Source organism: Microbacterium jepli (genome assembly GCF_047237905.1).
Taxonomy (GTDB): domain Bacteria; phylum Actinomycetota; class Actinomycetes; order Actinomycetales; family Microbacteriaceae; genus Microbacterium.
The window spans coordinates 1-53,200 of the sequence record NZ_JBDFLW010000001.1 but is presented as its reverse complement, the minus strand read 5'-3'; the positions used below and the strand labels follow the sequence as shown (position 1 = coordinate 53,200).

Genomic DNA, 53,200 nt, shown 5'->3' with positions numbered 1-53,200 from the left:
CGGCTGTTCAGCAGCAAGCGCCGCGCCATATTCCCTTTCGCGGTGTTCGTAAGGGACACCCAGTTCTCCACATCGTCCTGCTCGAACATCCCCGTGCTGCCGAAGCACATCAGGTACGCCTTGTACGACAGAGCCTTGAACTCCTCCGGTGCCGCTGCGTCGACGGCGAACCAGGAAAGCACCTCGGTCTCGTTCTCGCTGATCGGCTGCCAGGTACGGATCGAGATGAACGGGAGCACGTCGTCGCCGTCTTCCACCTTCGGCCAGTTGTGCACGAAGCTCATGTTCGGGAAGATCGAGGCCGCCGAGATCATGAAGCCGTTCTCGCCGATCACATTGAGCTGGTCCTGGGACCAGACCTCCTTCATCCGGTCGATCATCTCGTCGGGGTAGCCCACGTAGCGCAGCCGCTCCTCGAGCGTTCCCTCCGGAAGCTTGTAGGTCGTGCCTCCGCCGTTGCCCGCCCAGTACGTGTTGCCGTCTTTACGCTTCTCCGCCTTCGGTTCGCGGAAGAGGCCGATCTCGACCACCGAGGTGTGGGTCTGTGGCGTGTGGTACATGTCGCCGGCGAAGTTCTCTGCGCCGATCTTCCAGTTCGCCTTCACCCGCCAGCGCTGCGGGCCGCGGAGCTCGATGCCCGAGGAGCTCTGCTTCGTGTAGTAGTCGAGATAGAAAGCGAAATCGCCGAGGTAGTCGATCAGCGGTGGCGCATCCGGATCCATGCTGATGAAGATCAACCCGTTGTAGCTGTCGAGGCTCGGCGCCGGAAGCAGGCGGGCTCCCTTGCGATTGAAGCCAGCCTCGCCACCGTACGCCTCTTCGTGGAACGGCAGCCCCACGATTCGTCCGTCGTTGCGGTACGACCAGCCGTGATACGGGCAGCGGAAGTGCGAGGCGTTGCCCATTTCCGCCCGGCACACCTGCATTCCTCGGTGCAGGCACATGTTGAACATCGCCTTGACGGAGCCACTCTCGTCGCGCACCACGATGAACGAGTCGTCGAGCACTCGCCGCACCACGTAGTCGCCGGGCTGAGGGATCTCTGATTCGTGACCCACGAAGATCCACGCGCGACTGAACAAGCGCTCCCGCTCGAGCCCTGTGCGTCAGGATGGGGTGAGACACCAGCACTGCTGACCTTCGCACTGCACGGGGCGAGAACGGACCAATACTGAGATGACGATGACGGTTGCTGACGTCGGCACCGATGATGGGGCTATGGCTCCTCGTGCTGACCGGCCCAAGAGGCGGACGTTCACCGCCGAGTTCAAAGCGGCGATCCTGGCCGAGTACGACGCCGCGGACCGCTCTGGGCGTGGGGAGATCCTGCGCCGGGAGGGCCTGTACACCTCCCACATCATCGAGTGGCGCAAGGCCGCGGCCGCCGGCTCGCTGTCCGGGCTGGGCAGCAAGCCGCGGGACCGGCGCGAGCGGGAGCTGCAGGCGCTACGGGCCCGGGCGGAGAAGGCCGAGGCCGAGCTGGCCAAGACCAGGGCGGCGCTGGACCTGATGGGAAAAGCACACGCGCTCTTGGAGACGCTCTCCGAGAGCGCGGACAAGCCGCCGCGGTCGCCGCGGTGATCAACCCGGCCGTCGACGGGCTGGCCGAGCACGTCGGCACCGCGGCTGCGTGCGCGCTGCTGGGTCGCTCCCGCGCCAGTCACTACCGGGCCAAGAACCCGCCACCGCCACGTCCACGGACACCGCGGCCGGCACCGGCGAACAAGCTGTCCGCCGCCGAGCGGGCCCACGTGCTGGCCGTGTTGACCAGCCAGCGGTTCGCGGACAAGTCGGTCGCCCAGGTCTGGGCCACGCTGCTGGACGAGGGCACCTACCTGTGCTCGATGTCCACGATGCACCGGATCCTGCGCGAGCACGACATGGCCGGGGAACGGCGCCGGCAGGCGAGCCACCCGCCCCGGACCCGGCCCGAGCTCGTCGCGACGGCGCCGGGGCAGGTGTGGAGTTGGGACATCACAAAGCTCAAGGGGCCGGAGCGGGGCGTGTACTACGACCTGTACGTCGTGCTCGACATCTTCTCCAGGTTCGTCGTGGGCTGGACCATCGCGGCCCGCGAGGACGCCGAGATCGCCAAGAACCTGCTCGAGCACGCCATGGGCATCCATGGCGTGCCGGAGGCGATCCACGCCGACCGCGGGACCTCGATGACCTCCAAACCGGTCGCTCAGCTGCTCGTCGACCTCGGGGTGGCCAGGTCGCACTCCCGCCCGCACGTGTCGAACGACAACCCTTACAGCGAGGCGGCGTTCAAGACGCTGAAGTACGCCCCGGTCTTCCCCGAGCGCTTCGGGTCCCTGGCCGACGCCGGCGCGTTCGCCGAGCAGTTCTTCGCCTACTACAACCACGAGCACCGCCACTGCGGGATCGGGCTGCACACCCCCGCCAGCGTCCACTTCGGCACCGCCGGGCAGGTCCGCGCCCAGCGCCAGGCCACCCTGGACGCGGCCTACGCCGCCCGTCCCGAGCGCTTCGGCCACCGCCGACCCCAGGCGCCCAAGCTGCCCGAGGCCGCCTGGATCAACCAGCCCTCACAGGAGGCCCTCATACAGACCGCCTGACGGAATCTGTCTCACCCGCCTTGACACTTTCCGCTTCGATTACAGCCCGATCACGGAGCGACCGACGATTTCGTGGCCGAATGGGGCCCGAGTGGCGTTCTATGTCGGGCTGAACATCGAGCACTATCAGATCGACAAGCCCTCCACGAGCATCTTCGGCGGTACCGCGATGCTGCAGCCGGATCCTTCGGGAGCTGGGGTATGACTACGTCCTGGACTGGACGAACGACGATCAGCCGTATCCGCTGAACGTCGACGGGATGTTCAGCGTTCCCTACACGATAGAACTCAACGATGTGACGATGTTCGTGAGTAAGAGCTATACCGGCCCGCAGTTCCTGGAAGCGGTGATCGACCAGTTCGATCAGCTCTATTCAGACTCCGAGCACTCGGGTCGCGTCATGTCGCTGCCGTTGCACCCGTTCATCGTCGGCCAGCCGTTCCGCCACCGCTACCTTGATCGGGCCCTCGAGCACATCACGTCTCACGATGGTGTCTGGGTGACGACGAGCGATGCCATCGCGGCGCACTATCAGTCGACGGGGAACAGGAGAGCCGATTCGTGACGAATACGGAGCTGATCGATGAGTACGCACGGCTGCGCGACGAGTTCAAGGCCAAGGGATTGGGCGGCCGGATCGGCTACGGCGAGAAGCCGGCGCTGCTGATCGTCGACTTGATCACCGGATTCACGGACAGCCGTTCGCCCCTGTCAGGCGAACTGGAGTCACAGCTGGCCGCCACCAATGCCTTACTCGTCCCCGCCCGTGAACTCGAGATCCCCATCTTCTTCTCGACGGTCGCGTACGACACCGAATTGCAGGAGGCGGGGCTCTGGATCAAGAAGATCCCGTCCAACCACCTGTTGGTGGAGGGCAGCGAATGGGTGGAGGTCGACAGCAGGCTGGGCCAGCTGCCCCACGAGATGACCCTGGTGAAGAAGTACGCATCCTGCTTCTTCGGAACTGATCTCGCCGCACGCTTGATCTCACGGGGTGTCGACACCATCATCATCGTCGGCTGCACCACCAGTGGGTGCGTGCGCGCCTCGGCGGTTGACGCCTGCTCCTACGGCTTCCACACCATCGTCGTCGAAGAGGCAGTCGGCGACCGGGCAGCCCTTCCGCACCTGGCCAGCCTCTTTGACATCGACGCGAAGTACGGCGATGTCGTCAGCCTCGACGACGCACGTGCTTACCTGCGGGGGCTTGCGCAACAGAACGATTGACTGCAGTAACGCCGTGGGGCCAACTTCCTCTGTGCGGAATATTGAACCGGCGTGCAGGCCGAGATCCCGCAGATGCTGGCGCAGGGCGGCGGATCCATCATCAACACCGCCTCGTCCCTCGGGCAGGTCGCCATCGCCCACCAGTCCGCCTACGTCACGTCGAAGCACGGCGTCATCGGCCTCACCCGAGCCGCCGCGGTGGAGTACTCCGACAAAGGCATCCGCGTGAACGCAGTGCTGCCCGGGGTGATCCAGACGCCAATGATAGACGCGCTGGAGGAGACCTACCCCGGCTTCAAGGACGCGCTGCTGACGAAGCACCCGATCGGCCGACTCGGCACGCCGCACGACATCGCCGAGATGGTCGCGTGGCTCGGTTCCGACGCGGCCGCCTTCGCGACCGGCGCGCAGTTCGCCGTCGACGGCGGGTACCTCGCGATTTAGACGAGGTGGCCACGACGGACGGGAGGCACGGTGTCAGCTGACACCGTGCCTCACGTCCGTCACCGGTCGCGCCGCGACCCGCGTGTCAGCCGTTCTTCGCGGCCAGTCGGTCCGTCTCGCTGTCGTTCCGCCACCCGGCGGTCGCGCCGCCGTCGACGCTGTAGTTCTGTCCGGTCACCCAAGAGGACTCGTCGGAGGCCAGGTAGAGCGGCATGTACGCGATGTCCTCGCCCGTGCCGGGGCGTTGAATGAGCGCGTTGCCGACCTGCCAGGCCTTGCCCTCCGCATCCACCGCCTTGTCCGTCGCCGGGGTGCTGACGAAGCCAGGCGAGATCGAGTTCGCGCGGACGCCGTAGCGGGCGCCCTCCGCAGCGAGCGACTTCGTCATCGCGATGACGCCGCCCTTCGCGGTGGTGTGCGCGACCTGGCGAGCGGCTCGATCCCGCGACCTTCGCGATCGACGGAAAGCAACTCGAGATCGATCTCGAGTTCGAGGCCTGGGCCAAGAGCGCGCGCCGCATCGGCGCAGCCACCCGGCGTCCGGCGAGGACGTCGCGGGGCGGACGGGCCGATCTCAACACGGTGCGTGAATGGGCCAGTCAGAACGGACACCAGGTCAGCGATCGCGGCAGGGTTCCCGCGTCCATCCTCGAGGCGTACGACGCGGCGCACTGACGCGGTCACTCCTGGGCTGAGCCGCGCGCTGCGCGCCAGTGCTCCGTGACGGGATAACCGGAGCGCACGTGCGCGCGCACGTGGACCTCCCCCGAAGGGGATCCGCTGCCGCCCGGCTCCGGCGGCGGAGGGTTCTGTGTCCAGCCTGAGCCAGGGACCCAGACCGTCCCCGGTTGCACGGGCGCGTCGGCGAGCGCGGGATCGATCAGCTGACGCGCGAGAGCCACGGCCTCACCCAGATCGGTGATCCCGCCGGCTGAGGGCGTGCCGGCCGCGAGCACCCGGTAGGGACCGTCCCAACCGTCCGGGACCGTGAACGTAGTGAACGAGTCGAGCTTTGACAGTGCACGCTTCGCGTCGATGGCCATCTGCAGCTCGCGCAGGTCGACGCGCTGCGTGCGTGCAATGGTGACGATGTCCACCAGGTCTTTCGCGCGGCTGCTGGGGCGGCCGTTGTAGGTGCTCATCGTCGCAGTGACCTTCTCCGCGACCTGATCGGAGATCGGGAACAGCCGGTAGGGGTGCGACGGGACCGGCCGCCCCAGCTGCAGCCGCGTCGACGGCTCGATCGTCTCGACGCGGCCGACCGGGGGAGGGCCGACGACCACGTCGATGGGGATGTCGGAGATCCTCCGGCCGGTGTTCGCGTCCAGACATGTGAACACCAGGCGCCGGGTCGCGACACCCGGCTGGTTCTCTCCTCGCCCGGTCGCACGGGCACGGGTGAGCTGGAACCGCACATGGTCGCCGAGATCACGCGCGGCTGCCTGCTCGAGCGCCTGCTGCGCGGCATCCAGATCGGCGGCGCCGGTCGAGGCCAGATCCAGGTCTTTCGTCGACCGTGACTTCGGCACCCGGGCGAGCATCGCCGTGCCGCCCTTGAGCAGCCACTCGGACTCTTCCCCCTCCGCAAAGACCCGGCTGAGGAAACGATCGTGCTGTGCCTGCACGATCTGCGCATTCACATCCAGCGCGCTCGCGCCGTCACCGGCTGCCTTCGTCGCGGCCGCCTTGATCGCCTGCGCAAGCCCCGTCCAGTCTTTGTAGCCGTCGGGCTCAGGCATCGGCCGGCACCACCGCGTCGACGCCCGCAAGAGCGAGCAGATCAGCCGCGAGCGCGGCACCCGAGGGGTACTTGTTGGGCTTGGCCAGCGGCTCCAGATACTCGGTCAGGCGGGCGGGGGAGAGCAGCTTTCCCGCGTCCGCGGCGTCGGCGAGCGCATCGGCGACGAGGGAGCGGTCGACCCACTGCTCGATCAGGTCGGCGATCGTGCGCTCGACGCTCATGGTCGGCATCCCGTCGACGGAGACCACCTCGGTGGGCGCGAGCTCGCGGGTGCGGAGCCGCACCCCGTCCAGGCGGGTACCGCGGCGGGTGGGAACGACGAACTCGAGTGGCCCGGGGAACCAGTCGCCGATGCCATGCAGCTGCGCGGCCGTCTGGCCTGCGGCGACGACGGGCGGGACGCCGGTGTCTGTGCGGGGACGGTCGGCGCCGCCGAGGGCGAGCCAGGTCGCGAGGATCGCCTCCTGCTCGTGCTCTGGCGCGCCGGCGAGGCGGTAGACGCCGCGCGCGACGCGGATGAGCGCGCCGCTGTTGGCGAGGCGCGTCAGGGTCGGGCGCGCCACGCCAGCCTCGAGCGCCTGGGCGGTGGTCACCAGGCCCCAACGCTGTGACGCGAGCTCGCCCAGACGAGCGAAAGTTGATCCTGCCATGCGCACAGTGTAGCGAGAAACCGCAACAAACGTTGTAGCTCGTTCAGATTGTCGACTTCGAGCCTCTGGGGCCACCCCTTAGCAGTGAGGGGGTTCCAAACCCTCGGGAACGGGTTATATTCGGGAATATAACCATCTGTGAGGAGGAGAAGATGCGGACCCACACCTGCCCGCCGGACCACAAGCACGGGCTGACCTCCACCTGCTACGTCGTCCACCTCTGCGGGTGCCGCGCCTGCATGGACGGCAACGCGCGCCGCCGCCGCGACCGCTACCGTCTCCTGGCCTACGGGCGATACCAGGACGCGCACCAACCCATCGAGCCGATCCGGCAGCACCTGCAGGCACTGGTCGACACCGGGATGATCCCCGAACGGATCGCCATCAGCGCCGGCGTCGGCGGCGCCACGGTCCGTCGCCTGCTCAACAGCGAGACGGCACGGTTCGTCACCGGCGCCACCGCCCGCAAACTCCTCGCAGTCACCCCCGACAGCAGCACTCTCGCCGCGCAGGGCCGAGTCAACGGCCGCGGCACCCGCCGGCGCCTCCAGGCTCTGGCCGCGATCGGATGGAACCACCACGAGATCGCACGCCGACTCGGCTACCCGCGCTGGAAGGTCAACAAGGCACTCGAAGGCGCCTACGTGGACATCCGTGTCCACGACGACATCGCCGCGCTCTACGACGAGCTCTGGGACCAGCAGCCCCCCACCCACACCCGAGCGCAGCGGGTCGGCCGCTCCTACGCACTCACGGTCGCACGCCGGCACGGCTGGCTGCCGCCGCTGGCCTGGGACGACATCGACACCGACCCGGCACCGCCCACAGCCGGGCAGGAACCCCTGCTCGACGAGATCGCGATCGAGCTCGCTCTCGCCGGCCAGAACGTCCGCCTCACCCGAGACGAGCGCCTCGAAGCCACCCGACGCGGGACCGAACGCGGACTCAGCCTCACCCAGCTCAGCGACCTGCTCGGCGTCGACGTCCGCACCATCGACCGCGACCGTGACGACCTCGGACTCCGGCAGGCCGCCTGATGAGCAAGACGCTCGACATCCTCGAAGCCGCCCTGCACGGCACCACCGCCGGCTACCTGGCCGGATGCCGCAGCAAGGGAGGATGCCCGAACCACGGCAACCGCCAGCTGCTCACCTGCACCGAAGCGGCCCGCGCCCGCCGCCACTACTTCTCGCTCGCCTCGCTCGAGGAGACCGAGCCGATCACCCGGCAGATGCTCCGCGACGCCAAGAACAGCCCCTTCGCACCGAAAGAAGCCGCAGATGTCTGACCAGCCGAACACCTTCACCATCGACTCCACCAAAGAGGGAGAGTGGCTGCGGGTCGTCCGCGCGCTCGGCGGCCATCGCTGGGCCCTGTCGCTGCGCTTCAACCCCCTCCCGCTGACTCAGCGAGGCGCCCGGCACACCCGGCCAACGCGGCAGCCCACACCCCACGCGGCAGCAGGCCACGGGCCGAACGCGAGACTGCACCTGCCCAGCTGCGCGATCTCCCCCCAGCTCGGCAACGGCCGCGGCGCCCACCTCAAGCAGATCCCCCACCTGGGCCGAACCGAGGAGCACTGATGACCGACATCGCCGTGCGCCTCCAGGAAGCCATGACCATCCAGACCGGCACACCCGTCACCGTCCGATGGAGCTTCCGCGAGTTCGCGCTCAACTGCACCCGCCGCGACGGCCGCCCCCTCACCCAACGGATGCACAGGCTCTTCCAGACGCTGCTCAACCGTGAAGCGCTCCGCGAGCTCACTCCAGGAGAAGACCCAACGATGGGATCCCGCGCAACCCTCATCGAGATCATCGACGACCTCGCCGTCAGCGCCGACCACCAAGGCGCCCGCGCGGCCGCGCTCGCCGAGGTCCTCCTCAGTGCCGGCATGTTCCACCTCGGCGACCAGCTCCGCCGCCAGAGCCACGCACTCTCAGAGCTCGACGCCGACGACGAAACCCTCGAGGTCATCGACGAGGCACGCACCCAGATCGCCCGAACCATACTGCTGCTCGACCAAGCCGACACCGCACAGGCAAAGGAGCGCAGATGAACCGACGCACCCGCCGCGCCAGCACAGCCCTCGCCGCGGTCGCAGCTCTCGCGCTCGGCTTCGGCGCCCACCAGCTGGGCATCACCTCCTGGATCGACACATGGACGCGCCCGCAGGCACCCGCCCCGGACCCGACCTACGACTACACCGCGCTCGCCGCAGTCGCGCAGGAGCTGCCGCTGATCGATCCCACCGAGGAGATTCCCGAGTATCGCCGCGCCACGTTCGGCGAGCGCTGGATCGACATCGAGGGAAACGGCTGCGATCAGCGAGACGATCTCCTCGCCGTCCAGCTGCAGGACGTCGTCCGTGACGGTTGCACGGTGCTCTCCGGCGTGCTCGACCCCGATCCGTACACGGGCACACGCATTGAGTTCGAGCACGACCGGATCGCCGCCCCTGGAGCCCCGGGAAGCTCCGGCGTCCAGATCGACCACATCGTCAGCCTTTCGGCGGCGCACGCCGGGGGCGCGTGGGCGTGGACCGAGCAGCAGCGCATTCAGTTCGCCAACTCGTTCGACAACATCGTCGCCGTCGATGGCAACACGAATGCGGCCAAGAACGACCACGGGCCAGCCCTGTGGCTGCCATCGAACGCCGACTACGTGTGCACCTACGTCGCCCGCTACACGGAGATCGTCGACACCTGGCACCTCGCGGTCGACGAAGCCGACCGCGGTGCGCTCGTGGACACGCTCTCAACCTGCGCTGCCCAGCAAGCCAGCGACGAGAGCGGGAGCATGTCGTGAAGCCGCTACGAACCCGCGTGGGATCTCGCCGCGCGCGCCTGACGCTTGGCCGCGCGAGCGCGGTCTACGACCTCGTTCGCATCCGTCGTGTCGACACCGAGGGTGCGCCTGATCACCTCGAGCTCGGCGTCGGTCCAGCGGGTGCGCCCTCGCATCCGCTCACCGAACGTGACGACGTTCAAGCCGAGCAGGTCGATCAGAGCCGCCTGCGTGGGAACCTCGGGCGCCCCCGCCCCGTCCGCGATCGCCGCCCGCAACCGCTCCGCGAAAGCCGCATCGCGCGCCAGTCCCGGCATCAGTCGCGGCCGGCGGCCGCGCTGCGAGGGCGCCCTGCGCGCGCGCTCCTGCGCGAATGCGTCGATCGCGGCCTCGTCGTAGAGCGGGGAGTTGCCTTCTATGGCAACCGGCTCGGGGAGCAGAGGACCCTCCTGGCCGGCTCTGCGCAGCTTGTTGCTGATGGAGCGCATCTTGTAGACCGCGACGACGGACACGCCGAGCTTCTCGGCGACGTCCGCCGTGGTGAGGTGCCGTCCGGTCATCAGCGCTCCTCTCAGCTGGATGAATATAACCACTTTCGCGGTTACGGCGCGCCGCGGCAACCAGACCCAACTTGGTTGGGGATGCTGGGGCGCATGGCTAACAAGGACGCGGACGCCATCCGTGAGGAGCTCCGTCGCATCGGCCAGCAGCTCGCGCAAGCGGACGAGCTGCGCGAACGCCGCGGCAAAGTCGTCGACGAGGCGCGCGCGGCCGAGCTGACCCAGCGAGAGATCGCCCTCCTGCTGGGGATGACCGAGGAAGGGCTGCGGAAGGCGCAGAAGTCCTACCACGGACGCGGGCGCTCTTACGGCGGCCGCCTCGCGTCCTAGCGACCCCGCCAGACCTTCATGGAGCGCCCGTCGACTGCGAAATCTGATTGCAATTTTCAAGCACTCTTGACTAATATAACCTGACGAATGAGGGGGTGAGATGGACGAGCTGAACTACCGACCCAAGCCGTGGACGCCGAAGGACGTGCCCACGATCTGGGTCGACCAGACCACCGGGCAAGGCGTCACCGACGCCGGCACGCCCGTTCGCCCCGTCATCGGCGAGCGCCGCAAGAACCCCAACCTGACGGACCTGCTCGACACGGCTGCCTCGTACGGCGCTAACCGCATCATGCTGACCGGGAAGCGCCCCGAGCCTGCGCCTGGCGTGCGGCACTGGCTGTACGTCCAGACCCCGAACTGGAAGCCCGGAGCCCACTGGGTCAACAACGGCCCGCCCACCGGTCGGTTCGAGCACGCGGTCACCGGCTTCAAGATCGAAGTCCGCACCGCGGAGGAGTGGTTCGGCGACGGGCCGCTGACCCCTGCCCAGGCTCGTCTGGCCTGGAACGTCACCGCGTCGATCATTCGCCACGCCGACGAGAACGCGCGCCTGTTCAACAGCCCTGCCGCCACCGGAACGAACCTGTGGGCGCTGTCGCTGCCGAAGAACATCAACCCCGTGCCGGTCGAAGACGACATCGCCCAGGAGATCCACTTCACCTCGGGCCTGCACCACTACGACCACCTGGTCGCGGGGGAGTCGTTCGCCAAGCACGAGGACTGCGTCCCGCTGATCGACCCGGCCAAGACGAAGAAGATCAGCGAGTTCGCCTACGTCGACGGCCGGTTCATGTTCGCCGGCGTCGGGCGCGAGCTCGGTATCGGCCCCGCGATCCGGCTGAACCAGGCCGCCGCGTACGAGCTGCTCGAGCAAGACCCCTACGCGCGCGCCCGCTTCCACGTGCGGTTCCGCGTCCCTCAGGGCTGGAACCACGTTGGCCTGCTCGGTGTGAAGCACCTGGACGTTCGCGAAGGCTGGTTCTATCCGAACCGGCCCGGAGCGGTGCACGACACCTGGGCCGACGGCAGCGAGATCCACGTCGCCCTCAAGCACGGGTGGGAGATCCGCCCTCACGAGGCCGTGGTGTTCCGCAAGGCCAAGCCTCTAGACACCTTCACCGAGCGCATGACGCGCGCCCGCGAGCGAGTCCAGCTGCAGGACGAGATGCACCCGGACCTGCGCCGCGCTGTGCTCGCCGCGCTGCGGAACATCATGCTGCACTCGATCGGTGCATTCGCCGCCGCGGGCCGCGACGAGACCCGCGTCGCCGCGTCGCCCGATGACGTCCCGCCCGAGTACAGGGCCAAGATGCTGCGACAGGGCAACCTCTGGATCTATCGCATCCCGTCGCGCCCGAACGACCGCACCCGAAGCTTCTACCACCCGGAGCTCGCCGCCCAGGTCTGGGGTCGCGCACGCGCTCGCGTCCTCCACGGCCCCAGCTCCCTCGGCGGCTACACCTCCGGTGCTCTCACGGTCGACCCCTCGACGCTCATCGGCATCCAGGGTGATGCGATCTACACGACCAAGCTGCCGGCGTGGTCCCTGCCGGACCGGTTCATCGGCGGCGGCGACGACGGCAAGACCGGGCGCCTGCGCCTGCAGGGCTACCTCAACGGATCCTTCATCACGCCGGAGACGCTGCGGCAGCGTGACGCGCTGAAAGCACGTGCCGAGCGGGCCGGCATCGCCAAGGCGCTCGAGCAGGCAGAGGAGAAGGGCTGATGGCTGACCAGCAGCGCACCGCCCAAGACCTCATCCGCGATCTGCGGCGCAAGGGCATCAGCACGGCCGAGATCGCCGAGGAGCTGCACCGCTCGCCTCGAATGGTCCGCAAGATCCTCAACGGCGAAACCAGCGGCGCCCTCTACCGCCAGGCGCTCCAGGAGCTCGCTGACACCGGACGCCTCACCCACGTCCCGCCGCGGCGCCGGCGCAAGGACGGCTCGATCGCCCCCGTGCGAGGCAAGGCCGGCGCCAAGCCCGTCATCCCCGAAGACCTCAGCGGCACCTACGTTGAGGGTCGCCAGGGTGGTCGGCTGCGCGTCGACGTGGCATACGCCACCGGGGGCGACCGGTACATCGAGATGCGCATCCCCAAGGGCCGCACCGCGAAGGGCCGCGAGCAGGCGAACGCCGAACTGATCAAGCAGGTCCGCAACGCCGCCAAGGGCCAGTCCCACGACAAGCAGAAGCAGATCACCGCCCACCTGACCTTCTCCAACGGCCGCGTGATGGAGGTCAACTCGTACAACGCCTCGACGATGCTCAAGCGCATCCACGAGAACGGCGGCGACGCCCTCGGCTGGTTCCGCGAAGAGTCGAAGAACCGATACGTGAACCTCGACACCAGCCGCGACACCATCACCGGCGTCACCCTCAACGTCGTCAGCACGGCCAAGACGACCGAGTACCAGAGGCAGGCCGAGCGCGGCCGCACTCGCCGCCCCCGCTCGCTGTCGCCGGCGGAGCTCATCAGCATGGAAGAGAAGCGGCGCATCGAGGAGCGCCGCGCTCGCCGCCGTGGAAACCGAGGAGGTGGTCAGTGACCATGGCCGCCCCGAAGAAGCCCACAGCTGCAGCGAAGCCCCGCGCACGCAAGGCCGCGCCCCCCGCTGAGGAAGTCACCAGCGACGTCGACCAGGCAGCGACGTCCGAAGCACCCGCACGCGCACCTCGCGCAAGCCAGAAGCCGGCAGCGGCGAGCGCGACGCCTCCTGAGTCGGCCGAGGCGGAGACGCCACCGCCGGCGAAGAAGAAGCGGGGGCCCTACAACGTCGTCTACGTCCAGAAGAAGCCCGTCTCGATCCGTCTCCCCGACGACGCGCTTGAACTGATGGACTGGGCCAAGCAGGATGCAGCCAGCCGCGGCGACCGCCTCACCAAGGACGAGATCGTCACCGTTGCGCTTCGCGCCTACTGGGGCCGCAAACGGCGCCGCGGGTAATGACCGTCTCCTGAGCTGCTGGCAGGGAAGTCGAGATGAGTGAAACTAACGGGCCGGCCGAGTTGCCGGTCTACTCGATCGCCGAGGCATTCGTGAAGCGATCCGGAATGTATATCGGGCAGCCCGTCACGTTCGAGCGAGTGCACACGTTCCTGCTCGGTTTCGAAACGGCGATGTTGTACGTTCGCGACGAGCTCGCGCGCGATCGCAATGCGTTTCAGCCCGTGGGCGTGCTCGGTCAGTTCCGGGAGCAGCTGCGATCCGAGGGGCGGCTCAGGTGGGACTCCTGGTCCCTGACGATCGTGGCGGAAGCGATCGGCTGGACTGGCGACGAGCCTCCGGCGATCGACGATCTGACCGAAGAGCAGCACCTCGAGGCAGTCCGGGACCTTCTCCCGTTGCTCGAGAAGGTCTTTGCCCTCCCCGCGGAGCTTGTCACCTCGCTCCGTGACTCCGCCTGAGAAGGGTAGGCACCCCACCGCTGTCGGTGTGTCGTCCCGCCCATCGAGTTCGAGAACGCGTTCTATGCTGTGCGGCGATGATCAACCTGACCGCCACCGTCCCGCTTGGACCGCTGACAGAACTTGTCGGACGATCCCTCTCGGCGACTGGGAGATGGGTCAACTCATCCGGTAGCGCCTACCTGTCATATCCATCACTCAGAGGATCCTGACCCGGACGAACGATCGCAGTCGCTCGAGGGCAAAGGACCCGTGCGGATGTCGCGCGTCACACCTCGACCTCGAACGGCAACTTTCGCAGTGTCGTCGCGGAAATCCCGGTGCTCTTGTACATCCGGGCGTGGGCGTACTGGATCTCCGGCAGCAGATCGATGCGGCCGATCGCCTCCAGCATGATCTCGTCGGCCTGACCGGTGAGATGACGCAGTTCGGGGATCGCGTACCCGCCCACGTACTTCCCGGAGTTGAGATCCCAGGAGCGCACGGCCGGCAGCGCCTCCTCGATCCTCTCGCCGAGCTCCACCAGAGCATCGAACGTGTCCTGCCCGTAAGCGTGCGGGGAGAATGGGATCTGCGACATCGTGCCCTTGGTGACGTTGAAGCAGTCGCCCGTGAACGTCCACCACAGGAACGCCAGCCGCGACGCCGCGATCGCGCTGGCCGCGAGCTGGTCCTTCCGGTTCTGAACGAACAGCTTCCCCTCGTTGAGGGGCACCGTGGCGTGCGTGGTCTTGTCGTAGGTGACCGGCGGCACCGTGTACGTGCTCAGGAAGTACGTGGCGGTCTTCTTGAAACCGACGGAGTAGTCGCTCACACGGACAAGCGGCGTCGAGGAGATCGTGCCCTTCGCAAGCAGCGTGTCGATCAGCTCGAACATCGCGTCGCTGCTGGCGCGCATCCAGTTCGGGGTCCGCGAGCCGGCGGGCCGAAGCGAATACCGCAGTGTCGCCATCAGATGCGGACGGAACGCCTCGATCCAGCTGTGGGTGAGCGTCGTGTGCAGCTCGGAGACGCTGCCATACCCGGCGGCGGTGATGATCGTGCTGCGCACCTTCACCTGGAACAGGGCAGCCGGGCGTTCCTGGAAGGTGCTCACCCAGATCGCATCGAACCGCCGCTCGTAGAACTTCCGCAGTGACTCGTCGCGATCGGCGAACTGGCTGCGGATGGGAACGATCAGGCTGAGCCGGCCATCCGGGCGCGTGATCTGCGCCGAGCGCTCGCAGCAGGAGGCGTAGATGTCGTCGACGTTGTCTGTCTCGAAGCCGGTGATGCGGTAGCTGAGCTCGCGCCGGTTGACGTAGGGTGGGTTGCCGATGACGACGTCGAAGCCGCCCTGATTGGGGTGTGACACGTCGCCCCGCACCGGCAAGAAGCGCGGCCCGTACAATGTCCAGCGCATCGAAAAACACCCCGCGACCTTCCGACTACCTCCGGACGTCTTCGAGTACATCAACCAGGCACGCGACGAAGCCGCGGCCCGTGGTGATCGCCTCACCAAAGACGAAGCGATCACCATGGCAGTCCGCGCGTTCTGGGGCGGCAAGCGCCAGCGCCGCCGCTGATCACCACACCGACATAACCGACGAAAAGAACTCTGGAGGCATCTGATGAGCCGTCGATCTATGCTCGAGCAGGAAACCGATCCGCTACACCCCGCGCGGATGCTACCGCGCACCTGAGACGAACGCGCGGTCCTTCACCGAGGATGGCTACATCTCGACATGATCAACCGAGGCAGCGAGAAGATTTCGTGCGAAGAGGTGGAGGACCTCGTCTACCGCTATGACAGCTTCGATCTAGCGGCCGCCGTCGCGATGCTCGACCCCGTGTTCAGCGAGCGGGTATGCGTCTACGTGAGTCTCAAGGAGGGCGGCCCGCTCGGGCTCGAACGGATCCGCGCCGCCATGGAGTCCGCCGGGGTGGCTAAGCATAAGCACCCCGAGCGGCTGATCGCCGTCGACGACATGCCCCTCACCAAGGTAGGCAAGATTGACAAGAGGGAGCGGAGAGGGCTTTGCCCGCCGCGACAGCGCCTAATGGGGCAGACGCTCAGCGCCCGCGCCGCCACGCGAGCCAGTGGCGGATGCTCTCCTCGAGCGCGTGCAATAGAGGCAACATCACCCAGATGACGCACGCGACGGTCAGTGGCGTCGTACATAGGATCTGGAGGTACGGCGGCAGGCCGGTCAGGAGCGGAGCGATGAAGTAGGCGTTGAACATGGCAGGCGGTACCAGCGCGATCCACACTAAAATCGCCGTCCACCACCGCGGGCGCGCGGGACCGGCCGTCGGGATTGCACCGGTGAGGGCGTCCGGAGTCAGTGGACGGGCCTGCCCGATCGTGAGCGGCACGGCCTGTTGCAGGTGCGCCTGCCGCTCCTTACTGTCCTCCCACCGGATGAGGTCATGGGGGGAAGCGAACGTGATCTCGACGACAACCTGGCGCCGGTGCCGTTCCGAGACTCGGACCTTCGACTCCCGGTAGCCGGGGAACGACTGGGCCCGGCCGGTGAAACCATGCGCCCACTCGGTGAGATCGTCCAGCCGCCCGGGGACGGCTGTGCGCGCCACCCGAGCCGTGACCGTGAGGTTATCTGGTTGCATGGTGTCCTCCCGGGGCAGAGGAAGCCCCGTCTCCCAGCGTATTGCGCCGATGACGCGGCACTGAACAGCTTCCGACCATCGGGGTCCGGATCAATAGCGCGAAATAGTGCTCTTCCGAGCAGTGGAGTGTCACCGCCACTGCCGCCTCACGCAGGATGGAAAGTTGAAAGACCTGGATCGACGGGGAGGTCATTTGCACGAGGCGTTTCGCTTGCTGCGGGAAGAAAGGCTCAAACGAGGCCGATACCATCGCCGAGCGACGGTGTATCACCCGGACGTAGAAGAGGTCGACCAGCTCTACGGTGTCCGGCTTCAGCTGGAGTCCTTAGGCGCGCGCCGGACGGTGGACGGATGCTGCGCTCCGAGATCGGCGCTTCGCGCGAGTACGGGACGCTAATGGATGCGGCGCTGGCAGTCGGTGACATGGGCGCCTGGCTGGTGGCGCACCACGCGTTCCTCCGCTGCTGCGTCGCGCGTGCAGACATCCCGTTGGGGCGGGTAGTGGACTCCTACCCGGAACGCTGCTTACACATCTATCAGGGCCGCGTCCGTTTGAGTGGTGGTCTTTCGCTTCGTTGCGATGATCAGCTGTCGTTAGTTTAGGCGGCGGTGATCTCGGGGAGTATCACCGCCTCGTCGATGGTGGGGGTGGTCGCGGTGAGCTCGGTCATGGAGGCTTCGGAGAAGTAGCGGCGGTCGGCGGCTTCCCATTCGTCGTGTTGCTCGACGAGGACGGAGCCGGCCAGGCGGAGCAGGGCGGCGTTGTTCGGGAACACGCCAACGACGTCGGTGCGGCGCTTGATCTCCCGATTGAGGCGTTCCAGCGGGTTCGTGGACCAGATCTGTCGCCAATGCCGGGCGGGGAACGCTTTGAACGCGAGGATGTCGTCACGGGCGTCGGTGAGCATCACGGCGGTCTTGGGGTGGACGCGCTCGATCATGCGCACGACTTCGTCGAACTGGGCATCGATGTGCTCGGCGTCGGGTTGGGCGAAGATCGTGCGGATCACGCTGGCGACCATCTCCTGCCGGCCCTTCGGGAGGGCGGTCAGGACGTTGCGCATGAAGTGGACGCGGCAGCGCTGCCAGGCGGCGCCCTGCAACACGGTCGCTGCGGCCTTCTTCAGTCCGGCGTGGGCGTCGGAGATCACCAGCTTCACCCCGCCCAGACCTCGTGTCTTCAACGAGCGCAGGAACTGCTTCCAGAACTCCTCGGTCTCGCTGTCTCCGACATCGAAGCCCAGCACGACCCGCCGCCCGTCAGCGGCGACGCCGATCGCGACGACGACCGCCTGGGACACGACACGGTGGTCGATGCGGACCTTGCAGTAGGTCGCGTCGAGGAACACGTAGGGGTAGGCGATGTCAGACAGCGAGCGGTCGCGGAACGATGCGACCTCGGCGTCGAGCCCTTGGCAGATGCGGGACACCTCGGACTTCGAGATGCCAGTGTCAGCGCCGAGCGCTTTGACGAGGTCATCGACCTTCCGGGTTGAGACGCCGTGGAGGTAGGCCTCCATCACGACCGCGAACAAGGCTTGGTCGACCCGGCGGCGCCGCTCCAGCAGCGACGGGAAGAACGACCCCTGCCGCAACTTCGGGATCCGCAACTCCAGATCCCCAGCCGTGGTCGACAGCACCCGCGGCCGGGAACCGTTGCGGGTAGTCGTGCGCTCGCTCGTGCGCTCGTAGGGGGCGGCGCCGATGAATGCGGCTGTCTCCGCGTCGATCAGCTCCTGGTAGAGCCGCTCGGTCGCGGCTCGGATGCGGTCGGTGGTGCCGGTGAGCTTCAGTTCCCCGAGCAGCTCGAGGAGGGCAGACTGGTCAAGAGCCATCGTGCGGTGTCGTCTTTCTGTGTGAGTTCTTGGTCGTTCTCACTGACCATCGCACGATGGCTCACCCCGTCGCGGTCACGACGCCGCGGGCCCGAAAGACCACCACCCCGCGGGACTCCAGGTCTATCAGTTGTGGCACCCGCAGTCGTTCGCCATCGCTCATCGCGAGTACGAGGCCGTCCTCGAGTCGATCGTCAGGCGTCCGACGCCCAGGGGATCGATCTGTCGCCGCTGGCGACCCACGAGTTCGCCTTCGACGATGCCGCCGCCGCCTTCGAGCAGTCCCGCGACGCGTCCAGCAGCCTGAAGGTCCTGCTCCGACCGTAGAGCGCCTGGGCCGTCGGGGCCGTCACAGGGAGCCACGCGGGCGGCGTGGGGTGGCACGGGCTGCAGTGGCACCGCGGAGACGATCCTCCCGCCTGTCGGGTCGGCATCGGAGCGCGCGGTGCAGGAGGAGCGCGCCCACGTTGCAAGTAAGCTTTCTGCCGTGCAGAATCGACAGCTCGGGTCGCCGGGCGATCCACCCCAGTATCCGATCGAGTCGGTCGACAACGCGCTGAAGCTGATCCTGCTGCTGGGTGAGGAGCACGAGCTGCGGCTCACGGACGCCGGTGCCCTCCTCGGGGTGGCGACCTCGACCGCGCACCGACTTCTCGCGATGCTGGCATGGCGCGGCTTCGTGCGGCAGAACCCGGTGACCAAGGCTTACGGCCCTGGCCCGGCGCTGACGACGGTGGCCTTCTCGGTGCTGCGCAGGATGGATGTCCCGAGACTGGCGCAGCCGATCCTCGAGGACCTCAGCGCCGCCCTCGGTGAGACCTGCCACCTGGGCACGCTCGAGGGCAACCATGTCCGATTCCTCGCCGTTGCCGAGCCCGATGTGGCCGTGCGCGTGGTTTCGAGACTGGGCAAGACCCTGCCGGCGCATTGCACCTCGACCGGCAAGGCGCTGCTTGCCGAGCTGAGCGACGAGCAGCTCTTCCGGCTGTACCCGGACGAGCAGCTCGAGATCGTCACACCGAACTCCATACGTTCCCGAGACGAACTCGTCGCCGAACTGGTTCGGACACGACTGGACGGTTATGCCGTGAATCGGCAGGAAAGCGAGGACGGCGTGGCGAGCGTCGCGGTCCCGGTCCACGTCTCGTCGGGACTGCGACTGGCGATCAACGCCTCCGCGCCCGTGCAGCGGTTACCGCCGGGCAAGGTCAAGTCCCTAGCGCGGTCACTGCAGGACGCCGCGATCCGCCTCGCCGAACTGTTGGGGTGAACCGGCCCGGGTCGTCGTAGCGCCCATGGATGCGCTGCGCACGCGAACACGCCGCTGATGAGCGTGGCTGCGGGAGCGACCGACCCGCCGCCGTGGGCCTCAGTGCCCGTTGGCCGGATCGTCCGGGTCGCGGGCGGCTTCTTCGCCTTGATCCAGCCCACTCAGCGTCGCCATATCCTCCGAGCTGAGCGTGAAATCGAAGACGTCGATGTTCTGCGCGAGATGCTTCTCATCGCCGGCGCGCGGGACGGGAACGATCCCTTCCTCGATGTGCCAGCGCAGTAGGACCTGTGCGGGCGACTTGTCATACTTCGACGCGATCGCGGTCACCGCGGGATCGGACAGCAGGGCTCCTCCGCGTCCGAGCGGGCTCCACGCCTCGGTCAGGATGCCGTGAGCGCGCTGGAAGCTGCGCTGTTCGACACGGGCGATGTCGACGCTGAGCTGGATCTGATCGACGTCGGGGACGACACCGGTCGCGTCGACGACGCGCTGAAGGTGGTGAGACTTGAAGTTGGAGACGCCGATCGCCTTCACTCGTCCCTCTTCGAGCAGTCTCACCAGACCCTTCCACGCTTCGACGTATCGGTCGAGGGCCGGAACCGGCCAATGGATCAGGAACAGATCGAGGTAGTCGACGCGAAGGGTCTTCAGCGATCGGTCGTACGCGCGCTGCACTCCCTCGACGCTGTGGTCCTCCTTGTTGAACTTGCTCGTGATGAAGACCTCGTCACGAGGGATGCCCGATGCACGCAGACCGGCACCGACGGCCTCCTCATTCGCGTACTTGTACGCCGTATCGAACAGGCGGTAACCGTAGCCGACCGCCTTCTCGACCATCGTTGCGCACTCGTCTCCCGTGAGTGGCCACGTGCCCACCCCGATTCGCGGGATGCGGTGACCGTGCAGGAGGGGGAGGGTGGTGTCGTCAGCTCTCATCGGGCGGCCGCCTTCGCCGGAGCCGTGCTCGAGGGCTCGAGGAGGGCGCGCAGCCGATGTATCAGCTCGTCCGCCTTCGCTCGCGAGGCGACCGAGCGGCGGGCGTCGACGAGGGCACGCGGCCAGTTCACGATGACGGCACCTTCGGCCTGCCCTTGGCTCTCGCCGTACACGACGGCGAAGCGGTCCTGCGCAGGGTCGCCCACCATCGTCCAGTGATCAGATCCGGTATGCCCGACGATCTGGATCTTCCAGTCGTACTGGTCGCTCCACACATACTCCGTCGGGTCGTAGCTGCGCAGGTCATCCGGGTGAGCGATGTTATGCGCGACAATCAGCGCCTGATCCGTCGCGCTCGTCCAGTGCTCCAACCGGATCGGGTCGGGATGCCGTCGGTTCATGAATCGTGCCACGTCGCCGATCGCATACACGTGGGAGACGCCGACGGCGGCAAGCGTGCCTTCGCAGACGACACCGTTATCCAGCGCGAGGCCCGACGACTCGAGCCACTCCGTGTTGACGACCGCTCCGATACCGAGCAGGACAGCGTCGACATCCAGCGTCGCGCCATCGGTGAGCGTGACCTGGACGCGGTCACCCGTGCGCTCGACGTTCTCGACGGAGACGCCGAAGCGTAGCTCAGCACCCTCCCTGCGGTACTTCTCCGCGAAGATACCGCCCACTTCCATATTCATCGCCCGGCCCATCGGAGCACCGATCGGTTCGATGATGGTGACCTTGACACCGGCCGCAAGCGCTGTGGCGGCCGCCTCGGCGCCGATGAATCCGGCGCCGACCACCGCGAGGTGGCGGCCCGGAACGAGCTCCTTGCGCAGCTCGTCGGCATCGGCGCGGGTACGCAGCACGTGGACGCCGGGAGTGGAAGCCCACGGGGTTCGGCGAGCTCGGGCACCCGTCGCGATGACGAGGATGTCGTAGGTCAGCTCGCTGCCGTCGGCGAGCGTCAGCGTCTTGCCGGCAGGATCCAGCTCGGTCGCGGCGACGCCGAAACGGGTCTCGACCCGCAGGCCTTCGAGCGCTTCCGCCGTCGTCAGCGCGATCTCCGGGTCGGATGCGGCGCCGCTGAGGTACTTCTTCGACAGCGGGGGACGGTCGTAGAGGGGATGGCTCTCCTGGTCCACCAGCGTGATCGCGCCGGTGAACCCCTCCGAACGAAGATTCTGTACGAGCTTGACTCCGGCGACGGAAGCACCGACGACGACGACGTGAGACATGCGAATCGGCTCAACCCTCGACAGACAGCGCCGAGACCGGGCAGCTTCGGGCGGCTTCCTCGACGCGAGTGCGCTCCGCGTCCGGCACCTCGAGCTGCAAGAGCACGACCTTGCCGTCGTCGTCGATGTCGAAGTAGTCTCCCGCGGCCACGACGCAGTTCGCGTAGCCCTGGCAGAGGGAGAGGTCAGCCTTCACCGTGGCCATGGTCATTCCTCGTTGATGATGGGTCGGGGTCGGGGAACACGGGCGCGTACGGCGACCCGATCATCGCTGAGAACGTCTGGACGGTCTGCCAGGTGAGCGCCTCCAGCTCGAGCGGGTCGAGTGCGATCCATTGTCCGGATTTCGGAGAGTCGATGAGCAGACGCGTCCCGTTGCGGGTCTCGACCCGGCTCACCGTGATCTCAGAGAACTCGTTGGCGATCGTGAGCGGCTCGCCGACGGTGCGCGCGACCAAACGTGCGCGCTCCTCGGCGGCGGCGATCGCGGCGGCCCGATCGACGTCGGCGCCTTCCCACTCCAGGGTCACAGGAAGATCGCCAGGTTCTGGGTGCGCAGCACCGACTCGTCGACGAGGATGACGCGGCGCGCGAGCTTGTACTCGCCTCCGACGTCACGGAACACATCCTCCCGGTGGGCGGAGATGATCGACGGCTCGTTCACGTCTCCTCGGCTGCGGAACAGCAGCATCGCGGAGTCGGCGAGCACCTCGCCGGGCACGTCGGTCTCGAACACCCGCACGTTGGTCACGAAGTGACGCAGCCGGGACGGAGGGTCCTCGGTCCAGGCATGCTCGGTAAGGAACCGTGCGACGCGCCGGCTGAGCGAGTACTTGTTCTCGTCCCAGTGCGCCATCCCGGGGGACGTGCTGAAGGGCGTGCCGAGTGCGGTGGTCACGCGGACGGGCATGACGTAGTGGATGTCTTCCGTCAGCATGTCCAGCCAGCTCTCATACCGCTGCTGGTCGAGAGTGTAGGCCTCTTCGACGAGCCAGCGATGGATCGTGGCGTGCAGCTCGCTCGTGAAGGGCAGGGACGAGCCCACCCGGTCGGCGAGGGTTGACGACTTGCGAAGCCGGGAGACTTCGGAAACTGCCTTGCCGGTCTCCTCGATCATCGGACCACCTTCTGACCATTGTTCGTGATGCCCGCAGGTCGGGGCTCGACATCCAGTGGCGGCTCGCCGCCGATCGACAGGGCACGGAAGTCGACGCCCTCGTACTCCGACTCCAGGTAGTCCGCCCAGCGGTGGAGCAGATGGCGCTGGTTGTACTCGCCGTAGCCCACGTGCGCGACGCCGGGGCCGGCGAACTGGTCGGGGCCGAGCGGCTCGACGACCGGCGATCCATCCTTGAGGATGCCCATGCGGCTGTTCAGGAGCAGGCGCCGCGCCATTGATCCCTTCGCCGTGTTCGTGAGCGAGACCCAGTTCTCCACGTCGTCCTGCTCGAACATGCCCGTCGACCCGAAGCACATCAGGTAGGCCTTGTACGACAGTGCCTTGAACTCCTCCGGAGCCTCAGCGTCGACCGCGAACCAGGAGTACACCTCGGTCTCGTCCTCGCTGATCGGAAGCCACGTCCGGATGGAGATGAACGGGAGCACGTCCTCGTCCGAACCCTCCTCGACCTTGGGCCAGTTGTGGACGAAGGACATGTTCGGGAAGAGCGAGGCCGCGGAGATCATGAACCCGTCGCGGCCGATGACATCGAGCTGCTCCTGAGACCAGGTCGCCTTCATCCGCTCGACCATCTCGTCCGGGTAGCCGACGTACCGCAGCCGCTCCTCGAGCGTGCCCGGCGGGAGCTTGTAGGTCGTGCCGCCTCCGTTGCCGGCCCAGTATGTGTTGCCGTCCTTGCGCTTCTCGGCCTTCGGCTCGCGGAACAGCCCGATCTCGACGACCGAGGTGTGCGTCTGGGGCGTGTGGTACATGTCGCCGGCGAAGTTCTCGGCGCCGATCTTCCAGTTCGCCTTGACGCGCCACCGCTGCGGGCCCCGGAGCTCGATGCCGCTGGGGCTCTGCCGGGTGTAGTAGTCGAGATAGAACTTGAAGTCGCCGATGTAGTCCTCGAGGCTCGGCGCATCCGGGTCCATGCTGATGAAGATCAGGCCGTTGTACATACCGAGGTTCGGCGCCGGCAGGAGCCGTGCGCCCTTTCGGCTGAACCCGGCCTCGCCGCCGTAGGCCTCCTCGTGGAAGGGGAGTCCGACGATGCGTCCGTCGTTGCGGTAGGACCACCCGTGGTACGGGCAGCGGAAGTGCGAGGCGTTCCCCATCTCGGCCCGGCAGACCTGCATGCCGCGATGCAGGCACATGTTGAAGTGGGCGCGGATCTCACCCTTCTCGTCGCGGACGATGATGAACGAGTCGTCGAGTATTCGCCGGACGACGTAGTCGCCGGCCTGAGGAATCTCGGACTCGTGGCCCACGAACAGCCAGGCGCGGCTGAAAAGGTTCTTTCGTTCGCGCGCGAAGATCTCCGCGTCGTTGTAGATGTACGCCGGTATCATTCCGCGACGGATCTCGTCGTAGATCGTCATGCTGGAAGTGCTCATCGTCGCGCCTATCCGTAGTGTAATGCTTCGACACCGCTCCGACGTCGCACGTCGAAGCGGGCCGAGGCATAGTTTCTGATGTGCAGAAATTGATTCTGCCACACACGCGCGCCTTACGTCAAGTGGGCCCGAGGAAGGCCTTCGCGGCCGCGCTCGGAGGAGGAGGCGATGCGTCGCGGCTGCGAGGACCATCCTCCCGTCCCAGAGGGTGGGCATGCTCCTCTGGAACACAGAAACCGCTTCTGCTGGAAACGAGGAGTCAATGATGAGCCCGTCGACCGATGTCGCAGACCGGGAATGGACCGTCACTCTCGATGGCAAGCCGTGGGCCAGTGCCGCGCGCTACGAGGTCGAGAACCCCACGACCGGGCGTCCCCTGACCTCCGCCCCCGACCTCTCCGAGGAGGAGGTCGGGCGCGCGGTGGCGGCGGCGCAGGCTGCGCAGCCGGCCTGGGGCGCGATGCCGCCCCGAGCCCGGGCCGCCGTGATCCGGCAACTCGCTGCGACGATCCGAGAGCACCGTGAGGAGCTCGCCACTCTCGACGCACTGGACGGCGGGTTCACCCTCTCGATGATGAGGGGCGATGTGGACGCGGCGGCGGAACTCATGGAGATCTTCGCCGACATGGCGCTCGACCTCGGTGGCCGGACGATTCCGGTGAGCACGAACCTCCACTACACCATGCAGGTGCCCTACGGAGTGGTCGCGCGTATCGGTGCGTTCAACCATCCCTTCTTCTTCGCGGCGGCGAAGGTCGCCGCGCCCCTCGTCGCCGGCAACGCCGTGGTCCTCAAGGCCCCGGACCAGACGCCGCTGTCTTCGTTGCGCCTGGCCGAGCTCGCGGTCGGGATCCTCCCGGACAATCTGTTGATCACCGTCAGCGGTCGCGGCGCGGTGACCGGACGCGCGCTGGTGCGTCATCCCGAGGTCCGCCGGATCGGTTTCATCGGGTCCACCGCGACGGGGCAATCGATCCAGCGGGATGCAGCCGAGACCGGAGTCAAGCACGTGTCGCTCGAACTGGGCGGAAAGAACGCTCAGATCGTCTTCGCCGACGCCGATTTGGAGGCGGCTGCGGCCGGTGCCGTCGCGGGTATGAACTTCACGTGGGTCGCCGGACAGAGCTGCGGCTCGACGAGCCGCCTGCTCGTGCACTCCTCGGTGGCCGACGAAGTGATCGGCCGGGTCGCCGAGCGCATGGCCGCGATCCGGGTGGGAGACCCGCTGGACCCGTCCGTGGACATGGGCCCGCTCGTGTCGGAGGCACAGTTCCAGAAGTCCATCAGCGCCATCGCCGAAGGCAGGAAGGCGGGTGCCACCGTGGCGACGGGCGGCGGCCGTCCCGCCGGCCTCGATGAGGGGTGGTTCGTCGAGCCGACGCTGCTCACCGGTGTCAGCCCCGGGTCGTTCGTCGAGCAGAACGAGATCTTCGGCCCCGTCCTCTCCGTCACCACCTTCGACGCCGACGAGGAGGCCGTACGGATCGCCAACGGCGTCCAGTACGGGCTCACCTCGAGCATCTGGACGCGCGACGTCACGCGCGCCCACGTCGTCGCCCGGCAGATCGAGGCCGGCTACATCCTCGTCAACAGTGGCAGCCGGCACTTCTGGGGACTGCCGTTCGGAGGGGTGAAGGCTTCGGGGATCGGCCGCGAGGAGTCCCTCGACGAACTGATCTCGTACACCGAGACGAAGACCGTGACCGTTCTGCTCTCGTAGGGGGGCAGCGCTGCGCGCTGTACGTCGTCGCAGCAAGCGCGGCGCGATCCATGCCGGCGGTGCTGGGAGGCGCTGTTCCCGTCAGCCTCGGGCAAACCCCGTCGAGGCGAAGGCCGCCTGCAGGGATGCCTGGGCGCCGAAAACGTTCCCCGGGCCATCACAGAGGCGACACAGCAGTACACGAAGTGGTCGGCTGAGATCCCCCGGGCGGAGCGGCTTCCGGAGTTCCTCGAGCGAGCGTTCCAGATCGCTTCCACCCCTCCCTACGGTCCGGTGCACCTCGGCATTCCGATGGACTTTCTGGAAGAGGAGATCGAGTTCACCCCGGGACCGGTGACCGAGTATCTGCATGAGGCGCTCGATCCGGATGCGGTAGAGCGTCTCGCCCAGATTCTCAGGACGGCGGCCAGTCCGGTCATCGTGGTGGGGACAGAGGTCGCGCGGTACGGTGCGATTGCCGCGCTGGAAAGGCTCTCCGACCTGGTGGACGCGTCCGTGCTCGGGGAGATCAAGGGCGCCGACCTCGCCTTCCCGAACACCAATCCGAGGTACGTCGGCAAGCTGACCGCATCGAGCCCTGCACTGGAGGGCGCAGACGTCGTCGTCCTCCTCGGCGCCGAGCTCACCGAGGGGCTGGCGATGCCCCTGCCGGATTTCGGTGACAGCCTCGTGGTGCAGGTCACCGTGGACCCGCTCGCTCTGCGCCGGCAGTACGCAGGTCAGGTCGGCATCCTCAGCCACCCCGGGCGCCTGCTCGATGCGGTCGCCGATCGCCTCGCTGAAGGCGGAGCGGTACCCGTGAGCTCGGGCGGGCGGGTGCGAGGGCTCAGAGAGCGCTGGGAAGCGGGCCGCGAAGCCTTGCGGTCGCGCCTGCTCGGCGAGGCTGATGGCGCGGTATCGGCGGCCCACATCGCGGACCTCATCCATCGCCTCGGCGGCTCCGAGACGATCGTCGTCAACCAGTGCGGATCCGCGGAGGGCTTCATCGACACACTCGTCGACTATGGCGCACCGTGGACGTATTTCGGCCTCTCGGGGAAGGCGAGTGCTCAGGGTTGGGGCGCGCCGGCGGCGGTCGGCATCCAGATGGCTCGTCCCGATCGTCGAGTGATCGCCGTCCTCGGCGATGGCGGGTTCATGTTCAACTCCACAGCGATCCACACCGCTGCCGCGTACGACGTTCCGGTCGTCTACCTCGTCCTCGACAACGGGGGCTGGCGGGACGTCGCGACCGTGACGGGAGCGATGGGCAGCTCGCTCGGAGAGCCCGGCGCAGAGGATGCGATGCGCTGGACCTTCCGGCCCCCGATCGACCACGCATCGTACGCCCGAAGCCTGGGACTGAAGTCTTGGCGGGCGTCCAACCCGGAGGAGCTCGAGAGCGCGTTCGCCGCCGCGTTCGCCGAGGATGGGCCGACGCTGATCCAGGTCGCGTCTGCGATGGGCGATGTCCGGGTCTTCGGGCAGGCGTTCGCGTGAGATGTCGAGCAGGAGTGACAGCGCCGTATACGGTGAGTGAGCCGCGTGTTCGGGCTGACAGCGACACGTACGTCTGCAGTAGGGAGCGATGAAGGATGTCAACTGGTGATCGACTAGGGGTTCGAGAGGATCTCGTCGATGCGAATCGCATTCTCGTCCGCCACGGCATCCTCGATGCTTTCGGCCACGTGAGCGTCCGTGACCCCGACGACCCGAGCAGGTTCCTCATCTCCAGAAACCTGGCCCCCGGCCTCGTCACGCCCGACGACATTCAGGTGATCGGATTGGACGGGACGACCGCGGACGACAGACCGAGCTATCTCGAACGATTCATCCACGGCGAGATCTACCGGGCACGCGCCGATGTCCAGGCCGTTGTCCACAGCCACTCCGCGTCGATGGTGCCCTTCAGCATCTCCAGGACGCCTCTGCAGGCGGTGTGGCACATGGCGGGCTTCCTCGGCGAAGCGGTCCCGGTCTTCGAGATCCGTGACAGCGTCGGGTCCTCCAGCGACCTGCTGATCCGCAGCGGTTCGCTCGGCGCGGACCTTGCTGCGACCCTCGGGGGCGCGGCGGTCGCACTCATGCGAGGACACGGATTCGTCGCCGTGGGCGACTCGATCCCGCAGGCGGTCGCCCGCGCGGTCTACGCGGACCTCAACGCCCGAGCACAGGTGACGGCCGGTCAGCTCGGCGGCTACACCGCCCTCACCGCAGAAGAGGGCGCCGCGGCCGCGGAATCCAACAACGGGCAGCTCACGAGGGCCTGGGAGATCTGGAGAGCCAACGCCAGGCGCGGGGAGAGCGTCTGAAAGCGCGCCTCCTCCAGGCGCGCTGAGCAAATCCGCCCGCTCGCGGCCGGCGCGTCATCGCGTCGGCGAAGCCGGCCGTTCGCCCCTGGTGGGGCGGTCCGGCATGCCGGCACACGCCGCCCGCGCCTAACGGCTCGCGCCATGTTGTGTATCTGACACACACAACAGTAGTAGGGGGGGTCGGACATTTGACGGGCCGGGGGGTGGACACGGGAGCGCCCCGCCGGATCGTCTCGGCGGGGCGCTCGGGTGCAGCGTTATCGCGCCGTCCACCACCGCGGGCGCGCGGGACCGGCCGTCGGGATTGCACCGGTGAGGGCGTCCGGAGTCAGTGGACGGGCCTGCCCGATCGTGAGCGGCACGGCCTGTTGCAGGTGCGCCTGCCGCTCCTTACTGTCCTCCCACCGGATGAGGTCATGGGGGGAAGCGAACGTGATCTCGACGACAACCTGGCGCCGGTGCCGTTCCGAGACTCGGACCTTCGACTCCCGGTAGGGCCGCGTCCGTTTGAGTGGTGGTCTTTCGCTTCGTTGCGATGATCAGCTGTCGTTAGTTTAGGCGGCGGTGATCTCGGGGAGTATCACCGCCTCGTCGATGGTGGGGGTGGTCGCGGTGAGCTCGGTCATGGAGGCTTCGGAGAAGTAGCGGCGGTCGGCGGCTTCCCATTCGTCGTGTTGCTCGACGAGGACGGAGCCGGCCAGGCGGAGCAGGGCGGCGTTGTTCGGGAACACGCCAACGACGTCGGTGCGGCGCTTGATCTCCCGATTGAGGCGTTCCAGCGGGTTCGTGGACCAGATCTGTCGCCAATGCCGGGCGGGGAACGCTTTGAACGCGAGGATGTCGTCACGGGCGTCGGTGAGCATCACGGCGGTCTTGGGGTGGACGCGCTCGATCATGCGCACGACTTCGTCGAACTGGGCATCGATGTGCTCGGCGTCGGGTTGGGCGAAGATCGTGCGGATCACGCTGGCGACCATCTCCTGCCGGCCCTTCGGGAGGGCGGTCAGGACGTTGCGCATGAAGTGGACGCGGCAGCGCTGCCAGGCGGCGCCCTGCAACACGGTCGCTGCGGCCTTCTTCAGTCCGGCGTGGGCGTCGGAGATCACCAGCTTCACCCCGCCCAGACCTCGTGTCTTCAACGAGCGCAGGAACTGCTTCCAGAACTCCTCGGTCTCGCTGTCTCCGACATCGAAGCCCAGCACGACCCGCCGCCCGTCAGCGGCGACGCCGATCGCGACGACGACCGCCTGGGACACGACACGGTGGTCGATGCGGACCTTGCAGTAGGTCGCGTCGAGGAACACGTAGGGGTAGGCGATGTCAGACAGCGAGCGGTCGCGGAACGATGCGACCTCGGCGTCGAGCCCTTGGCAGATGCGGGACACCTCGGACTTCGAGATGCCAGTGTCAGCGCCGAGCGCTTTGACGAGGTCATCGACCTTCCGGGTTGAGACGCCGTGGAGGTAGGCCTCCATCACGACCGCGAACAAGGCTTGGTCGACCCGGCGGCGCCGCTCCAGCAGCGACGGGAAGAACGACCCCTGCCGCAACTTCGGGATCCGCAACTCCAGATCCCCAGCCGTGGTCGACAGCACCCGCGGCCGGGAACCGTTGCGGGTAGTCGTGCGCTCGCTCGTGCGCTCGTAGGGGGCGGCGCCGATGAATGCGGCTGTCTCCGCGTCGATCAGCTCCTGGTAGAGCCGCTCGGTCGCGGCTCGGATGCGGTCGGTGGTGCCGGTGAGCTTCAGTTCCCCGAGCAGCTCGAGGAGGGCAGACTGGTCAAGAGCCATCGTGCGGTGTCGTCTTTCTGTGTGAGTTCTTGGTCGTTCTCACTGACCATCGCACGATGGCTCACCCCGTCGCGGTCACGACGCCGCGGGCCCGAAAGACCACCACCCCGCGGGACTCCAGGTTGGAATCCGGGTTCGCAACGCCCGAGACCTTCACACGCGCGTTCGTGCAGCGGTTCGAGATCAGTCCATCGGAGTATCGGAGGATGCTGCGCGCGTACCGCGAGCACGCGGACCTGGCGCAGCAGAGCACGACGTTTGCGGGCTTCGCAGAAGAGACGCCGCTGACACTCCGTTATGACCTCGATGCCGTCCCGGTACGGGTTGAGAGCACCCCCGAGCGGCACCTGCTCGTCCTCCGTCATCGCGGGTACAACGGCCTCGGCATCGGGCACCCATCGGTCGAGCCGTGGCAGCAGCTGAGGGCCTTCGCGATAGAGCACGGCATCGCCCACTCCTCCGACCTCCTCGTGGGCATCACCCCAGATGACCCTTACGTGGTGGACAACGAGCAGATCCGCTTCGACGCTGGCATCCCCATTGCCGCACCGATAGATCCACCCCACCCCTTCACCTACCGCCAGATGCCGGCGCAGGTGTGCGTCGCGCATCGGCACACCGGCGGTGCAGAGCAGATCGCGAAGACCTTCGCGGCTATCGGGGTGCAATGGATGCCCTCAGAAGGGTGGCGGTTGCGCTGCGCACCGCCCTTCGAGATCCATCACGTCGACCAGCGCGCGAACGACGCCGTTCGCGTCAGCTGGACAGACGCCTATGTGCCTCTTGATCACCACCCCGACCATCACCCAGGAGAAGGCCCATGATCGCTTTCGAGTTCACCGAGCACATCGACAGATCGCAACAGGAAGTGTTCGCAGTGCTGGCAGATCCCACAAGGGCGGTCGACTACGTCGACGGTGTCGTGAAGAGCGTGAAGGTGACGGATGGCCCGCTCGCTGTGGGGTCCGTCATCGAGGAGACGCGCCGAGTGAAGAGCAAGGAGGCGACGGGGCAGCTGCAGATCGTGGCTCTCGAGCCGCCCACCGCTTTTGCGGTCGCCAGCGAGGCGGAGGGCATCACCGCGACCTACGTCTACCGGCTGCACCCGGCCGGCACCGGCACGCGGATCGAGTGGACGTGCGAGCTCGCCGCCGGCGGACTGCGGCGGATGATGCTGCCCCTGGTGGCCGCGATCACAAAGAAGGAGGACGGCGACCATCTGGCCCGACTCAAGGCATACATCGAATCGCAGCGAGCAACGGAGACCGCCTCGTGATGCCTTCCGACACCAGCGTCGACGAGGCGCTGGACCGGGCAACCGGGCCACGACGCGGCGAGGTAACCGAACTCCTCGAGCTCTTCGAGCACGTTGCACAGCGCCCGCCGGTGGTGTGGGCGGAACGGATTGTCGGGTTCGGCCAATACGGCTACGCGTACGACAGCGGGCGAGAGGGTATCGCGCCTGAGATCGCCTTCGCTTCCGGGTCCAAGCACACGCTTTACCTGGTCGAGGGGTTTGCCGAGCGGTGGCCCGACCTGCTCGAGCGGCTCGGTCCACACCGCACCAGTAGCGCGTGCCTCTACCTCCCCCGATTGTCGGGGGTGGACCAAGATGCGCTGCGGGAACTACTCGATCGCTCCCTCGCCGTCATTCGAGACGTGCACGGCGACGGCAAATGAGCATGGCGTCTCTCGTCCAAGTAGCCCAGCGCGTGGTCGATCTGGAACGCGCCACAGCCTTCTATTCCGCACTGCTCGGCTCCGCCCCTGTGGCCCGATTCGATCCGCCCGGTTTGGTGTTCTTCGATCTCGACGGCGTCCGTTTGCTACTCGAGAGCGCGGCACCGTCAGCGCTGCTCTACCTCCGCGTCGATGATCTGGAGTTAGCCGTCGACCGAGCCGGCGAGGTCGAAATCGTATCCCCGGGGCGGCCGATCTTCACTCACACCAGAGATGCGCTCGGACCAGCAGGGCGAGAAGAATGGCAAGCATTCATTCGCGACCCCGAAGGAAATCTCGTAGGTCTAGTGGCGTTCAGAGATCCAGCGGAAATCAAGTACTGACGGCTTCGACGAAGCTGGCCGCAGCCGTCGTGGACAACTCAGCACAGAATCTGGCCGCACTCCGGTGGACATCTTCGGTGGGAGATCCCGGCTCTGTGGCTGGCACCGCGGACAACTCTGAGCGGTTCCTACATCAGGCCGCGTCGAGCGGCGTCCAGTCCCGCTCGTGGGCGGGGGTGTAGTCGATCAGCGCGGCCAGGCGGTCGCGTGCGGCCTGTAGCGCCTCGATCTCGGCGTCGTTGCTGTCGCCCTCGGCCGCGGCGAAAGTGTCCTCGATCAGACCGGCGATCTCCTTCTGCGCCGCCTCGTCGATGAGGGTGATGCGGGCGATCTCGCCGTCCGGGTAGCGGGCATCCAGCGCGGCTGCGTCCTGGTAGTCGAAGGCCCACTGCTCGCCGAGGATCGCGAACGCCGCGGCGATGTCGCGGCCGCGGTCGCCGGTGCTGATCGCGACGTAGCCGCGGTTCAGTCCCGTACCGACGTGCGGGTGCAGGTCGGCGTGGTCGGGGCCGAAGGTGATGTAGGTGGTCATGGCGTCCTCCCGGATCGCTTGCTAGTGAATGTGACGTTCACAGCCTACGGGTGGGGTCGGACATCGCAGCAGAGGGTCGGTCGTGGCGTGCGTGAGCGCCCCGGCAGAGGCGCGGGGCGCTCATGTCGCAGGGGTGCGGCTACGCCTTCCAGACGCCTTCCCAGCCCTCGGGGAGACGCACGCCGTGCTCGCCGTGCGCGTCGGTCTGGTGCAGGTACACGAGCACGTCGCCGGGGTCGGGGTCTGCCTCGTACTGCGGCACGGTGCGCTCGATGGTGTTGATCTGGCCGACGCTGTTGTAGCGCACGTCCATGTCGATCGCGCGCAGGTAGCCGTCCTCGACGTTGACGTGCTGATCGCAGCGCGGGCACCACAGCACGGTGCGCTCGCCGTAGTCGGTCGGCTCGTCGAGCTCGACGATGCGCAGCGCGGGGAAATCGGCTGCCTCGATGTCGTGCATGAGACTCCACAGCCGGTCGATCAGGTCGTCGGCAGGGATGCGGGGTGCGGCTGAGGCCGCGGGTTCGGTGGTGGTCATTGTGTCCTCCTGGGGACGGTGAAGGCCTGCGGCGAGCGCGGGCGGGGGATGGAACTCGAGGTGCTCCCGCCGAGGGGAGGGGCGTGTAGCCGGCTCCCCTCGGGTGGGTGGTGCTCGCCGCCGCCGGGGTAGGTGTGCACCCGGCGGCGGCGAGGGGGTCAGACGGCTTCGACCAGCCCAGGGCTGACGCGCCAGCCGTTGGCGAGCGTGTATGACTTGGGGTTGGTGCGGACGATGAGTGTCTCGACTCCGGCCAGCCCGTCACGGGTGGTGCGCGGGTTGGCGACGATGCGCACGCGGGTTCCGGGGATCAGGCTCGGCAGCGCGGCCGCGGTGGCTTGCAGGGCAGCGGCGAGTGCGTCGTCGCTGTGCCCGGTCGGCTCGACGGTGGCGGTGCGGGCGAGGGTGTACACCTTGCCGGGTTCGGTGAGGGCTGCGATCTTCGCCTTGGTGCGGGCGAAGTCGATCAGCACGTACTCGGTGCCGCGGAAGCGGAACGTGTCGCCGGGGGTGCGGGTGATGAGGGTGGTGGTGTCGGTCATGGCGTCCTCCTTGGACTCTCGACGGTGAATGTGACATTCACAGGCTACGGGTGGCCTCCGACATTGGGCGGGGCGGGCGGCGCGGTCTGCGCGCCCGCCCCGGCGTGGGTCACTGGGCGGCGATCGCCGCGGTGATCTCGGCGGTGACCCGCTCGCGCTTGGCGTCGGCATCGCGCCCCGGCTCGAAGTGACCGAACGCGGTCAGGTACGCCTCGATCTGCCCGCGCAGGTACTCGGTGTTGCTGGCGTCGGCGTTGAGGCCGATGATCGCGTAGCGCGCTGCGCTCGCCGCGGCCCGCCAGCCGCTCTGCGTGAGGCCGTGGGGGTCGCCCTCGGGGAGCGAGTAGGGCTGCTCGATCTGGCCGTCGCGCGCGGTGTACTTGGTGACGGTGCGCTCGGTGACCACGACGGCATCCAGATAGTCGGGGTCGCCCTGCCCGCCGAGGGGCACCCACACCTGGGGGTCGTCGTCCGGGTGGTCGGCGTCGATGCGAGCGAGCAGGGCGGGCATTGCGGGGTCGAGGGTGAACGGGTCGCTGAGGCTGTAGTCGTCCCAGGCCTGGCGCAGCTCGTCCGGCTCGATGGTCGTCCATCCCTCGTCGAACTCGGCGCGCAGCGGAGCGTGGAAGCGGATCGCGCGCTCGACGGCTGCGCGGATGTCGTGGACGTTGTTGATGGTCTCGGTCATGGAGTCCTCCCGGAACGATTGCTAGTGAATGTGACATTCATAGGCTACGGGTGGCCTCCGACATCGCGCGGGGACATCGCGAGTGCGTCACGGGCGAGTGCCCGCCGGGGTGACCGGCGGGCACTCGGTGACGCTCAGCGGGCGAACGCCCAATCCGGGAGCACGGCTGCCGAGCAGAGGGTCGCGACGATCTGGCTCATGCCGTGGTCGGGGTCGATCGCGAGGGCGCGGTCGGTGTAGACGGTGGCGTGAGTGGATCGGCCCAGCGCCCAGGACAGCCAGGCGGCGGCGGCGAGCAGGTTGGGGCGCTCCTGGTCGTCGGCGTAGGCGGCAAGGTGGCGCACGAGCGCGAGTCCCGCCGTCAGCCGGTCGGCGTCGGGGCGGTCGCCCTGTCCGTAGAGGGTGCGGGCGATGCTCTCGGGGACGGGTGCGCCCATGATCGAGTGGCCGATCTGCGCGGCCAGGGCACGGGTGCCGTTGCCGCGGTCGGTGGCCCACTGGATGAGGGCCACGTCACGCCACAGCGGGATGCCGATGCCGGTGAGCAGGATCGCAGCCTGGCGGGTGTCGAGGTCGGCGGGGTCACCGGTCAGGGCGTCCTCCGCGACGGCGACGAAGTCCGCGAGGGCATCGTCGTCCATCCGCGCGGCCGCGAACGCGATCCGGGCGGCACGCGCCGGGTCGGCGTCGGGGATGCTCGCCCCGGCGGTCTGGGATGCTGCGACCTTCTCGCGCAGCGCGTCCGGGGTCGCGATCTCGGCGACGGGGCGCGGTGCCTCGCCGGTCAGGTGGCTGCCGTAGCCGTCGCTGGCGACGTAGAGCACGTCCACCAGGTGCAGTCCCTGCCGGTCGGCGACATCGGCGATCTGCTGGCCGAGATCGCGGGTGCTGTCGGCGTCCTCGGCGGCGTAGATCACGGCGGCTACCCCGGTCACGCGCGGCACTCGGCAGACCAGCCCGAGGCCGGTGTGCGCGAGCGTCGCGGCATCCGCGTCGAGGTCGAGTCGCATCGCCCCGATCGTGCGCGACGCCTCGAAGGGCACGAGCACGAGCGAGTCCTGCGGGGTGAAGCCGAGCAGCGCGGGCACGAGGCCGAGGAAGTCGCGCGGGGTGCCCGCCTTGATGGTGGTCGGTGTGGTGGCCATGGTGTCCTCCCGGAACGTTGGCTAGTGAATGTGACATTTACAGGCTACGGGAGGCCTCCGACATTGGTCGATGCACGCCAGGAGCCGACTCCCGACTGGCTCGTCGAAGGAGCAACCCTCGGAGAGCTCGCCGGGAAGATCGACGTTCCCGCCCAGGCGCTGGCCGAGACGGTCGCGCGATTCAACGAGCACGCCGCCCGTGGGGAGGATCCGGACTTCCACCGCGGTGCGAGCGCGTACGACCGCTACTGGGGAGACGAACAGAACCCGTATCCCAATCCCAGCCTCGCACCGCTCGAGCAAGGCCCCTACTACGCTCTCGCCGTGGTGAACGGCTGCTTCGGCACCAGCGGAGGGATCGCCACCGACGGCCTCGGAAGGGTCCTCGACGCAGACGGCGATGCCATACGCGGCCTGTTTGCGGTCGGCAACGCCTCCGAGAACGCCTTCGCCGCCGGCTACCCCGGCGCCGGCGCCACGCTCGGTCCGATCATGACCATGGCCTACCTTCTCGGGCGTACCGCCAGCGGCGCGTCGATCGGCGACCTGAGCCTTGCCGACGGAGCCGGGGCACGATGATCCGTCACGTCGTGTTCTTCTCGTTCGCAGCGAACCATGATCCTGCCGTGCTCGAGGAGTGGCGCGACCTGCTCGATGGTCTGCTCGGAAAGATTCCCGGCCTGGTCCGACTGTCACACGGCCCCGACGTGATGCGCAGCGAACGCGCATGGGACTATGCACTCGTCGCCGACTTCCGCACCCTCGACGATGTCCGTGCCTACGCGACGCACCCCGCGCATCTGCCGCTCTTCCCTCTCTCCGGAGCGATCTCGGAGCAGATCGCCTCGGTCGACTTCGAGATCGACGAGCAGTAGAGGAAGTACCCAGGCGCCGTGAAGAGCGAGGATGGTTTCTCGATGCCCCGAGTACGTGCGGTCACCCCCACCGTGGCAGAGGAGCTCCGCGACCTGAAGGCACGCTATTTTCACTACGTCGACCTGAAGCAGTGGGACGAACTGCGCGGACTCTTCGTGGACGACTGCGTCTTCGAAGGACTGTGGGCCGCCGCGCCCGACCCCGACACGTTCGTGGAGAACCTGATGCGCAACATGACCGAAGAGGTCGTCAGCGTCCATCACGGGTTCATGCCGCAGTTTCGGCGGATCGATGACTTCTCGGCTCGCGGGCGCTGGGCCATGACCGACTATCTGACGTGGCCACGCGGGTCACGAGGGTATATGGGGATCACCGTGCCGGAACAGAGGGGGATGCGGGGATATGGCTACTACGAGGAGCTCTACCGACTCACCGAGTCCGGCTGGCGCATCGCCTTCATGCGACTGAGCCGGATCCGCATGGATCCCATCGTTGGCGACGCGCCTGCGATCGACTACCCGGTGGTTCCCGCGGTCCCCGGCTGGCTGGACTGACGCCGACCCGCGGGTGCCGCACCCTCTGGTCCGAACCGTGAGCGCCGGCTCAGGTGAGGGTGTGGAGGGGCCAGCCGGTGTATGCCTCGGCGAGGAAGCGGCGGCCGGCTTCGGACTCGACGACGGATTGGAGCTCTCCGAGCTGGCGGAGGCGGTCGAAGTCCCTTGCATCGGGGGCGACGTGAAGCATGCTGGTCATCCACCAGGAGAAGTGCTGGGCCTTCCAGATGCGGTGCAGCGCCGTCTCGGGGAAGGCCTCGACGAGGCGGCTGTCCCTCTCGAGCAGAAGCGCGCGCAGCGCGCGCTCGAGAACGAGGACGTCGGCTACGGCAAGGTTCATGCCTTTCGCGCCGGTGGGCGGCACGGTATGGGCGGCGTCGCCGATGAGTGCGAGGCGGCCGCGAAGCAGTTCGAGGGCGACGAAGCTCCGGAATCGCAGCACGTCGCGTTGGAAGACGGGGCCTTCCTTGAGCGTCGTCCCCGGCACCCGCTTCTGCAGTTCTTCCCACAGTTGCTCCTCGGTGAGGGTGCTGGGGTCGGTGCGGGGATCGCATTGGAAGTACATGCGCTGCACGGTGGTGCTTCGCTGGCTGATGAGCGCGAAGCCATCGGGGGAGTTGCTGTAGATGAGCTCGTCGGCGCTGGGCGGCGCCTCGCAGAGGATGCCGAACCAGGCGAACGGGTACTCGCGGAAGTGCCCGCCTGTGTGGGAACCGGTTACGGCCTCCCGCACGACACTGCGTGACCCGTCGGCGCCGACGACGAACTCGGCCTCGATCTCGAGAGGCGATCCGTCTGCGCCGGTGGCGATGACGCGTGGGCGGTCGGACGCGGGGTCCTCGATACGATGCGCCGTCACGCCGAAGCGCAGGTCTTGGCCACTGGAGAGCCGCGCGGCGATGAGATCCTTCAGGACTTCGTGCTGCGGGTACAGCCACACACCGCGGCCGACGAGGTCGGCGAAGTCGATGCGGTGTCCGCTGCCGGCGAAGCGGAGCTCGATGCCGTCGTGGCGGTCTCCCAGGGTGCGGGCGCGGCTGAACGCGCCGAGCGTGTCGAGCACCTCGACGGTGCCCTGTTCGAGGATGCCTGCCCGGATCGTGGTCTCGATCTCTTCACGGGAACGCTGATCGATGACGACTGACTCGAGGCCGGACGCCGCGAGCAGATGCGACAGCAGCAGTCCGGCGGGTCCAGCGCCGACGATGGCGACGCGGGTGCGGATGGTGGACATTGGGGCGTCTCCTTCGACGTGACAACGGATGCCTCGCTCAGTGTGAACCCGGTTCAGACGGTCGAACGCCGCATTCCCGTTGAACGGGAGACGCCGACTATCGGGGGGACCGCAGCGTGGCCTCGATGCCGGTCACGGCTTCTCGCAGAGCGATGATCGCCGCCGTGTGCGGCGCTTGTCGTGGTAGCACCACGGAAAGCGCGGCGACGACTTCACCTGCGTCGCGGATCGGCACGGCCACGCCGGTCGAGACGGATTCGATCGAACCTTGCGCGATCGCCACGCCATCGCGACGCACGCCAGCGAGGAGACGGCGTAGACGTCCGGGATCGGTCACCGTCTCGGGTGCGAGAGCGCGCAACGGCTGGGCGAGCACGCGTTCGCGGAGATCGGCGGGAGCGTGCGCGAGCAGGACGAGGCCCGACGAGGAGGCGTGCAGCGGTAGCCGCCCAGCGATCCGTGTGATGTTCGCACCGGCGTCGGGGTGCGAAAGGCGTTCGAGGAACAGTGCTTCGTCCTGTTCGAGAACGGCGAGTTGGGTGTGCTGGCGGATGTGCGTCTGCACGCGCTCCATATAGGGGAGCGCCGCCTGGCGCAGACGTAGCGCGGTCGACCCGCGGAGGGCCAGTTCCCACAAGCGCATTCCCAGGTGGACGCGGCGGTCCTCGTCGCGTCCGAGCAGTCCGGCGTCGACCAGCTCGTCCACGATCCGGTGCGCGGTGGACGACGGCAGCGCCGCTCGGCGCCCGATCTGACTGGCCGACTGCACCGAACGATCAGCTGTGAACGTCTCGAGGACGCGCACGATGCGGTCGATCATCGAGTCGCTGGAGGGCGAGTTCGCCATGCGCTCAGGATGACACGGCTCGCGTCGACGGTGTTGCGGCGATGGTTGGTCCCCTGCCTGACGCGACGGCGGTAGCCTCGGCTCATGGTTTCTGTTCCGGATGCTGCAACGGCTTGGGAGCCCCTCACGCCTCATGCTGTCGCTGAGCTCCTTCGGGTCGGTAGCGCCCGCTGGTGGCTGTCGGGCGGGGTGGCCCTGGAGCACTGGCTGGGCCGGACGATCCGCGAACGGCCGAACACGGACGTGAGCACCACCCAAGGCGGGCTGCCGCAGCTGGTCCGGGCGTTGCCTGCCGGTTTCACCGCCTGGGCGCCTGCGGGGGAGGACGCCGTCATCCCCTGGGCCGACGCGCCCGACGATGCCGATGTGCAGCCGGTGCGGATTCAGGACGAGCGCTCCGGCGCCTGGGTGCTTCAGGTGAACGTCGAGGATGGGACGGAACATGCCTGGCTGTACCGGCGAGACCCGCGGCTGCAGTTGCCGTGGGATCGCGCCGTGCTCGAGGTCGACGGCATTCCGACCGGTGCGCCCGAGGTGCAGCTGGTCTGGAAGGCGTTGCGGCCGCGGCCGGAGGATGACCTCGACAAGGACGTGGTGCTGCCGCAGCTCTCGGACGAGGCCCGGTCGTGGTTCGAACGGGCGATCCTCTCCGTCCACCCGCACTCGAACTGGTCGATCCACGTGCGCAGCCCTTTCGCGCCCGCGAAGGCAAGCTGGAACCGCAAGAACGGCTAGGTCGGCCGGTGGTCGTCGGCGGCCACCGCATCCAGCACCACCGATCGGAACCACGTCTGCGCGGGAGACATGCTCAGTTCGCGTCGCGTGTAGAGCGCGACCGGGGTGCTCTGGCCCGGCCACGGCAGCTCGGCGATGCGCAGACCGGGGAACCATCCGCAGAACACCTCGGCCACGTGTCGCGGCAGCAGCACGACGAGATCGGTCGCCTCGAGCACCGCGGGCACGGTGGCGTACTCCTCGACCGTCAGCGTCACCTGCGGCATGAGTCCCTGTTCGATCATCGCCTGGAGCGGGTACACGTGGCCGCCGCGGGAGGACACCCGCACGAAGCGGCGCCCGACGAACATGTCCGCGGCGGTCGGAGGCAGCGGATGGGCACGCGAGGACAGCGCCACGTACTCCACGTCGCGCACCGGTGTGCGCCACAGCCGCGGCGAGTCCAGCAACGACACCGTGATCGCCAGGTCGATGGTGCCCCGGACGAGCCCGTCTTCCACCTGATCCGCGTCCAGCCGCCGCACCTGCAGGTGAAGGTCCGGCGCCTCCTTCGCGAGCACCGGCATGATCGGCGGCAGGAAGGTCTGCTCGCCGATCGAGGTCAGCGCGAGCGAGAGCTCCCCGCCGAAGCTCGCGGGATCGAAGGCGTCGGGCGCGCTCACCACGGCATCGATGCGCGACAGTGCCTCGTGCAGCGGTCCGAACAGCTGCCGGGCACGCGGGGTCGGCACCATCTCGTTCCCCTGGCGGCGGAACAGGTCGTCGCCGAACCGCTGCCGCAACCTCCTCAGCGTGTAGCTGACCGTCGGCTGCGTGACGTGCAATCGCTCGGCGGCGGCGGTCAGACTGCGCAGCTCGTACAGCACGACGAAAGTGCGCAACTGGTTGAGATCGGTGAGCGACATCGCATTGATCCCATCTATACGGTTCGGCTCCTACATCTATTGGACCATACCCATAGAGCGAACTAGAGTCAGGGTGACAGCACCGGCACCGCTGCCGACGTGGCACGCACCACCCGGCACCGACCCGATCACAGTGACGAGGACGCACGTTGATCATCGACATCCATGGCCACTACACCACGGCCCCCGCGCAGCTGGGAGCGTGGCGCGATCTGCAGATCGCGTATGCGGAAGGCGCGGGCGAGGCGCCCGACCCGGCCGCGCTGCGGATCAGCGATGACGACATCCGCGAGACCATCGAGGCGAACCAGTTGCGGCTGATGGACGACCGCGGCAGCGATGTCACGGTGTTCAGTCCCCGTGCATCGTTCATGGCCCACCACCTCGGCGACCTCGCCGTCAGCGAGACCTGGGCGCGCATCTGCAACGACCTCGTCGCGCGGGTGTCGCAGCTGTTCCCCGACCGTTTCCTCCCGGGCGCGATGCTCCCGCAGTCGCCGGGCGTCGACCCGAAGACGACCCTCGCCGAACTCGACCGGGCGGTGAACGATCTGGGCGTCGTGACCGTCAACATCAACCCCGACCCGTCCGGCGGACTGTGGACCGCCCCGCTGCTGACGGACAAGAGCTGGTATCCGCTCTACGAGAAGCTCGTCGAGTACGAGCTGCCCGCGATGATCCACGTGAGCACCTCGTGCAAGCCGCAGTTCCACACCACCGGCGACCACTACCTGGGTGCCGACACGACGGCATTCATGCAGCTGCTCAAGGGCGACCTGTTCCGCGACTTCCCCGACCTGAAGCTCGTCATCCCGCACGGCGGCGGCGCGGTGCCCTATCACTGGGGACGCTTCCGCGGCCTGGCGATGGCGCTCGGCAAGCCCGAGCTGGAGGAGCACCTCCTGGGCAACGTGTACTTCGACACGTGCGTGTACCACCAGCCGGGCATCGACCTGCTCACCGGGGTCATCCCGACCGAGAACATCCTCTTCGCGAGCGAGATGATCGGCGCCGTCCGCGACGTCGACCCGCGCACGGGCCACTACTTCGACGACACGAAGCGATACGTGGATGCGACCGGGAACCTCACCGACGAACGACGCGGACAGGTCTTCGAAGGCAACGCCCGCCGCGTGTACCCGCGCCTGGACCGCGCCCTGCGAGCCCGCGGCCTGTGACCTCACCCTGGAGAACCCGATGACTCAGCGACTGAACGACCTCGGCATCGTCCGCACGCGCATCGAGCGGCCCGACTCCGCCGACGTCGCGCGGCTCTCGCGGTTCGGGGTCGCCACGATCCACGAGGCGATGGGCCGGGTCGGCCTGCTGCGGCCGTACATCCGCCCGGCGTACAGCGGGGCGACGCTGTGCGGCCCGGCCGTCACGGTGCTCCTGCAGCCCGGCGACAACTGGATGTTCCACGTCGCCGCCGAGCAGGTGCAGGAGGGCGACGTCATCGTCGCCGGCTGCACCACGGAGAGCGAGGACGGCTTCTTCGGCGAGCTGCTCGCCACCTCCCTCACCGCCCGGGGCTGCAAGGGCCTGGTCATCGACGGGGGCGTCCGCGACGTCGCCGACCTCGAGAAGATGGGCTTCCCGGTCTTCTCCCGCGCCATCAGCGCGAAGGGCACCGTCAAGGCGACGCTGGGCTCGGTCAACATCCCCGTGGTCGTGGCGAACGCCGTGGTGAACCCCGGCGACGTGGTGGTCGCGGATGTCGACGGCGTCGTGGTCGTCCCCCGCGAGCTCGTCGGCGCCGTCGCCGACGCCTCGCAGAAGCGCGAGGACAACGAGGAGGCCAAGCGCCAGAAGTTCCGCGAGGGCGTGCTCGGTCTCGACATCTACGGCATGCGGGAGCCGCTGGCGGCCGCGGGCCTCGAGTACGTGGAGGATTGACGATGGCTCACGCACAGGCGATCGCGCACGGCGACACCAGCGGCGGCTTCGAGAAGACGCCCGGTTGGCTGGACTGGTACGACGGCCCGACGACCCCGACGTTCCGGCTCCCCGCCGGCGCTGTCGACGCGCACTGCCACGTGTTCGGCCCCGGCGCGGAGTTCCCCTACGCCCCCGAGCGCAAGTACACGCCGTGCGACGCGTCGGCCGCGCAGCTGTTCGCGCTGCGCGACCAGCTCGGCTTCGACCGGAACGTCATCGTGCAGGCGACCTGCCACGGCGCCGACAACCGGGCGCTCGTCGACGCGCTGCGCCGCAGCAAGGGGCGTGCCCGCGGGGTCGCGACGGTTCGTCGCGACGTGACCGACGAGGAGCTCGCCGAGCTGCACGAGGCCGGTGTGCGCGGCGTGCGGTTCAACTTCGTCAAACGCCTCGTCGACCGGGTGCCGACCGACTCGCTCGACGCGATCGTGGAGAAGATCGCCCCCCTCGGGTGGCATGTCGTCATCTACTTCGAGGCCGAGGACCTTCCCGACCTCTACGACTTCTTCTCGGCGATCCCGACGGACGTCGTGGTCGACCACATGGGGCGTCCGGATGTGACGAAGGACCCGGAGGGTCCGGAGTTCGAGCTGTTCCTGCGCTTCATGCGCGAGAACCCCAACGTGTGGACGAAGGTGTCGTGCCCCGAGCGGCTCAGCGCCACCGGTCCGCGCGCGCTGAATGGCGAGCAGCACGCCTATACGGATGTCGTGCCGTTCGCCCGTCGCGTGGTCGAGGAGTTCCCCGATCGCGTGCTGTGGGGCACCGACTGGCCCCACCCCAACCTCAAGGACCACATGCCTGACGACGGGCTGCTGGTCGACTACATCCCACAGATCGCGACGACCCCCGAACTGCAGCAGAGGCTGCTCGTCGACAACCCGTCGCGGCTGTACTGGCCCGAAGGAGAATGACCATGGCACTCGACAAGCCGTACAAGGACATCCCCGGCACGACCATCTTCGATGCCGAGCAGGCCCGCAAGGGCTACCACCTCAACCAGTTCTCGATGTCTCTCATGAAGCCCGAGAACCGCGAGCGCTACCTCGCCGACCGCGAGGCGTACCTCGACGAATGGCCCCTCACCCCGGTGCAGCGTCAGGCGGTGCTCGATCTCGACCTGAACACCTGCATCGCCGAGGGCGGCAACATCTACTTCCTGAGCAAGATCGGCGCCACGCACGGTCTGAGCTTCCAGCAGATGGCCGGCTCGATGACCGGGATGTCGGAGGCGGCGTACCGCGACATGATGGTCGGAGGTGGCCGACGTCCCGAGGGCGTGCGCCTGAAGGATCTCGACGGGTGGACCCCGCCCTCGAACGAGAAGTCCGAGGTGATGCGCCCGGACGCCCCCGCGAAGTTCACGTCGGCGCTGTTCACGTCGCACGTGCCGGCGATCGGCGCCGCGATGGACCTGGGCAAGACCGAGGAGCCGTACTGGAAGAAGGTCTTCGACGGGTACCAGTGGACCCGGAAGTGGGCCAAGGAGAACACGCCCGACGTCATCATCCTGGTGTACAACGACCACGCCACGGCGTTCGACTCGAACATCATCCCGACCTTCGTCCTGGGCACGGGCGCGCACTATCCCGTCGCCGACGAGGGTTACGGCCCGCGCCCGGTGCCCGACGTGAAGGGGTATCCCGAGCTCGCCGCGCACATCGCCCAGTCGGTCATCCAGGACGATTTCGACCTCACCCTCGTCAACGAGATGGTCGTCGACCACGGCCTGACCGTGCCGCTGTCGCTGGTGTTCGGCGACGTCGAGGAGTGGCCGTGCCGGGTCATCCCGCTTCCGGTGAACGTCGTGCAGTACCCGGTTCCGTCCGGGCGTCGGTGCTACGAGTTGGGCAAGGCGATCCGTCGCGCGCTGGACAAGTGGGACGGTCCCGAGCTCAACGTGCAGATCTGGGGCACCGGGGGGATGAGCCACCAGCTGCAGGGCCCGCGCGCGGGACTGATCAACGAGGAGTGGGACAACGCGTTCCTCGACCACCTGATCGCCGACCCGCTGGGCCTCACCGAATGGTCGCACATGGAGTACGTCGACGAGGCCGGATCCGAGGGCATCGAGCTGGTGGACTGGCTCATCGCCCGTGGGGCGATGGACGACCAGTTCGGCGGCGGGGCGCCCGAGGTGAACCACCGGTTCTACCACGTCCCGGCGTCCAACACCGCCGTCGGCCACCTGGTCGTCACCAACCCCGTCGCGCCGCGGCCCGTCGAGTCCGAGAGTGTGAGCCTCCCCCTGGAGGAAGTCCACGCATGAGTGACAAGGTTCGCGTCGCCGTCGTCGGCGCCGCCGGCGCCTTCGGCATGAAGCACCTCGACGGCCTCGCGAACATCCCCGACGCCGAGGTGACCGTCGTCAGCGGCACCAGGCCCGAGCCCACGGAGTCGGTGGCCGAGAAGTACGGCGTGCCGAATGCCGTGCTCGGTCTCGACGCCGTGCTCGAGCGAGACGACGTCGACGCGGTGATCCTCGCGACGCCGACGCAGCAGCACGCGGATCAGACGCAGGCGGTGCTCGCCGCGGGCAAGCACGTGCAGGTCGAGATCCCGCTCGCCGATTCGCTGGCGGATGCCGAGGCCACCCTGGCCGCGGCATCCGCCTCCGACCGGGTCGCCATGGTCGGGCACACGCGGCGGTTCAACCCGTCGCATCAGCTGGTGCACAACCGGATCGCGGCCGGCGAGTTCGCGGTGCAGCAGATGGACGTGCAGACGTACTTCTTCCGCCGCACGAACACGAACGCGAAAGGCGAGGCGCGGTCGTGGACCGACCATCTGCTGTGGCACCATGCGGCACACACGGTCGACCTGTTCGCCTACCAGGCGGGTCGGATCGTGCAGGCCAACGCCATCCAGGGCCCGATCCACCCCGACCTCGGCATCGCGATGGACATGTCGATCCAGCTCAAGAGCGAGACCGGCGCGATCTGCACGCTGTCGCTGTCGTTCAACAACAACGGACCGTTCGGCACGTTCTTCCGCTACATCGGCGACACCGAGACCTACATCGCGCGCTACGACGACCTCTACAACGGTCGTGACGAGCAGATCGACGTCTCGCAGGTCGCCGTCAGCCTCAACGGCATCGAGCTGCAGGACCGGGAGTTCGTCGGCGCGATCCGCGAGGGCCGCGAGCCGAACTCGTCGATCCGCCAGGTCATCGACTGCTACCGCGTGCTCGGCGCGCTCGAGGAGCAGCTCGCGTGAGGCTTCCCCGCATGGGGCTCGGGTGCATGTCCCTCAGCCATGCCTACGGCACCCCTCCGTCTCTCGAGGACGGAGTGGCGCTCGTGCGTTCCGCGCTCGACGACGGCGTCCAGCTGCTCGACACCGCCACGCTGTACGGCGGCGGCCGCAACGAGGAGCTCGTCGGGCGCGCGATCGCGGGGCGTCGGGACGAGGTCGTGCTGGCCAGCAAGGGCGGCATGGCGCTCGTCGACGGCGTGAAGGTCATCGACGGGCGCCCCGAGACGCTGCGCGCACAGGTCGACGCCTCGCTGCGGCGGCTCGGCGTCGAACACATCGATCTCTACTACCTGCACCGGTGGGACAAGAAGGTGCCGATCGCCGAGAGCGTCGGGGCGCTGGCCGAGATGGTGGCGGCGGGAAAGATCGGCGCCATCGGGCTGTCGGAGGTGTCGGTGGACCGTCTCCGGGAGGCGCTCGCGGCGGCGCCCATCGCCGCGGTGCAGAACGAGTACTCGCTCTGGAGTCGCAATCCCGAGCTCGGCATCCTCGACGCCACCCGTGACGCCGGGGTGGCGCTGGTCGCGTTCTCACCGGTCGGACGCGGGTACCTCGCCGACTCCATCACCGACCCGGAGCAGTTGCCGCCGAAGGACATCCGCCGCGCGATGCCGCGCTTCCAGCCGGAGCACTGGGCCGCCAACGCCGCGTTGCTGCCCGCGTGGCGAGCCCTCGCCGCCGAGGCCGGCCGCACGCCGGCACAGCTGGCCTTGGCGTGGCTGCTCTCCCGCGGCGATCACGTCGTGCCGATCCCCGGGAGCACGGATGCGCACCACGTGCGCGAGAACCAGCGCTCTCTCGGCACGGTCGTCGATCCCGCGGTGCTCGTGCGCGCGGGCGAGCTGATCGACACCGCCACGGTGTCGGGGCCGCGCTACAACGCCACCGGGACGAGCGAGGTCGACGCCGAGTCGTTCGAGGCGGCCGTGTGAGAGCCATCTCCTCCATGGCGACGCGTCAGGTCCTCGCCGACCTGGCCACGGCGGCAGCGGACAGGGGGTTGCCCCTCGTCGAGATCGAGTCCGTCGGCGGAGTGGACGCCGCCCAGCGCGTGGCCGGGGGTGAGCAGCTCGATCTGGTGTTCCTCGCCGCCGACGCTCTGGACCGGCTCTCCGGAGACGGCCACGTGGACGCGGCGACGGTCACACCGCTCATGCTCTCGCGCGTCGCGGTCGCGGTTCCCTCGGGCACGCCCTCGCCCGCCGCCCGCCCCGACACGGCGGCGTTCGCGGACGCCCGCGGGGTCCGCGAGGCCCTGCGCGCCGCCGCTCGCATCGGCTACTCCACCGGCCCGAGCGGCACGGCGCTCGTCCGCACGATCGACGACTGGGGCCTCACCGGCCAGGTGGGCGATCGTCTCGTGCAGGCGCGACCCGGCATCCCGGTCGCCCGGCTGCTCGCCGACGGCCAGGTCGACCTCGGCTTCCAGCAGCTCAGCGAGCTCGTCGGTCAACCCGGGGTGCGCATCCTCGGTGTCCTGCCTTCGGACTGCGCCATCGAGACCGTGTTCTCGGGCGCCGTCGCGACCACCTCATCCGACCCGCGACGAGCCCGCGACGTCCTGGCGTTCTTCGCGTCCGATTCGACGGCATCCATCAAGACAGAGCACGCCTTCAGCCCGCCTGCACGACGGGACTGACCGGGATTCGGCGCCGCTTCGCCCGGTGTGCCGGATGGCTCACGCGGCCGTCAGGCGTCCGGCGTCTGCTCGGGGCCGAACCGGGCGGTGAACTCGTCGACGTCGAGAACGTTGCGTCCGAGCCGGCCGGACACCTGGTTGTAGGTGCCGGTGATCTCGAGGTCGCGGGCGCTGCGGAGCGTGCCGACGTAGCGGGGCTGCCAGCCGGTCTGCGCCAGCAGCGGGCCCGCTGCTGGCGCAGACCGGCTGGCAGCCCCGCTACGTCGGCACGCTCCGCAGCGCCCGCGACCTCGAGATCACCGGCACCTACAACCAGGTGTCCGGCCGGCTCGGACGCAACGTTCTCGACGTCGACGAGTTCACCGCCCGGTTCGGCCCCGAGCAGACGCCGGACGCCTGACGGCCGCGTGAGCCATCCGGCACACCGGGCGAAGCGGCGCCGAATCCCGGTCAGTCCCGTCGTGCAGGCGGGCTGAAGGCGTGCTCTGTCTTGATGGATGCCGTCGAATCGGACGCGAAGAACGCCAGGACGTCGCGGGCTCGTCGCGGGTCGGATGAGGTGGTCGCGACGGCGCCCGAGAACACGGTCTCGATGGCGCAGTCCGAAGGCAGGACACCGAGGATGCGCACCCCGGGTTGACCGACGAGCTCGCTGAGCTGCTGGAAGCCGAGGTCGACCTGGCCGTCGGCGAGCAGCCGGGCGACCGGGATGCCGGGTCGCGCCTGCACGAGACGATCGCCCACCTGGCCGGTGAGGCCCCAGTCGTCGATCGTGCGGACGAGCGCCGTGCCGCTCGGGCCGGTGGAGTAGCCGATGCGAGCGGCGGCGCGCAGGGCCTCGCGGACCCCGCGGGCGTCCGCGAACGCCGCCGTGTCGGGGCGGGCGGCGGGCGAGGGCGTGCCCGAGGGAACCGCGACCGCGACGCGCGAGAGCATGAGCGGTGTGACCGTCGCCGCGTCCACGTGGCCGTCTCCGGAGAGCCGGTCCAGAGCGTCGGCGGCGAGGAACACCAGATCGAGCTGCTCACCCCCGGCCACGCGCTGGGCGGCGTCCACTCCGCCGACGGACTCGATCTCGACGAGGGGCAACCCCCTGTCCGCTGCCGCCGTGGCCAGGTCGGCGAGGACCTGACGCGTCGCCATGGAGGAGATGGCTCTCACACGGCCGCCTCGAACGACTCGGCGTCGACCTCGCTCGTCCCGGTGGCGTTGTAGCGCGGCCCCGACACCGTGGCGGTGTCGATCAGCTCGCCCGCGCGCACGAGCACCGCGGGATCGACGACCGTGCCGAGAGAGCGCTGGTTCTCGCGCACGTGGTGCGCATCCGTGCTCCCGGGGATCGGCACGACGTGATCGCCGCGGGAGAGCAGCCACGCCAAGGCCAGCTGTGCCGGCGTGCGGCCGGCCTCGGCGGCGAGGGCTCGCCACGCGGGCAGCAACGCGGCGTTGGCGGCCCAGTGCTCCGGCTGGAAGCGCGGCATCGCGCGGCGGATGTCCTTCGGCGGCAACTGCTCCGGGTCGGTGATGGAGTCGGCGAGGTACCCGCGTCCGACCGGTGAGAACGCGACCAGCGCCACCCCGGCGTCACGGGTGGCGTCGAGGATGCCGAGCTCGGGATTGCGACTCCAGAGCGAGTACTCGTTCTGCACCGCGGCGATGGGCGCCGCCGCGAGCGCCTCCCGGAGACGGTCCACCGACACCTCCGACAGCCCGATGGCGCCGATCTTTCCCGCCGCCACCATCTCGGCCAGCGCCCCGACGCTCTCGGCGATCGGCACCTTCTTGTCCCACCGGTGCAGGTAGTAGAGATCGATGTGTTCGACGCCGAGCCGCCGCAGCGAGGCGTCGACCTGTGCGCGCAGCGTCTCGGGGCGCCCGTCGATGACCTTCACGCCGTCGACGAGCGCCATGCCGCCCTTGCTGGCCAGCACGACCTCGTCCCGACGCCCCGCGATCGCGCGCCCGACGAGCTCCTCGTTGCGGCCGCCGCCGTACAGCGTGGCGGTGTCGAGCAGCTGGACGCCGTCGTCGAGCGCGGAACGCACGAGCGCCACTCCGTCCTCGAGAGACGGAGGGGTGCCGTAGGCATGGCTGAGGGACATGCACCCGAGCCCCATGCGGGGAAGCCTCACGCGAGCTGCTCCTCGAGCGCGCCGAGCACGCGGTAGCAGTCGATGACCTGGCGGATCGACGAGTTCGGCTCGCGGCCCTCGCGGATCGCGCCGACGAACTCCCGGTCCTGCAGCTCGATGCCGTTGAGGCTGACGGCGACCTGCGAGACGTCGATCTGCTCGTCACGACCGTTGTAGAGGTCGTCGTAGCGCGCGATGTAGGTCTCGGTGTCGCCGATGTAGCGGAAGAACGTGCCGAACGGTCCGTTGTTGTTGAACGACAGCGACAGCGTGCAGATCGCGCCGGTCTCGCTCTTGAGCTGGATCGACATGTCCATCGCGATGCCGAGGTCGGGGTGGATCGGGCCCTGGATGGCGTTGGCCTGCACGATCCGACCCGCCTGGTAGGCGAACAGGTCGACCGTGTGTGCCGCATGGTGCCACAGCAGATGGTCGGTCCACGACCGCGCCTCGCCTTTCGCGTTCGTGTTCGTGCGGCGGAAGAAGTACGTCTGCACGTCCATCTGCTGCACCGCGAACTCGCCGGCCGCGATCCGGTTGTGCACCAGCTGATGCGACGGGTTGAACCGCCGCGTGTGCCCGACCATGGCGACCCGGTCGGAGGCGGATGCCGCGGCCAGGGTGGCCTCGGCATCCGCCAGCGAATCGGCGAGCGGGATCTCGACCTGCACGTGCTTGCCCGCGGCGAGCACCGCCTGCGTCTGATCCGCGTGCTGCTGCGTCGGCGTCGCGAGGATCACCGCGTCGACGTCGTCTCGCTCGAGCACGGCGTCGAGACCGAGCACGGCATTCGGCACGCCGTACTTCTCGGCCACCGACTCCGTGGGCTCGGGCCTGGTGCCGCTGACGACGGTCACCTCGGCGTCGGGGATGTTCGCGAGGCCGTCGAGGTGCTTCATGCCGAAGGCGCCGGCGGCGCCGACGACGGCGACGCGAACCTTGTCACTCATGCGTGGACTTCCTCCAGGGGGAGGCTCACACTCTCGGACTCGACGGGCCGCGGCGCGACGGGGTTGGTGACGACCAGGTGGCCGACGGCGGTGTTGGACGCCGGGACGTGGTAGAACCGGTGGTTCACCTCGGGCGCCCCGCCGCCGAACTGGTCGTCCATCGCCCCACGGGCGATGAGCCAGTCCACCAGCTCGATGCCCTCGGATCCGGCCTCGTCGACGTACTCCATGTGCGACCATTCGGTGAGGCCCAGCGGGTCGGCGATCAGGTGGTCGAGGAACGCGTTGTCCCACTCCTCGTTGATCAGTCCCGCGCGCGGGCCCTGCAGCTGGTGGCTCATCCCCCCGGTGCCCCAGATCTGCACGTTGAGCTCGGGACCGTCCCACTTGTCCAGCGCGCGACGGATCGCCTTGCCCAACTCGTAGCACCGACGCCCGGACGGAACCGGGTACTGCACGACGTTCACCGGAAGCGGGATGACCCGGCACGGCCACTCCTCGACGTCGCCGAACACCAGCGACAGCGGCACGGTCAGGCCGTGGTCGACGACCATCTCGTTGACGAGGGTGAGGTCGAAATCGTCCTGGATGACCGACTGGGCGATGTGCGCGGCGAGCTCGGGATACCCCTTCACGTCGGGCACCGGGCGCGGGCCGTAACCCTCGTCGGCGACGGGATAGTGCGCGCCCGTGCCCAGGACGAAGGTCGGGATGATGTTCGAGTCGAACGCCGTGGCGTGGTCGTTGTACACCAGGATGATGACGTCGGGCGTGTTCTCCTTGGCCCACTTCCGGGTCCACTGGTACCCGTCGAAGACCTTCTTCCAGTACGGCTCCTCGGTCTTGCCCAGGTCCATCGCGGCGCCGATCGCCGGCACGTGCGACGTGAACAGCGCCGACGTGAACTTCGCGGGGGCGTCCGGGCGCATCACCTCGGACTTCTCGTTCGAGGGCGGGGTCCACCCGTCGAGATCCTTCAGGCGCACGCCCTCGGGACGTCGGCCACCTCCGACCATCATGTCGCGGTACGCCGCCTCCGACATCCCGGTCATCGAGCCGGCCATCTGCTGGAAGCTCAGACCGTGCGTGGCGCCGATCTTGCTCAGGAAGTAGATGTTGCCGCCCTCGGCGATGCAGGTGTTCAGGTCGAGATCGAGCACCGCCTGACGCTGCACCGGGGTGAGGGGCCATTCGTCGAGGTACGCCTCGCGGTCGGCGAGGTAGCGCTCGCGGTTCTCGGGCTTCATGAGAGACATCGAGAACTGGTTGAGGTGGTAGCCCTTGCGGGCCTGCTCGGCATCGAAGATGGTCGTGCCGGGGATGTCCTTGTACGGCTTGTCGAGTGCCATGGTCATTCTCCTTCGGGCCAGTACAGCCGCGACGGGTTGTCGACGAGCAGCCTCTGCTGCAGTTCGGGGGTCGTCGCGATCTGTGGGATGTAGTCGACCAGCAGCCCGTCGTCAGGCATGTGGTCCTTGAGGTTGGGGTGGGGCCAGTCGGTGCCCCACAGCACGCGATCGGGGAACTCCTCGACCACGCGACGGGCGAACGGCACGACATCCGTATAGGCGTGCTGCTCGCCATTCAGCGCGCGCGGACCGGTGGCGCTGAGCCGCTCGGGGCACGACACCTTCGTCCACACGTTGGGGTTCTCGCGCATGAAGCGCAGGAACAGCTCGAACTCCGGACCCTCCGGGTCCTTCGTCACATCCGGACGCCCCATGTGGTCGACCACGACGTCCGTCGGGATCGCCGAGAAGAAGTCGTAGAGGTCGGGAAGGTCCTCGGCCTCGAAGTAGATGACGACATGCCACCCGAGGGGGGCGATCTTCTCCACGATCGCGTCGAGCGAGTCGGTCGGCACCCGGTCGACGAGGCGTTTGACGAAGTTGAACCGCACGCCGCGCACACCGGCCTCGTGCAGCTCGGCGAGCTCCTCGTCGGTCACGTCGCGACGAACCGTCGCGACCCCGCGGGCACGCCCCTTGCTGCGGCGCAGCGCGTCGACGAGCGCCCGGTTGTCGGCGCCGTGGCAGGTCGCCTGCACGATGACGTTCCGGTCGAAGCCGAGCTGGTCGCGCAGCGCGAACAGCTGCGCGGCCGACGCGTCGCACGGCGTGTACTTGCGCTCGGGGGCGTAGGGGAACTCCGCGCCGGGGCCGAACACGTGGCAGTGCGCGTCGACAGCGCCGGCGGGGAGCCGGAACGTCGGGGTCGTCGGGCCGTCGTACCAGTCCAGCCAACCGGGCGTCTTCTCGAAGCCGCCGCTGGTGTCGCCGTGCGCGATCGCCTGTGCGTGAGCCATCGTCAATCCTCCACGTACTCGAGGCCCGCGGCCGCCAGCGGCTCCCGCATGCCGTAGATGTCGAGACCGAGCACGCCCTCGCGGAACTTCTGGCGCTTGGCCTCCTCGTTGTCCTCGCGCTTCTGCGAGGCGTCGGCGACGGCGCCGACGAGCTCGCGGGGGACGACCACGACGCCGTCGACATCCGCGACCACCACGTCGCCGGGGTTCACCACGGCGTTCGCCACGACCACGGGGATGTTGACCGAGCCCAGCGTCGCCTTGACGGTGCCCTTCGCGCTGATGGCGCGGGAGAAGACCGGGAAGCCCATCTTCTCGAGGTCGGCGACGTCGCGGACGCCCCCG

General features: G+C 68.1%; 64 protein-coding genes (1 of these 64 cut by a window edge). 35 read left to right on the top strand and 29 right to left on the bottom strand.

The window, feature by feature from the left end; all coding sequences use genetic code 11:
* Positions 1-1,058, bottom strand: the 5' portion of a protein-coding gene (locus ABC304_RS00320; protein WP_005054956.1) for an aromatic ring-hydroxylating dioxygenase subunit alpha. It extends 196 nt beyond the left edge of the window; only the first 1,058 of its 1,254 coding nucleotides appear in the window; its start codon is at positions 1,056-1,058; its stop codon lies beyond the left edge, outside the window.
* Between the two features lie 124 nt (positions 1,059-1,182).
* Between ABC304_RS00320 and ABC304_RS00315 the strand changes: the two genes are divergently transcribed.
* From ABC304_RS00315 to ABC304_RS00300, 4 genes are all read left to right on the top strand, one after another.
* Positions 1,183-2,579, top strand: a protein-coding gene (locus ABC304_RS00315) for an IS3 family transposase (RefSeq protein ID WP_370428832.1) whose coding sequence is annotated in 2 segments (ribosomal slippage) — positions 1,183-1,519 and positions 1,519-2,579 — 1,398 coding nt in all. Because the reading frame shifts where the segments join, the coding sequence is not laid out codon by codon here.
* Between the two features lie 260 nt (positions 2,580-2,839).
* A complete protein-coding gene (locus ABC304_RS00310; RefSeq protein ID WP_005050797.1) occupies positions 2,840-3,145 on the top strand; it encodes a polysaccharide deacetylase family protein in 306 nt (101 codons plus the stop codon).
* Positions 3,142-3,807: an N-carbamoylsarcosine amidohydrolase gene (locus ABC304_RS00305; RefSeq protein ID WP_005050795.1), complete on the top strand. Its 666-nt coding sequence runs from the start codon at positions 3,142-3,144 to the stop codon at positions 3,805-3,807. Before ABC304_RS00310 ends, ABC304_RS00305 begins: the two co-directional genes overlap by 4 nt.
* A 51-nt stretch (positions 3,808-3,858) precedes the next feature.
* The gene (locus ABC304_RS00300; protein WP_005050794.1) at positions 3,859-4,251 is read left to right on the top strand and encodes an SDR family oxidoreductase; all 393 of its coding nucleotides are present in this window, start codon (positions 3,859-3,861) and stop codon (positions 4,249-4,251) included.
* Between the two features lie 85 nt (positions 4,252-4,336).
* Here ABC304_RS00300 and ABC304_RS00295 read toward each other — a convergent pair whose 3' ends face one another.
* Positions 4,337-4,780: an SDR family NAD(P)-dependent oxidoreductase gene (locus tag ABC304_RS00295; protein WP_082157159.1), complete on the bottom strand. Its 444-nt coding sequence runs from the start codon at positions 4,778-4,780 to the stop codon at positions 4,337-4,339.
* Here ABC304_RS00295 and ABC304_RS00290 point away from each other — a divergent pair.
* Positions 4,708-4,926, top strand: a complete 219-nt coding sequence (locus tag ABC304_RS00290) for an Lsr2 family DNA-binding protein (RefSeq protein ID WP_082157160.1) — start codon at positions 4,708-4,710, stop codon at positions 4,924-4,926. The two genes, ABC304_RS00295 and ABC304_RS00290, sit on opposite strands and share 73 nt — an antisense overlap.
* Before the next feature lie 5 nt (positions 4,927-4,931).
* On the opposite strand, the gene ABC304_RS00285 is transcribed toward ABC304_RS00290, so the two are convergent.
* Both ABC304_RS00285 and ABC304_RS00280 read right to left on the bottom strand, forming a co-directional pair.
* Positions 4,932-5,990: a nucleotidyl transferase AbiEii/AbiGii toxin family protein gene (locus ABC304_RS00285; RefSeq protein ID WP_005050776.1), complete on the bottom strand. Its 1,059-nt coding sequence runs from the start codon at positions 5,988-5,990 to the stop codon at positions 4,932-4,934.
* Positions 5,983-6,642, bottom strand: a complete 660-nt coding sequence (locus tag ABC304_RS00280) for a type IV toxin-antitoxin system AbiEi family antitoxin domain-containing protein (RefSeq protein ID WP_005050774.1) — start codon at positions 6,640-6,642, stop codon at positions 5,983-5,985. Before ABC304_RS00280 ends, ABC304_RS00285 begins: the two co-directional genes overlap by 8 nt.
* Before the next feature lie 152 nt (positions 6,643-6,794).
* Between ABC304_RS00280 and ABC304_RS00275 the strand changes: the two genes are divergently transcribed.
* Genes ABC304_RS00275 through ABC304_RS00255 form a run of 5 tightly spaced genes read left to right on the top strand, consistent with a single transcriptional unit; the run spans position 6,795 to position 9,450 of the window.
* On the top strand, positions 6,795-7,679 hold the full coding sequence (locus tag ABC304_RS00275; RefSeq protein WP_005050771.1) for a hypothetical protein: 885 nt from the start codon (positions 6,795-6,797) through the stop codon (positions 7,677-7,679).
* A complete protein-coding gene (locus ABC304_RS00270; RefSeq protein WP_005050769.1) occupies positions 7,679-7,930 on the top strand; it encodes a hypothetical protein in 252 nt (83 codons plus the stop codon). The genes ABC304_RS00275 and ABC304_RS00270 overlap by 1 nt, the downstream gene beginning before the upstream one ends.
* Entirely contained in the window at positions 7,923-8,225 is a 303-nt protein-coding gene (locus tag ABC304_RS00265; RefSeq protein ID WP_005050767.1) for a hypothetical protein, read from the top strand. The genes ABC304_RS00270 and ABC304_RS00265 overlap by 8 nt, the downstream gene beginning before the upstream one ends.
* Positions 8,225-8,701: a hypothetical protein gene (locus tag ABC304_RS00260; protein ID WP_005050765.1), complete on the top strand. Its 477-nt coding sequence runs from the start codon at positions 8,225-8,227 to the stop codon at positions 8,699-8,701. Before ABC304_RS00265 ends, ABC304_RS00260 begins: the two co-directional genes overlap by 1 nt.
* Complete coding sequence (locus ABC304_RS00255; RefSeq protein WP_005050763.1) at positions 8,698-9,450, top strand: HNH endonuclease family protein; 753 nt, start codon at positions 8,698-8,700, stop codon at positions 9,448-9,450. Before ABC304_RS00260 ends, ABC304_RS00255 begins: the two co-directional genes overlap by 4 nt.
* Before the next feature lie 5 nt (positions 9,451-9,455).
* Here the strand turns inward: ABC304_RS00255 and ABC304_RS00250 are convergent, their stop codons facing one another.
* Positions 9,456-9,989 (bottom strand): helix-turn-helix transcriptional regulator, encoded by a 534-nt coding sequence (locus ABC304_RS00250; RefSeq protein WP_005050761.1) that lies wholly within the window; start codon positions 9,987-9,989, stop codon positions 9,456-9,458.
* 93 nt (positions 9,990-10,082) lie between these two features.
* Here ABC304_RS00250 and ABC304_RS00245 point away from each other — a divergent pair, with 93 nt between their 5' ends.
* The 5 genes from ABC304_RS00245 (at position 10,083) to ABC304_RS00225 (ending at position 13,731) form a co-directional block, all read left to right on the top strand.
* Positions 10,083-10,319 (top strand): hypothetical protein, encoded by a 237-nt coding sequence (locus ABC304_RS00245; RefSeq protein WP_043340519.1) that lies wholly within the window; start codon positions 10,083-10,085, stop codon positions 10,317-10,319.
* A gap of 100 nt (positions 10,320-10,419) precedes the next feature.
* Complete coding sequence (locus ABC304_RS00240; RefSeq protein WP_005050756.1) at positions 10,420-12,048, top strand: hypothetical protein; 1,629 nt, start codon at positions 10,420-10,422, stop codon at positions 12,046-12,048.
* Positions 12,048-12,872 (top strand): hypothetical protein, encoded by an 825-nt coding sequence (locus tag ABC304_RS00235; RefSeq protein WP_047801722.1) that lies wholly within the window; start codon positions 12,048-12,050, stop codon positions 12,870-12,872. Before ABC304_RS00240 ends, ABC304_RS00235 begins: the two co-directional genes overlap by 1 nt.
* Positions 12,869-13,270 carry a hypothetical protein gene (locus tag ABC304_RS00230; RefSeq protein WP_005050751.1) on the top strand — a complete coding sequence of 134 codons (402 nt, stop codon included), beginning with the start codon at positions 12,869-12,871 and terminating at the stop codon, positions 13,268-13,270. Before ABC304_RS00235 ends, ABC304_RS00230 begins: the two co-directional genes overlap by 4 nt.
* 35 nt (positions 13,271-13,305) lie before the next feature.
* Positions 13,306-13,731, top strand: a complete 426-nt coding sequence (locus ABC304_RS00225; RefSeq protein ID WP_005050749.1) for a hypothetical protein — start codon at positions 13,306-13,308, stop codon at positions 13,729-13,731.
* 268 nt (positions 13,732-13,999) lie between these two features.
* On the opposite strand, the gene ABC304_RS00220 is transcribed toward ABC304_RS00225, so the two are convergent.
* Positions 14,000-15,250: an Eco57I restriction-modification methylase domain-containing protein gene (locus tag ABC304_RS00220; RefSeq protein ID WP_082157161.1), complete on the bottom strand. Its 1,251-nt coding sequence runs from the start codon at positions 15,248-15,250 to the stop codon at positions 14,000-14,002.
* 205 nt (positions 15,251-15,455) lie between these two features.
* On the opposite strand from ABC304_RS00220, the gene ABC304_RS00215 reads away from it, so the two are divergent.
* Positions 15,456-15,863, top strand: coding sequence for an AMP-binding enzyme (locus tag ABC304_RS00215; RefSeq protein ID WP_005050745.1), 408 nt, complete (start codon positions 15,456-15,458; stop codon positions 15,861-15,863).
* Here the strand turns inward: ABC304_RS00215 and ABC304_RS00210 are convergent.
* Both ABC304_RS00210 and ABC304_RS00205 read right to left on the bottom strand, forming a co-directional pair.
* Positions 15,784-16,305, bottom strand: a complete 522-nt coding sequence (locus ABC304_RS00210) for a putative antibiotic biosynthesis monooxygenase (RefSeq protein WP_162303983.1) — start codon at positions 16,303-16,305, stop codon at positions 15,784-15,786. The two genes, ABC304_RS00215 and ABC304_RS00210, sit on opposite strands and share 80 nt — an antisense overlap.
* 632 nt (positions 16,306-16,937) lie before the next feature.
* A complete protein-coding gene (locus ABC304_RS00205; protein WP_046746337.1) occupies positions 16,938-18,173 on the bottom strand; it encodes an IS256 family transposase in 1,236 nt (411 codons plus the stop codon).
* Positions 18,174-18,660: 487 nt separating this feature from the next.
* Between ABC304_RS00205 and ABC304_RS00200 the strand changes: the two genes are divergently transcribed.
* The gene (locus ABC304_RS00200) at positions 18,661-19,443 is read left to right on the top strand and encodes an IclR family transcriptional regulator (RefSeq protein WP_039712028.1); all 783 of its coding nucleotides are present in this window, start codon (positions 18,661-18,663) and stop codon (positions 19,441-19,443) included.
* A gap of 99 nt (positions 19,444-19,542) precedes the next feature.
* Here the strand turns inward: ABC304_RS00200 and ABC304_RS00195 are convergent, their stop codons facing one another.
* Genes ABC304_RS00195 through ABC304_RS00170 form a run of 6 tightly spaced genes read right to left on the bottom strand, consistent with a single transcriptional unit; the run spans position 19,543 to position 24,173 of the window.
* Positions 19,543-20,382: an aldo/keto reductase gene (locus ABC304_RS00195; protein WP_005050739.1), complete on the bottom strand. Its 840-nt coding sequence runs from the start codon at positions 20,380-20,382 to the stop codon at positions 19,543-19,545.
* Entirely contained in the window at positions 20,379-21,617 is a 1,239-nt protein-coding gene (locus tag ABC304_RS00190) for an NAD(P)/FAD-dependent oxidoreductase (RefSeq protein WP_062633832.1), read from the bottom strand. Before ABC304_RS00190 ends, ABC304_RS00195 begins: the two co-directional genes overlap by 4 nt.
* Before the next feature lie 10 nt (positions 21,618-21,627).
* Positions 21,628-21,822, bottom strand: coding sequence for a ferredoxin (locus ABC304_RS00185; protein ID WP_062633830.1), 195 nt, complete (start codon positions 21,820-21,822; stop codon positions 21,628-21,630).
* Positions 21,803-22,147 carry a hypothetical protein gene (locus tag ABC304_RS00180; RefSeq protein WP_085603657.1) on the bottom strand — a complete coding sequence of 115 codons (345 nt, stop codon included), beginning with the start codon at positions 22,145-22,147 and terminating at the stop codon, positions 21,803-21,805. Before ABC304_RS00180 ends, ABC304_RS00185 begins: the two co-directional genes overlap by 20 nt.
* A complete protein-coding gene (locus tag ABC304_RS00175; protein ID WP_062633826.1) occupies positions 22,144-22,734 on the bottom strand; it encodes a 3-phenylpropionate/cinnamic acid dioxygenase subunit beta in 591 nt (196 codons plus the stop codon). The genes ABC304_RS00180 and ABC304_RS00175 overlap by 4 nt, the downstream gene beginning before the upstream one ends.
* Positions 22,731-24,173: a Rieske 2Fe-2S domain-containing protein gene (locus ABC304_RS00170; protein ID WP_228164524.1), complete on the bottom strand. Its 1,443-nt coding sequence runs from the start codon at positions 24,171-24,173 to the stop codon at positions 22,731-22,733. The genes ABC304_RS00175 and ABC304_RS00170 overlap by 4 nt, the downstream gene beginning before the upstream one ends.
* Before the next feature lie 265 nt (positions 24,174-24,438).
* Here ABC304_RS00170 and ABC304_RS00165 point away from each other — a divergent pair, with 265 nt between their 5' ends.
* The 3 genes from ABC304_RS00165 (at position 24,439) to ABC304_RS00155 (ending at position 28,184) form a co-directional block, all read left to right on the top strand.
* A complete protein-coding gene (locus ABC304_RS00165; protein ID WP_062633835.1) occupies positions 24,439-25,893 on the top strand; it encodes an aldehyde dehydrogenase family protein in 1,455 nt (484 codons plus the stop codon).
* 291 nt (positions 25,894-26,184) lie between these two features.
* Positions 26,185-27,372 (top strand): thiamine pyrophosphate-dependent enzyme, encoded by a 1,188-nt coding sequence (locus ABC304_RS00160; protein ID WP_139833214.1) that lies wholly within the window; start codon positions 26,185-26,187, stop codon positions 27,370-27,372.
* Between the two features lie 95 nt (positions 27,373-27,467).
* Positions 27,468-28,184: a class II aldolase/adducin family protein gene (locus tag ABC304_RS00155; protein ID WP_062633823.1), complete on the top strand. Its 717-nt coding sequence runs from the start codon at positions 27,468-27,470 to the stop codon at positions 28,182-28,184.
* A 554-nt stretch (positions 28,185-28,738) separates the two neighbouring features.
* On the opposite strand, the gene ABC304_RS00150 is transcribed toward ABC304_RS00155, so the two are convergent.
* On the bottom strand, positions 28,739-29,974 hold the full coding sequence (locus ABC304_RS00150; protein WP_046746337.1) for an IS256 family transposase: 1,236 nt from the start codon (positions 29,972-29,974) through the stop codon (positions 28,739-28,741).
* Between the two features lie 56 nt (positions 29,975-30,030).
* On the opposite strand from ABC304_RS00150, the gene ABC304_RS00145 reads away from it, so the two are divergent.
* From ABC304_RS00145 to ABC304_RS00130, 4 genes are read left to right on the top strand one after another with little or no spacing between them, the layout of a single operon-like run.
* The gene (locus ABC304_RS00145; protein WP_067121902.1) at positions 30,031-30,798 is read left to right on the top strand and encodes an AraC family transcriptional regulator; all 768 of its coding nucleotides are present in this window, start codon (positions 30,031-30,033) and stop codon (positions 30,796-30,798) included.
* On the top strand, positions 30,795-31,250 hold the full coding sequence (locus tag ABC304_RS00140) for an SRPBCC family protein (RefSeq protein WP_054687628.1): 456 nt from the start codon (positions 30,795-30,797) through the stop codon (positions 31,248-31,250). The genes ABC304_RS00145 and ABC304_RS00140 overlap by 4 nt, the downstream gene beginning before the upstream one ends.
* Positions 31,250-31,654, top strand: coding sequence for a DUF1801 domain-containing protein (locus ABC304_RS00135; protein WP_062637438.1), 405 nt, complete (start codon positions 31,250-31,252; stop codon positions 31,652-31,654). The genes ABC304_RS00140 and ABC304_RS00135 overlap by 1 nt, the downstream gene beginning before the upstream one ends.
* A gap of 2 nt (positions 31,655-31,656) precedes the next feature.
* Positions 31,657-32,037 carry a VOC family protein gene (locus ABC304_RS00130; protein ID WP_085603663.1) on the top strand — a complete coding sequence of 127 codons (381 nt, stop codon included), beginning with the start codon at positions 31,657-31,659 and terminating at the stop codon, positions 32,035-32,037.
* Between the two features lie 133 nt (positions 32,038-32,170).
* Here ABC304_RS00130 and ABC304_RS00125 read toward each other — a convergent pair whose 3' ends face one another.
* The 5 genes from ABC304_RS00125 to ABC304_RS00105 form a co-directional block, all read right to left on the bottom strand.
* Positions 32,171-32,569, bottom strand: coding sequence for a hypothetical protein (locus ABC304_RS00125; RefSeq protein ID WP_062637441.1), 399 nt, complete (start codon positions 32,567-32,569; stop codon positions 32,171-32,173).
* Between the two features lie 139 nt (positions 32,570-32,708).
* The gene (locus ABC304_RS00120; protein WP_062637442.1) at positions 32,709-33,107 is read right to left on the bottom strand and encodes a hypothetical protein; all 399 of its coding nucleotides are present in this window, start codon (positions 33,105-33,107) and stop codon (positions 32,709-32,711) included.
* Positions 33,108-33,265: 158 nt separating this feature from the next.
* Complete coding sequence (locus ABC304_RS00115) at positions 33,266-33,649, bottom strand: hypothetical protein (protein ID WP_005052841.1); 384 nt, start codon at positions 33,647-33,649, stop codon at positions 33,266-33,268.
* A gap of 109 nt (positions 33,650-33,758) precedes the next feature.
* Positions 33,759-34,337, bottom strand: a complete 579-nt coding sequence (locus ABC304_RS00110) for a hypothetical protein (protein WP_005052196.1) — start codon at positions 34,335-34,337, stop codon at positions 33,759-33,761.
* Between the two features lie 134 nt (positions 34,338-34,471).
* Positions 34,472-35,482: a DUF4192 family protein gene (locus ABC304_RS00105; protein WP_062637444.1), complete on the bottom strand. Its 1,011-nt coding sequence runs from the start codon at positions 35,480-35,482 to the stop codon at positions 34,472-34,474.
* Between the two features lie 63 nt (positions 35,483-35,545).
* Between ABC304_RS00105 and ABC304_RS00100 the strand changes: the two genes are divergently transcribed.
* Genes ABC304_RS00100 through ABC304_RS00090 form a run of 3 tightly spaced genes read left to right on the top strand, consistent with a single transcriptional unit; the run spans position 35,546 to position 36,912 of the window.
* Positions 35,546-36,061, top strand: coding sequence for an FAD-binding protein (locus tag ABC304_RS00100; protein WP_005052190.1), 516 nt, complete (start codon positions 35,546-35,548; stop codon positions 36,059-36,061).
* Entirely contained in the window at positions 36,058-36,357 is a 300-nt protein-coding gene (locus tag ABC304_RS00095) for a Dabb family protein (RefSeq protein ID WP_005052188.1), read from the top strand. Before ABC304_RS00100 ends, ABC304_RS00095 begins: the two co-directional genes overlap by 4 nt.
* A gap of 18 nt (positions 36,358-36,375) precedes the next feature.
* Positions 36,376-36,912 carry a nuclear transport factor 2 family protein gene (locus ABC304_RS00090; protein WP_052323124.1) on the top strand — a complete coding sequence of 179 codons (537 nt, stop codon included), beginning with the start codon at positions 36,376-36,378 and terminating at the stop codon, positions 36,910-36,912.
* Between the two features lie 49 nt (positions 36,913-36,961).
* Here the strand turns inward: ABC304_RS00090 and ABC304_RS00085 are convergent, their stop codons facing one another.
* Together ABC304_RS00085 and ABC304_RS00080 are read right to left on the bottom strand one after the other, a co-directional pair.
* Entirely contained in the window at positions 36,962-38,146 is a 1,185-nt protein-coding gene (locus ABC304_RS00085) for a 4-hydroxybenzoate 3-monooxygenase (RefSeq protein WP_005052183.1), read from the bottom strand.
* Positions 38,147-38,243: 97 nt separating this feature from the next.
* On the bottom strand, positions 38,244-38,951 hold the full coding sequence (locus tag ABC304_RS00080) for an IclR family transcriptional regulator (protein ID WP_412928390.1): 708 nt from the start codon (positions 38,949-38,951) through the stop codon (positions 38,244-38,246).
* Between the two features lie 126 nt (positions 38,952-39,077).
* On the opposite strand from ABC304_RS00080, the gene ABC304_RS00075 reads away from it, so the two are divergent.
* Positions 39,078-39,728, top strand: coding sequence for a hypothetical protein (locus ABC304_RS00075; RefSeq protein WP_005052177.1), 651 nt, complete (start codon positions 39,078-39,080; stop codon positions 39,726-39,728).
* Here ABC304_RS00075 and ABC304_RS00070 read toward each other — a convergent pair.
* Positions 39,725-40,633: a LysR family transcriptional regulator gene (locus ABC304_RS00070; protein ID WP_005052175.1), complete on the bottom strand. Its 909-nt coding sequence runs from the start codon at positions 40,631-40,633 to the stop codon at positions 39,725-39,727. The genes ABC304_RS00075 and ABC304_RS00070 overlap by 4 nt on opposite strands.
* A 149-nt stretch (positions 40,634-40,782) precedes the next feature.
* Here ABC304_RS00070 and ABC304_RS00065 point away from each other — a divergent pair, with 149 nt between their 5' ends.
* From ABC304_RS00065 to ABC304_RS00035, 7 genes are read left to right on the top strand one after another with little or no spacing between them, the layout of a single operon-like run.
* Positions 40,783-41,811: an amidohydrolase family protein gene (locus tag ABC304_RS00065; RefSeq protein WP_005052173.1), complete on the top strand. Its 1,029-nt coding sequence runs from the start codon at positions 40,783-40,785 to the stop codon at positions 41,809-41,811.
* A gap of 19 nt (positions 41,812-41,830) precedes the next feature.
* Positions 41,831-42,529, top strand: a complete 699-nt coding sequence (gene ligK, locus ABC304_RS00060; RefSeq protein WP_005052171.1) for a 4-carboxy-4-hydroxy-2-oxoadipate aldolase/oxaloacetate decarboxylase — start codon at positions 41,831-41,833, stop codon at positions 42,527-42,529.
* A 2-nt stretch (positions 42,530-42,531) separates the two neighbouring features.
* Positions 42,532-43,485, top strand: a complete 954-nt coding sequence (locus ABC304_RS00055; RefSeq protein ID WP_005052167.1) for an amidohydrolase family protein — start codon at positions 42,532-42,534, stop codon at positions 43,483-43,485.
* 2 nt (positions 43,486-43,487) lie between these two features.
* Positions 43,488-44,840 (top strand): protocatechuate 4,5-dioxygenase subunit alpha/beta, encoded by a 1,353-nt coding sequence (locus ABC304_RS00050; RefSeq protein WP_005052165.1) that lies wholly within the window; start codon positions 43,488-43,490, stop codon positions 44,838-44,840.
* Entirely contained in the window at positions 44,837-45,790 is a 954-nt protein-coding gene (locus tag ABC304_RS00045) for a Gfo/Idh/MocA family oxidoreductase (protein ID WP_005052163.1), read from the top strand. Before ABC304_RS00050 ends, ABC304_RS00045 begins: the two co-directional genes overlap by 4 nt.
* Positions 45,787-46,761 carry an aldo/keto reductase gene (locus ABC304_RS00040; protein ID WP_005052159.1) on the top strand — a complete coding sequence of 325 codons (975 nt, stop codon included), beginning with the start codon at positions 45,787-45,789 and terminating at the stop codon, positions 46,759-46,761. Before ABC304_RS00045 ends, ABC304_RS00040 begins: the two co-directional genes overlap by 4 nt.
* Positions 46,758-47,468 carry a substrate-binding domain-containing protein gene (locus tag ABC304_RS00035; protein WP_005052156.1) on the top strand — a complete coding sequence of 237 codons (711 nt, stop codon included), beginning with the start codon at positions 46,758-46,760 and terminating at the stop codon, positions 47,466-47,468. Before ABC304_RS00040 ends, ABC304_RS00035 begins: the two co-directional genes overlap by 4 nt.
* Positions 47,469-47,918: 450 nt before the next feature.
* Here the strand turns inward: ABC304_RS00035 and ABC304_RS00030 are convergent, their stop codons facing one another.
* The 6 genes from ABC304_RS00030 to ABC304_RS00005 form a co-directional block, all read right to left on the bottom strand.
* Positions 47,919-48,629: a substrate-binding domain-containing protein gene (locus ABC304_RS00030; RefSeq protein WP_005052156.1), complete on the bottom strand. Its 711-nt coding sequence runs from the start codon at positions 48,627-48,629 to the stop codon at positions 47,919-47,921.
* Positions 48,626-49,600, bottom strand: a complete 975-nt coding sequence (locus tag ABC304_RS00025; RefSeq protein ID WP_005052159.1) for an aldo/keto reductase — start codon at positions 49,598-49,600, stop codon at positions 48,626-48,628. Before ABC304_RS00025 ends, ABC304_RS00030 begins: the two co-directional genes overlap by 4 nt.
* On the bottom strand, positions 49,597-50,550 hold the full coding sequence (locus tag ABC304_RS00020) for a Gfo/Idh/MocA family oxidoreductase (protein ID WP_005052163.1): 954 nt from the start codon (positions 50,548-50,550) through the stop codon (positions 49,597-49,599). The genes ABC304_RS00025 and ABC304_RS00020 overlap by 4 nt, the downstream gene beginning before the upstream one ends.
* Positions 50,547-51,899, bottom strand: coding sequence for a protocatechuate 4,5-dioxygenase subunit alpha/beta (locus tag ABC304_RS00015; RefSeq protein WP_005052165.1), 1,353 nt, complete (start codon positions 51,897-51,899; stop codon positions 50,547-50,549). The genes ABC304_RS00020 and ABC304_RS00015 overlap by 4 nt, the downstream gene beginning before the upstream one ends.
* 2 nt (positions 51,900-51,901) lie before the next feature.
* Entirely contained in the window at positions 51,902-52,855 is a 954-nt protein-coding gene (locus tag ABC304_RS00010) for an amidohydrolase family protein (RefSeq protein WP_005052167.1), read from the bottom strand.
* A gap of 2 nt (positions 52,856-52,857) precedes the next feature.
* On the bottom strand, positions 52,858-53,200 hold a 343-nt coding region (locus ABC304_RS00005; protein ID WP_459564414.1), incomplete at its 5' end, for an RraA family protein.

Excerpts from the sequence above, each read along its gene's own strand:
- ABC304_RS00310 (WP_005050797.1), top strand. The coding sequence starts at position 2,840 with ATGTTCAGCGTTCCCTACACGATAGAACTCAACGATGTGACGATGTTC.
- ABC304_RS00285 (WP_005050776.1), bottom strand. The coding sequence starts at position 5,990 with ATGCCTGAGCCCGACGGCTACAAAGACTGGACGGGGCTTGCGCAGGCG.
- ABC304_RS00280 (WP_005050774.1), bottom strand. The coding sequence starts at position 6,642 with ATGGCAGGATCAACTTTCGCTCGTCTGGGCGAGCTCGCGTCACAGCGT.
- ABC304_RS00275 (WP_005050771.1), top strand. The coding sequence starts at position 6,795 with ATGCGGACCCACACCTGCCCGCCGGACCACAAGCACGGGCTGACCTCC.
- ABC304_RS00270 (WP_005050769.1), top strand. The coding sequence starts at position 7,679 with ATGAGCAAGACGCTCGACATCCTCGAAGCCGCCCTGCACGGCACCACC.
- ABC304_RS00265 (WP_005050767.1), top strand. The coding sequence starts at position 7,923 with ATGTCTGACCAGCCGAACACCTTCACCATCGACTCCACCAAAGAGGGA.
- ABC304_RS00260 (WP_005050765.1), top strand. The coding sequence starts at position 8,225 with ATGACCGACATCGCCGTGCGCCTCCAGGAAGCCATGACCATCCAGACC.
- ABC304_RS00255 (WP_005050763.1), top strand. The coding sequence starts at position 8,698 with ATGAACCGACGCACCCGCCGCGCCAGCACAGCCCTCGCCGCGGTCGCA.
- ABC304_RS00250 (WP_005050761.1), bottom strand. The coding sequence starts at position 9,989 with ATGACCGGACGGCACCTCACCACGGCGGACGTCGCCGAGAAGCTCGGC.
- ABC304_RS00245 (WP_043340519.1), top strand. The coding sequence starts at position 10,083 with ATGGCTAACAAGGACGCGGACGCCATCCGTGAGGAGCTCCGTCGCATC.
- ABC304_RS00240 (WP_005050756.1), top strand. The coding sequence starts at position 10,420 with ATGGACGAGCTGAACTACCGACCCAAGCCGTGGACGCCGAAGGACGTG.
- ABC304_RS00235 (WP_047801722.1), top strand. The coding sequence starts at position 12,048 with ATGGCTGACCAGCAGCGCACCGCCCAAGACCTCATCCGCGATCTGCGG.
- ABC304_RS00225 (WP_005050749.1), top strand. The coding sequence starts at position 13,306 with ATGAGTGAAACTAACGGGCCGGCCGAGTTGCCGGTCTACTCGATCGCC.
- ABC304_RS00220 (WP_082157161.1), bottom strand. The coding sequence starts at position 15,250 with ATGGTGATCGCTTCGTCTTTGGTGAGGCGATCACCACGGGCCGCGGCT.
- ABC304_RS00215 (WP_005050745.1), top strand. The coding sequence starts at position 15,456 with ATGATCAACCGAGGCAGCGAGAAGATTTCGTGCGAAGAGGTGGAGGAC.
- ABC304_RS00205 (WP_046746337.1), bottom strand. The coding sequence starts at position 18,173 with ATGGCTCTTGACCAGTCTGCCCTCCTCGAGCTGCTCGGGGAACTGAAG.
- ABC304_RS00195 (WP_005050739.1), bottom strand. The coding sequence starts at position 20,382 with ATGAGAGCTGACGACACCACCCTCCCCCTCCTGCACGGTCACCGCATC.
- ABC304_RS00190 (WP_062633832.1), bottom strand. The coding sequence starts at position 21,617 with ATGTCTCACGTCGTCGTCGTCGGTGCTTCCGTCGCCGGAGTCAAGCTC.
- ABC304_RS00185 (WP_062633830.1), bottom strand. The coding sequence starts at position 21,822 with ATGGCCACGGTGAAGGCTGACCTCTCCCTCTGCCAGGGCTACGCGAAC.
- ABC304_RS00175 (WP_062633826.1), bottom strand. The coding sequence starts at position 22,734 with ATGATCGAGGAGACCGGCAAGGCAGTTTCCGAAGTCTCCCGGCTTCGC.
- ABC304_RS00170 (WP_228164524.1), bottom strand. The coding sequence starts at position 24,173 with ATGAGCACTTCCAGCATGACGATCTACGACGAGATCCGTCGCGGAATG.
- ABC304_RS00165 (WP_062633835.1), top strand. The coding sequence starts at position 24,439 with ATGAGCCCGTCGACCGATGTCGCAGACCGGGAATGGACCGTCACTCTC.
- ABC304_RS00160 (WP_139833214.1), top strand. The coding sequence starts at position 26,185 with ATGGACTTTCTGGAAGAGGAGATCGAGTTCACCCCGGGACCGGTGACC.
- ABC304_RS00155 (WP_062633823.1), top strand. The coding sequence starts at position 27,468 with ATGTCAACTGGTGATCGACTAGGGGTTCGAGAGGATCTCGTCGATGCG.
- ABC304_RS00150 (WP_046746337.1), bottom strand. The coding sequence starts at position 29,974 with ATGGCTCTTGACCAGTCTGCCCTCCTCGAGCTGCTCGGGGAACTGAAG.
- ABC304_RS00145 (WP_067121902.1), top strand. The coding sequence starts at position 30,031 with ATGGCTCACCCCGTCGCGGTCACGACGCCGCGGGCCCGAAAGACCACC.
- ABC304_RS00140 (WP_054687628.1), top strand. The coding sequence starts at position 30,795 with ATGATCGCTTTCGAGTTCACCGAGCACATCGACAGATCGCAACAGGAA.
- ABC304_RS00135 (WP_062637438.1), top strand. The coding sequence starts at position 31,250 with ATGCCTTCCGACACCAGCGTCGACGAGGCGCTGGACCGGGCAACCGGG.
- ABC304_RS00130 (WP_085603663.1), top strand. The coding sequence starts at position 31,657 with ATGGCGTCTCTCGTCCAAGTAGCCCAGCGCGTGGTCGATCTGGAACGC.
- ABC304_RS00125 (WP_062637441.1), bottom strand. The coding sequence starts at position 32,569 with ATGACCACCTACATCACCTTCGGCCCCGACCACGCCGACCTGCACCCG.
- ABC304_RS00120 (WP_062637442.1), bottom strand. The coding sequence starts at position 33,107 with ATGACCACCACCGAACCCGCGGCCTCAGCCGCACCCCGCATCCCTGCC.
- ABC304_RS00115 (WP_005052841.1), bottom strand. The coding sequence starts at position 33,649 with ATGACCGACACCACCACCCTCATCACCCGCACCCCCGGCGACACGTTC.
- ABC304_RS00110 (WP_005052196.1), bottom strand. The coding sequence starts at position 34,337 with ATGACCGAGACCATCAACAACGTCCACGACATCCGCGCAGCCGTCGAG.
- ABC304_RS00105 (WP_062637444.1), bottom strand. The coding sequence starts at position 35,482 with ATGGCCACCACACCGACCACCATCAAGGCGGGCACCCCGCGCGACTTC.
- ABC304_RS00095 (WP_005052188.1), top strand. The coding sequence starts at position 36,058 with ATGATCCGTCACGTCGTGTTCTTCTCGTTCGCAGCGAACCATGATCCT.
- ABC304_RS00085 (WP_005052183.1), bottom strand. The coding sequence starts at position 38,146 with ATGTCCACCATCCGCACCCGCGTCGCCATCGTCGGCGCTGGACCCGCC.
- ABC304_RS00075 (WP_005052177.1), top strand. The coding sequence starts at position 39,078 with ATGGTTTCTGTTCCGGATGCTGCAACGGCTTGGGAGCCCCTCACGCCT.
- ABC304_RS00070 (WP_005052175.1), bottom strand. The coding sequence starts at position 40,633 with ATGTCGCTCACCGATCTCAACCAGTTGCGCACTTTCGTCGTGCTGTAC.
- ligK (WP_005052171.1), top strand. The coding sequence starts at position 41,831 with ATGACTCAGCGACTGAACGACCTCGGCATCGTCCGCACGCGCATCGAG.
- ABC304_RS00055 (WP_005052167.1), top strand. The coding sequence starts at position 42,532 with ATGGCTCACGCACAGGCGATCGCGCACGGCGACACCAGCGGCGGCTTC.
- ABC304_RS00050 (WP_005052165.1), top strand. The coding sequence starts at position 43,488 with ATGGCACTCGACAAGCCGTACAAGGACATCCCCGGCACGACCATCTTC.
- ABC304_RS00045 (WP_005052163.1), top strand. The coding sequence starts at position 44,837 with ATGAGTGACAAGGTTCGCGTCGCCGTCGTCGGCGCCGCCGGCGCCTTC.
- ABC304_RS00020 (WP_005052163.1), bottom strand. The coding sequence starts at position 50,550 with ATGAGTGACAAGGTTCGCGTCGCCGTCGTCGGCGCCGCCGGCGCCTTC.
- ABC304_RS00015 (WP_005052165.1), bottom strand. The coding sequence starts at position 51,899 with ATGGCACTCGACAAGCCGTACAAGGACATCCCCGGCACGACCATCTTC.
- ABC304_RS00010 (WP_005052167.1), bottom strand. The coding sequence starts at position 52,855 with ATGGCTCACGCACAGGCGATCGCGCACGGCGACACCAGCGGCGGCTTC.